The 56590-nt window shown below is 72.2% G+C and carries 51 protein-coding genes (1 of these 51 cut by a window edge); 25 read left to right on the top strand and 26 right to left on the bottom strand.

Going from position 1 to position 56590, the window contains the following annotated elements:
- Window positions 1-314 carry the 5' end (the start) of an RNA-guided endonuclease TnpB family protein gene (locus OOK31_RS34125; protein ID WP_267091285.1) on the bottom strand. The gene continues 889 nt to the left of window position 1, outside the view, so the window shows 314 of its 1203 coding nt (coding positions 1-314); the start codon lies at window positions 312-314; its stop codon lies off the left edge, out of view.
- A 161-nt stretch (window positions 315-475) separates the two neighbouring features.
- On the opposite strand from OOK31_RS34125, the gene purE reads away from it, so the two are divergent.
- The 3 genes from purE to OOK31_RS34110 all read left to right on the top strand — a co-directional run bounded on the left by purE (window position 476) and on the right by OOK31_RS34110 (window position 3887).
- Window positions 476-1012 (top strand): 5-(carboxyamino)imidazole ribonucleotide mutase, encoded by a 537-nt coding sequence (purE, locus tag OOK31_RS34120; RefSeq protein WP_267091284.1) that lies wholly within the window; start codon window positions 476-478, stop codon window positions 1010-1012.
- Complete coding sequence (locus OOK31_RS34115; RefSeq protein ID WP_267091283.1) at window positions 1009-2187, top strand: dipeptidase; 1179 nt, start codon at window positions 1009-1011, stop codon at window positions 2185-2187. The genes purE and OOK31_RS34115 overlap by 4 nt, the downstream gene beginning before the upstream one ends.
- A 584-nt stretch (window positions 2188-2771) precedes the next feature.
- Window positions 2772-3887 (top strand): membrane dipeptidase, encoded by a 1116-nt coding sequence (locus tag OOK31_RS34110; RefSeq protein WP_267091282.1) that lies wholly within the window; start codon window positions 2772-2774, stop codon window positions 3885-3887.
- Here OOK31_RS34110 and OOK31_RS34105 read toward each other — a convergent pair.
- Together OOK31_RS34105 and OOK31_RS34100 are read right to left on the bottom strand one after the other, a co-directional pair.
- Window positions 3884-5080 carry a glycosyltransferase family 87 protein gene (locus OOK31_RS34105; protein WP_267091281.1) on the bottom strand — a complete coding sequence of 399 codons (1197 nt, stop codon included), beginning with the start codon at window positions 5078-5080 and terminating at the stop codon, window positions 3884-3886. The genes OOK31_RS34110 and OOK31_RS34105 overlap by 4 nt on opposite strands.
- A 414-nt stretch (window positions 5081-5494) precedes the next feature.
- Window positions 5495-6838, bottom strand: coding sequence for a UDP-glucose/GDP-mannose dehydrogenase family protein (locus OOK31_RS34100; protein WP_267091280.1), 1344 nt, complete (start codon window positions 6836-6838; stop codon window positions 5495-5497).
- A gap of 185 nt (window positions 6839-7023) precedes the next feature.
- On the opposite strand from OOK31_RS34100, the gene OOK31_RS34095 reads away from it, so the two are divergent.
- Window positions 7024-8196, top strand: a complete 1173-nt coding sequence (locus OOK31_RS34095) for an acyl-CoA dehydrogenase family protein (protein WP_189971097.1) — start codon at window positions 7024-7026, stop codon at window positions 8194-8196.
- A 176-nt stretch (window positions 8197-8372) separates the two neighbouring features.
- Window positions 8373-9020, top strand: coding sequence for a hypothetical protein (locus OOK31_RS34090; protein WP_267091279.1), 648 nt, complete (start codon window positions 8373-8375; stop codon window positions 9018-9020).
- A 12-nt stretch (window positions 9021-9032) separates the two neighbouring features.
- On the opposite strand, the gene OOK31_RS34085 is transcribed toward OOK31_RS34090, so the two are convergent.
- The 9 genes from OOK31_RS34085 to OOK31_RS34045 form a co-directional block, all read right to left on the bottom strand.
- Window positions 9033-9515, bottom strand: a complete 483-nt coding sequence (locus OOK31_RS34085) for a hypothetical protein (RefSeq protein WP_267091278.1) — start codon at window positions 9513-9515, stop codon at window positions 9033-9035.
- Between the two features lie 80 nt (window positions 9516-9595).
- The gene (locus tag OOK31_RS34080) at window positions 9596-9820 is read right to left on the bottom strand and encodes a DUF397 domain-containing protein (protein ID WP_267091277.1); all 225 of its coding nucleotides are present in this window, start codon (window positions 9818-9820) and stop codon (window positions 9596-9598) included.
- Window positions 9821-9876: 56 nt separating this feature from the next.
- Window positions 9877-10101 carry a hypothetical protein gene (locus OOK31_RS34075; RefSeq protein ID WP_267091276.1) on the bottom strand — a complete coding sequence of 75 codons (225 nt, stop codon included), beginning with the start codon at window positions 10099-10101 and terminating at the stop codon, window positions 9877-9879.
- Entirely contained in the window at window positions 10101-10304 is a 204-nt protein-coding gene (locus OOK31_RS34070; RefSeq protein ID WP_267091275.1) for a hypothetical protein, read from the bottom strand. The genes OOK31_RS34075 and OOK31_RS34070 overlap by 1 nt, the downstream gene beginning before the upstream one ends.
- Window positions 10305-10397: 93 nt before the next feature.
- A complete protein-coding gene (locus tag OOK31_RS34065; RefSeq protein ID WP_267091274.1) occupies window positions 10398-11246 on the bottom strand; it encodes a helix-turn-helix transcriptional regulator in 849 nt (282 codons plus the stop codon).
- 26 nt (window positions 11247-11272) lie between these two features.
- On the bottom strand, window positions 11273-11803 hold the full coding sequence (locus OOK31_RS34060) for a DUF6879 family protein (protein WP_267091273.1): 531 nt from the start codon (window positions 11801-11803) through the stop codon (window positions 11273-11275).
- The gene (locus tag OOK31_RS34055; protein ID WP_267091272.1) at window positions 11778-12035 is read right to left on the bottom strand and encodes a hypothetical protein; all 258 of its coding nucleotides are present in this window, start codon (window positions 12033-12035) and stop codon (window positions 11778-11780) included. Before OOK31_RS34055 ends, OOK31_RS34060 begins: the two co-directional genes overlap by 26 nt.
- A 92-nt stretch (window positions 12036-12127) precedes the next feature.
- Window positions 12128-12319 (bottom strand): hypothetical protein, encoded by a 192-nt coding sequence (locus OOK31_RS34050; RefSeq protein WP_267091271.1) that lies wholly within the window; start codon window positions 12317-12319, stop codon window positions 12128-12130.
- A gap of 9 nt (window positions 12320-12328) precedes the next feature.
- Window positions 12329-13180: a helix-turn-helix transcriptional regulator gene (locus OOK31_RS34045; protein WP_267091270.1), complete on the bottom strand. Its 852-nt coding sequence runs from the start codon at window positions 13178-13180 to the stop codon at window positions 12329-12331.
- Window positions 13181-13379: 199 nt separating this feature from the next.
- On the opposite strand from OOK31_RS34045, the gene OOK31_RS34040 reads away from it, so the two are divergent.
- The 3 genes from OOK31_RS34040 to OOK31_RS34030 all read left to right on the top strand — a co-directional run bounded on the left by OOK31_RS34040 (window position 13380) and on the right by OOK31_RS34030 (window position 16161).
- A complete protein-coding gene (locus tag OOK31_RS34040) occupies window positions 13380-13856 on the top strand; it encodes an ATP-binding protein (protein WP_267091269.1) in 477 nt (158 codons plus the stop codon).
- A gap of 392 nt (window positions 13857-14248) precedes the next feature.
- Window positions 14249-15331, top strand: a complete 1083-nt coding sequence (locus OOK31_RS34035) for an NDP-sugar synthase (protein ID WP_267091268.1) — start codon at window positions 14249-14251, stop codon at window positions 15329-15331.
- A 113-nt stretch (window positions 15332-15444) separates the two neighbouring features.
- Window positions 15445-16161 (top strand): polyprenol monophosphomannose synthase, encoded by a 717-nt coding sequence (locus OOK31_RS34030; RefSeq protein WP_267091545.1) that lies wholly within the window; start codon window positions 15445-15447, stop codon window positions 16159-16161.
- A gap of 79 nt (window positions 16162-16240) precedes the next feature.
- Here OOK31_RS34030 and OOK31_RS34025 read toward each other — a convergent pair whose 3' ends face one another.
- Together OOK31_RS34025 and OOK31_RS34020 are read right to left on the bottom strand one after the other, a co-directional pair.
- Window positions 16241-17383 carry an acyltransferase gene (locus OOK31_RS34025; protein WP_267091267.1) on the bottom strand — a complete coding sequence of 381 codons (1143 nt, stop codon included), beginning with the start codon at window positions 17381-17383 and terminating at the stop codon, window positions 16241-16243.
- 178 nt (window positions 17384-17561) lie between these two features.
- Window positions 17562-18944, bottom strand: coding sequence for an LCP family protein (locus OOK31_RS34020; RefSeq protein WP_267091266.1), 1383 nt, complete (start codon window positions 18942-18944; stop codon window positions 17562-17564).
- A gap of 106 nt (window positions 18945-19050) precedes the next feature.
- On the opposite strand from OOK31_RS34020, the gene OOK31_RS34015 reads away from it, so the two are divergent.
- A complete protein-coding gene (locus OOK31_RS34015; protein WP_267091265.1) occupies window positions 19051-19587 on the top strand; it encodes an acyl-CoA thioesterase in 537 nt (178 codons plus the stop codon).
- 168 nt (window positions 19588-19755) lie between these two features.
- Window positions 19756-21246: a glycosyltransferase family 39 protein gene (locus OOK31_RS34010; protein WP_267091264.1), complete on the top strand. Its 1491-nt coding sequence runs from the start codon at window positions 19756-19758 to the stop codon at window positions 21244-21246.
- A 3-nt stretch (window positions 21247-21249) separates the two neighbouring features.
- Here OOK31_RS34010 and OOK31_RS34005 read toward each other — a convergent pair whose 3' ends face one another.
- Entirely contained in the window at window positions 21250-22614 is a 1365-nt protein-coding gene (locus OOK31_RS34005) for an LCP family protein (protein ID WP_323188293.1), read from the bottom strand.
- A 324-nt stretch (window positions 22615-22938) separates the two neighbouring features.
- Here OOK31_RS34005 and OOK31_RS34000 point away from each other — a divergent pair, with 324 nt between their 5' ends.
- Window positions 22939-23964 carry a glycosyltransferase family 2 protein gene (locus OOK31_RS34000; protein ID WP_267091262.1) on the top strand — a complete coding sequence of 342 codons (1026 nt, stop codon included), beginning with the start codon at window positions 22939-22941 and terminating at the stop codon, window positions 23962-23964.
- A 72-nt stretch (window positions 23965-24036) separates the two neighbouring features.
- Here the strand turns inward: OOK31_RS34000 and OOK31_RS33995 are convergent, their stop codons facing one another.
- The 4 genes from OOK31_RS33995 to OOK31_RS33980 all read right to left on the bottom strand — a co-directional run bounded on the left by OOK31_RS33995 (window position 24037) and on the right by OOK31_RS33980 (window position 29988).
- Complete coding sequence (locus OOK31_RS33995; RefSeq protein ID WP_267091544.1) at window positions 24037-25611, bottom strand: LCP family protein; 1575 nt, start codon at window positions 25609-25611, stop codon at window positions 24037-24039.
- 273 nt (window positions 25612-25884) lie between these two features.
- Window positions 25885-27636 carry an LCP family protein gene (locus OOK31_RS33990; protein WP_267091261.1) on the bottom strand — a complete coding sequence of 584 codons (1752 nt, stop codon included), beginning with the start codon at window positions 27634-27636 and terminating at the stop codon, window positions 25885-25887.
- Between the two features lie 222 nt (window positions 27637-27858).
- Window positions 27859-29097 carry an LCP family protein gene (locus OOK31_RS33985; protein ID WP_267091260.1) on the bottom strand — a complete coding sequence of 413 codons (1239 nt, stop codon included), beginning with the start codon at window positions 29095-29097 and terminating at the stop codon, window positions 27859-27861.
- Between the two features lie 144 nt (window positions 29098-29241).
- Window positions 29242-29988 (bottom strand): TIGR03089 family protein, encoded by a 747-nt coding sequence (locus OOK31_RS33980; protein WP_267091259.1) that lies wholly within the window; start codon window positions 29986-29988, stop codon window positions 29242-29244.
- A 140-nt stretch (window positions 29989-30128) separates the two neighbouring features.
- On the opposite strand from OOK31_RS33980, the gene OOK31_RS33975 reads away from it, so the two are divergent.
- The gene (locus OOK31_RS33975) at window positions 30129-31526 is read left to right on the top strand and encodes a peptidoglycan recognition protein (RefSeq protein WP_267091258.1); all 1398 of its coding nucleotides are present in this window, start codon (window positions 30129-30131) and stop codon (window positions 31524-31526) included.
- A 448-nt stretch (window positions 31527-31974) separates the two neighbouring features.
- Complete coding sequence (locus OOK31_RS33970; protein ID WP_267091257.1) at window positions 31975-32973, top strand: DNA-3-methyladenine glycosylase; 999 nt, start codon at window positions 31975-31977, stop codon at window positions 32971-32973.
- Between the two features lie 59 nt (window positions 32974-33032).
- Here the strand turns inward: OOK31_RS33970 and OOK31_RS33965 are convergent, their stop codons facing one another.
- From OOK31_RS33965 to OOK31_RS33955, 3 genes are read right to left on the bottom strand one after another with little or no spacing between them, the layout of a single operon-like run.
- Window positions 33033-34328 carry a coenzyme F420-0:L-glutamate ligase gene (locus OOK31_RS33965; RefSeq protein WP_267091256.1) on the bottom strand — a complete coding sequence of 432 codons (1296 nt, stop codon included), beginning with the start codon at window positions 34326-34328 and terminating at the stop codon, window positions 33033-33035.
- A complete protein-coding gene (gene cofD / locus OOK31_RS33960) occupies window positions 34325-35284 on the bottom strand; it encodes a 2-phospho-L-lactate transferase (RefSeq protein WP_267091255.1) in 960 nt (319 codons plus the stop codon). The genes OOK31_RS33965 and cofD overlap by 4 nt, the downstream gene beginning before the upstream one ends.
- 46 nt (window positions 35285-35330) lie before the next feature.
- Window positions 35331-35876 carry a cysteine dioxygenase family protein gene (locus OOK31_RS33955; protein WP_267091254.1) on the bottom strand — a complete coding sequence of 182 codons (546 nt, stop codon included), beginning with the start codon at window positions 35874-35876 and terminating at the stop codon, window positions 35331-35333.
- Between the two features lie 653 nt (window positions 35877-36529).
- Between OOK31_RS33955 and OOK31_RS33950 the strand changes: the two genes are divergently transcribed.
- From OOK31_RS33950 to OOK31_RS33940, 3 genes are all read left to right on the top strand, one after another.
- The gene (locus OOK31_RS33950) at window positions 36530-36793 is read left to right on the top strand and encodes a WhiB family transcriptional regulator (protein WP_003983763.1); all 264 of its coding nucleotides are present in this window, start codon (window positions 36530-36532) and stop codon (window positions 36791-36793) included.
- Window positions 36794-37136: 343 nt separating this feature from the next.
- Complete coding sequence (locus tag OOK31_RS33945; RefSeq protein ID WP_267091253.1) at window positions 37137-40748, top strand: glycosyltransferase family 2 protein; 3612 nt, start codon at window positions 37137-37139, stop codon at window positions 40746-40748.
- Window positions 40745-42241 (top strand): DUF5719 family protein, encoded by a 1497-nt coding sequence (locus tag OOK31_RS33940; protein WP_267091252.1) that lies wholly within the window; start codon window positions 40745-40747, stop codon window positions 42239-42241. Before OOK31_RS33945 ends, OOK31_RS33940 begins: the two co-directional genes overlap by 4 nt.
- 19 nt (window positions 42242-42260) lie before the next feature.
- Here OOK31_RS33940 and OOK31_RS33935 read toward each other — a convergent pair whose 3' ends face one another.
- Entirely contained in the window at window positions 42261-42644 is a 384-nt protein-coding gene (locus OOK31_RS33935) for a metallopeptidase family protein (RefSeq protein ID WP_267091543.1), read from the bottom strand.
- Window positions 42645-42910: 266 nt separating this feature from the next.
- On the opposite strand from OOK31_RS33935, the gene OOK31_RS33930 reads away from it, so the two are divergent.
- The 6 genes from OOK31_RS33930 to OOK31_RS33905 all read left to right on the top strand — a co-directional run bounded on the left by OOK31_RS33930 (window position 42911) and on the right by OOK31_RS33905 (window position 48594).
- The gene (locus OOK31_RS33930) at window positions 42911-43330 is read left to right on the top strand and encodes a DUF3499 domain-containing protein (RefSeq protein WP_267091542.1); all 420 of its coding nucleotides are present in this window, start codon (window positions 42911-42913) and stop codon (window positions 43328-43330) included.
- Window positions 43331-43408: 78 nt separating this feature from the next.
- Window positions 43409-44779, top strand: a complete 1371-nt coding sequence (locus OOK31_RS33925) for a phosphomannomutase/phosphoglucomutase (RefSeq protein ID WP_267091251.1) — start codon at window positions 43409-43411, stop codon at window positions 44777-44779.
- Window positions 44780-44995: 216 nt separating this feature from the next.
- Window positions 44996-45181 carry a Trm112 family protein gene (locus OOK31_RS33920; protein ID WP_267091250.1) on the top strand — a complete coding sequence of 62 codons (186 nt, stop codon included), beginning with the start codon at window positions 44996-44998 and terminating at the stop codon, window positions 45179-45181.
- Between the two features lie 59 nt (window positions 45182-45240).
- Window positions 45241-46374 (top strand): SIS domain-containing protein, encoded by a 1134-nt coding sequence (locus tag OOK31_RS33915; RefSeq protein ID WP_267091249.1) that lies wholly within the window; start codon window positions 45241-45243, stop codon window positions 46372-46374.
- Window positions 46375-46429: 55 nt separating this feature from the next.
- Window positions 46430-47587 carry a mannose-6-phosphate isomerase, class I gene (gene manA / locus OOK31_RS33910; protein ID WP_267091248.1) on the top strand — a complete coding sequence of 386 codons (1158 nt, stop codon included), beginning with the start codon at window positions 46430-46432 and terminating at the stop codon, window positions 47585-47587.
- Window positions 47588-47661: 74 nt separating this feature from the next.
- On the top strand, window positions 47662-48594 hold the full coding sequence (locus OOK31_RS33905) for a cation diffusion facilitator family transporter (protein WP_267091247.1): 933 nt from the start codon (window positions 47662-47664) through the stop codon (window positions 48592-48594).
- Window positions 48595-48667: 73 nt separating this feature from the next.
- On the opposite strand, the gene lepB is transcribed toward OOK31_RS33905, so the two are convergent.
- Window positions 48668-49486, bottom strand: a complete 819-nt coding sequence (gene lepB / locus OOK31_RS33900; protein ID WP_267091246.1) for a signal peptidase I — start codon at window positions 49484-49486, stop codon at window positions 48668-48670.
- Window positions 49487-49658: 172 nt separating this feature from the next.
- Window positions 49659-51725: a fructose-specific PTS transporter subunit EIIC gene (locus OOK31_RS33895; RefSeq protein ID WP_323188284.1), complete on the bottom strand. Its 2067-nt coding sequence runs from the start codon at window positions 51723-51725 to the stop codon at window positions 49659-49661.
- 355 nt (window positions 51726-52080) lie between these two features.
- On the opposite strand from OOK31_RS33895, the gene ahcY reads away from it, so the two are divergent.
- The gene (ahcY, locus tag OOK31_RS33890) at window positions 52081-53517 is read left to right on the top strand and encodes an adenosylhomocysteinase (RefSeq protein ID WP_267091245.1); all 1437 of its coding nucleotides are present in this window, start codon (window positions 52081-52083) and stop codon (window positions 53515-53517) included.
- Window positions 53518-53614: 97 nt separating this feature from the next.
- Complete coding sequence (locus OOK31_RS33885; protein ID WP_267091244.1) at window positions 53615-54247, top strand: hypothetical protein; 633 nt, start codon at window positions 53615-53617, stop codon at window positions 54245-54247.
- Here the strand turns inward: OOK31_RS33885 and OOK31_RS33880 are convergent.
- Entirely contained in the window at window positions 54244-55167 is a 924-nt protein-coding gene (locus OOK31_RS33880; protein WP_267091243.1) for an RDD family protein, read from the bottom strand. The two genes, OOK31_RS33885 and OOK31_RS33880, sit on opposite strands and share 4 nt — an antisense overlap.
- A 122-nt stretch (window positions 55168-55289) precedes the next feature.
- Between OOK31_RS33880 and OOK31_RS33875 the strand changes: the two genes are divergently transcribed.
- Entirely contained in the window at window positions 55290-56297 is a 1008-nt protein-coding gene (locus OOK31_RS33875; protein ID WP_267091242.1) for a stage II sporulation protein M, read from the top strand.
- Window positions 56298-56590 lie beyond the last annotated feature (293 nt).

The following is a 56590-nucleotide window of genomic DNA, read 5'->3' as shown; positions in this document are numbered from 1 at the left end:
CGTTTCGATTTGAAGCGCGGGTGTTTCGCCCGCTTCGCCCAGAACCCGACGAACGCCGCTTGCAGGTGCCTGAGCGTCTGCTGGAGCGGTACCGAGGACACCTCGGCCAGAAAGGCCAGCTCCTCGGTCTTCTTCCACGCCGTGAGCATCGCCGATGTCTGCCCGAAGCCCACATGCTCCTGGCCGGTCGCCCACGCCTCGGATCGGGCGGCGAGCGCCAGGTTGTAGACCTTCCGGACACAGCCGAACGTCCGCGACAGCTCCGCTGCCTGCGCGTCGTTCGGATAGAAGCGGTACTTGAAAGCCCGCTTCACGGAAGAAACCCCCACGCCCTGGACGCTAGGGGCGGCCACAGCCTGAACACAAGCTCGGGTCATAGCGTCACAGACCAGTACATTCCCGCAGTGCGGCTCCAGGCCGTGGCTGCGTTTCCTACCCCGGCCGAGGCCGGGGATTCCCACGCAAGGAGATCGGGATGAGCACGTCCCCCACAGGTCCCGTCATCGGCATCGTCATGGGCTCGGACTCCGACTGGTCCGTCATGGAGGCCGCCGCCCAGGCACTCGACGAGTTCGAGATCCCGTACGAGGTCGACGTCCTCTCCGCCCACCGGATGCCGCGCGAGATGGTCGCGTACGGGGAGCAGGCCGCCGAGCGCGGCCTGAAGGCGATCATCGCGGGCGCGGGCGGCGCCGCCCACCTGCCCGGCATGCTGGCCTCGGTCACCCCGCTCCCGGTCATCGGCGTCCCCGTCCCGCTGAAGTACCTCGACGGCATGGACTCCCTGCTGTCGATCGTGCAGATGCCCGCCGGGGTTCCCGTCGCCACCGTCTCCATCGCCGGGGCGCGCAACGCGGGCCTGCTGGCCGTACGGATGCTCGCCGCGCACGACACGGAGCTGCTGGCCCGCATGCGGGACTTCCAGCAGGAGCTCAACGACCAGGCCACCGAGAAGGGCAAGCGGCTGCGTACGAAGGTCGCGGGCGCGGAATCCTTCGGATTCGGCAAGTGAGCGCGGCGCAGCGCCTGGACGAGGCGCGTGACCTGCTGGCCGAACACCCCGTCGTCGACGGCCACAACGACCTCCCCTGGGCGCTGCGCGAGCAGGTCCGCTACGACCTCGACCAGCGGGACATCGCCGGCGACCAGAGCGGCCACCTGCACACCGACATCCCCCGGCTGCGCGCCGGCGGGGTCGGCGCCCAGTTCTGGTCCGTCTACGTACGGTCCGACTACGCCGGCGACGAGGCGGTCAGCGCCACCCTGGAGCAGATTGACGCGGTCGACCAGCTGATCGCCCGCTACCCCGGGGCACTGGTGCGGGCGCTGACGGCCGACGACATGGAGGCCGCCCGCGCCGAGGGCCGGATCGCCTCGCTGATGGGGGCCGAGGGCGGCCACTCCATCAACAACTCGCTGGCCACCCTGCGCGCCCTGCACCGGCTGGGCGTGCGGTACATGACGCTCACGCACAACGACACCATCGACTGGGCGGATTCGGCGACGGACGAGCCCCGGCACGGCGGCCTGAGCGACTTCGGCCGCGAGGTCGTCCGGGAGATGAACCGGATCGGCATGCTGGTGGACCTCTCGCACGTCGCCGCGACGACGATGCGCGACGCGCTCGCCGTCTCGGCGGCGCCGGTGGTCTTCTCGCACTCCTCGGCGCGGGCGGTCTGCGACCACCCGCGCAACATCCCGGACGACGTCCTGGAGCTGCTGCCCGCCAACGGCGGCGTCGCGATGGCCACCTTCGTACCGAAGTTCGTCCTCCCGGCGGCCGTCGCGTGGACGGCGGCGGCCGACGAGAACCTGCGCGCGCACGGCTTCCACCACCTCGACACCACCCCGGAGGCGATGGCCCTGCACCGGGCCTTCGAGGAGGCGAACCCGCGCCCGACGGCCACCGCCGCCACGGTCGCCGACCACCTGGACCACATGCGCGAGGTGGCGGGCGTCGACCACATCGGCATCGGCGGGGACTACGACGGCACGGCCTTCACCCCGTCCGGCCTGGACGACGTCGCGGGCTACCCGAACCTGATCGCGGAACTCCTCACCCGCGGCTGGTCCCGCCCGGACCTCGCGAAGCTCACCTGGTCCAACGCGGTCCGCGCCCTCCGCGACGCGGAATCCGTGTCCCGCGACCTCACGACGACCAGAGGCCCGTCGAACGCCCACCTGTAGGGCTGGGGGCGGGGTCGGGGACGGGGTGGGGTGCCGTCCGGGATAGGCATGATTTATGGCGCCCCTTCCGGAGTGGTTTTGCGGTTCGGCACCGCGCGCCAACAAATCACGTTTTACATCCCGGACGACACCCCACCCCGTCCCCGACCCCTCACGTCTCTGATCCGGTCCAGGTCCCTTGATCCCGCGTGGCCCCCTTTCCCGGCTACGCCGGCCAAATCCAGCCCCGCCGCCACATCCAGCCTCGCCGGCGTTTGAGGCGCGGGGTCTGGGGCGGAGCCCCAGGTCTGTGAGCCGCACCGGCCACCTTCAGCCTCGCCGGCGTTTGAGGCGTGGGGGTCTGGGGCGGAGCCCCAGGTCTTGGAGCCGCGCCGGCTCTGAGGCGGGAACGGTGGAAGGGCGGGTAGGGGACGGCTCCGGGCAGCGGGGCATCCGGTACCGCCCGGCCAGGGCAGGGGCAGCGGGACGGGTCCGGTACCGCCCGGGCGGGGGCGCAGGGCCCGCCCGGCGTGGCACGGGATACCGCCCGGCCAGGGCAAGGGCCACCCGAACGCCCCACCCGCCAGGCGCCCCACCCGCCCCGCATGTCACGGTGGCAGCAGATCTCCCTGCTGCCGCCGAGACGCGAGACCGGAGCGAACGCCATGGCCGACCTGCAGGATGACCCTCACTCCGCCGGCGTCGGAGCCGAGGATGTTCCCGCCCCCACGGCAGCCGCCGGGGCCCTGGAACGGGCCGCCGCACTGCTCGCCGTCCATCCCGTCGCGGATGGCTGCAACACCCTCGTCTGGACCCTGCGCCAGAGCCCGTACCACGACATCGACACCCCGGACAGCGGGGTGGACACCGACATCCCCCGGCTGCGTTCCGGCGGCGTCGGCGCCCAGTTCTGGACGCTCCTGACGCCCCGCGAGGCCGCCTCCTGCGACCAGGTGGTGTCGGACACCCTCGAACAGATCGACGTGGCGCTGGCCCTGATGCGCCGCTACCCCGACGGCCTGTGCCTCGCGCTGAGCGCCGACGACCTGGTCGACGCCCGCAACCGGGGCCGGATCGCCTCGTTCCTCGGCCCCGTTCCCGGCCGTACGCTGACCGACTCGCTGGGCGCGCTGCGCGCCTTCCACGCGCTGGGCGTACGCCTCCTCGCGCCCGCGGGCGCGTCCTGGGCGGAGGAGGGGCTGACGGCCTTCGGCCACGAGGTGGTCCGGGAGGCGAACCGGCTGGCGATGCTGCTGGACCTGACCGGCTGCCCGCCGGTGGCCGCCTGCCAGCTGGCGGGGGCCTCGAAGGCGCCGGTGATCGTCTCGAACACGGGGGCCGCGGCGCTCAACCCGCATCCGGGGAACGTCGCCGACGAGGTGCTGCTCGCGCTGCGCGCGGCGAACGGGCTGGCGATGGTCACCTTCGACACCGAGCGTACGGGGGACTCCCTGCACGCGGTCGCGGACCACGTGGAACACGTACGGGCCCTCGCGGGCCCGGAAGGTGTCGGCCTGGGCGCCGGCTTCGGCGCCGAGCAGGGAAGTCCCCGCCCGACCGGTCTGACCGATCCCTCGGGCTACCCGAGGCTGATCGCGGAACTGCTGGAGCGGGGCTGGTCGGAGACCGACCTGACCCTGCTGACCTGGGGCAATGCCCAGCGGGTGCTGCGCGACGCGGAGTTCACGGCCCGCGCCGCACAGCACCGCAAGACCTCTTAGGCGAGGGCGCCCTTCGGCAGGACGGTGGCCTTCCACAGGCGCAGTCCGGACCACACCGTGGCGTAGAGCAGGATGCCGTTGCGCGCGCACAGCAGGATGGTGCCGAGCGTGGTGTTGGTGAGGATGTCCGAGCCGTACCAGACCGGGAAGATCAGCGTGGTGAGCGCGGTGGCGACGACCAGCAGCCAGGCGATCGGGCGCTGGGTGGTGTGCCGGGAGGTCAGGCAGACGGCGGCGAGGCCGAGCAGCCAGATCATGTACTGCGGGCTGATGACGCGGCTGGTCACCGTGAAGACCATGATGGCGCAGAGCGCGGCGTCGAACGGCGTCGCGGTGGACCAGCGGTTGGCCTTGACGCGCCACAGCAGGAGCAGCAGGAAGCCGATCACGGTCAGGCCGAGGGAGGCCCGGGCGATGCTCGACACGTACGGGCCGACGTACTCGAAGGCGCCGTACTGGAAGTTGATCTTGCCGGGCCAGAGGTCGACGAGCTTGGCCGCCATCAGCGCGCTGCCGCCGAGGGACTCGACCTGCACGCCGCGGTCGCCCTGGTTGCCCAGGAAGCCGAGGGTGTCGCGGAACAGCGCGGCGAAGACGGCGAGCAGCGCGACGCAGGACAGCGCGGCCGCGATGACGGCGTCCCGCGTGGACTTGCCGCGCGGGGTGCCGAGGAGGGCGAGCAGCGGCCACACCTTGACCATGGCGCCGATGCCGGCGATGACGCCGCCGAGGCGGGGGCGGTAGCGCAGGCACAGCAGCGAGGCGACGGCGAGCAGGGTGACCTGGACGTCGTAGCGGGCGAACGGGGTCGCCATCAGCATCGGCAGCGTGACGAGCCACAGCGCGGCGCCGGCCATGCTGCCGTCGTTGCGGCGGGCGGCCCGCATGAGGCCGACCAGGATCACCGCGTCGCAGAGCACCGTCAGGGCGACGAAGGCCTGGAAGTAGGTGAGGAAGGGGAGCAGGTCGGGCGAGAGGAAGATCGCCGCGGCCGCCGGGGGGTACTGCCACATGATGTCGTTCTGCGGCAGCGTCCACGTGACGAGGACGTTGTACCAGTTGTGGTAGGTCGCGGTGACCTCCACGCGGACGACGTTCGAGCTGAAGAAGTCGTTGACGAGCATCCAGAGCATCGCGGCACGGGACACCAGCCAGAAGCCCGCGATGCCCAGAAGGGCTCCGCGACCTCGCATGGCTGCTTCGAAGGATCCCCGCCGGTCACGCGTGGCGGGCGCCGCCGTCGCAGATGCGGTGGGGTTGGTCGGGGGGCTGCTGGTCGTGGTCATCGGCCCGAAGTCTACCTAGTCATTTATTCCACTTCCTTGACTGAGGCCGATCAAAAATGGGTATCGGTATACGCCCTGGTCAGCCGGGGCCACCCGATTTCCCCTTCCGCGTACGGCCACCCGAACCACCCCGACCGTTCAGGCGCGGGGTCGGCCCGGGGTCAGGCGCGGGGCCGGCCCATCGCGCGGTAGGTCCAGCCGGCGGCCCGCCACACGGCCGGGTCCCCTCCTTCACGCGGCCCTCGCACCGTTCGGCGCCGGGGCGCCTCACGGGCTTCGGGTCGCTGCGCCGGACTCCGTCCGTCGGAGTGCCGCCCGGGGTCAGGCGCGGGGTCGGCCCATCGCGCGGTAGGTCCAGCCGGCGGCCCGCCACACCGCGGGGTCGAGCGCGTTGCGGCCGTCCAGGATCAGGCGGTCGGTGACGGCCTCGCCGAGCACCGCCGGGTCGAGGTCGCGGAACTCGCGCCACTCGGTGAGGTGCAGGACGACCTCCGCCCCGCGGGCCGCCGCGAGCGCGGAGTCGGCGTAGCCGAGGGTGGGGAAGACGCGGCGGGCGTTGTCCATGCCCTTGGGGTCGTAGACCGTGACCTGGCCGCCCTGGAGGTGGATCTGCCCGGCGACGTTGAGCGCGGGGGAGTCGCGGACGTCGTCCGAGTCGGGCTTGAAGGTGGCGCCGAGGACGGCGACCCGCTTCCCCAGGAAGGATCCGCCGACCGCCTCGCGGGCGAGCTCCACCATGTGCCCGCGGCGGCGCATGTTGATGGAGTCGACCTCCCGCAGGAAGGTCAGGGCCTGGTCGGCGCCCAGCTCGCCGGCCCGGGCCATGAAGGCCCGGATGTCCTTCGGCAGGCAGCCGCCGCCGAAGCCGATCCCCGCACGCAGGAACTTCGCGCCGATCCGCTCGTCGTAGCCGATGGCCTCCGCCAGCTTGACCACGTCGCCGCCGGCGGCCTCACAGACCTCGGCCATCGCGTTGATGAAGGAGATCTTGGTGGCGAGGAAGGAGTTGGCGGCGGTCTTCACCAGCTCGGCGGTGGGGAAGTCGGTCACCACCAGCGGGGTGCCCTCCCCCATCGGGGTCTCGTAGACCTCTCGCAGCACCTTCTCGGCGCGCTCGCCCCGCACTCCGATGACGATCCGGTCCGGGTGGAGGGTGTCCTGGACGGCGAAGCCCTCGCGCAGGAACTCCGGGTTCCAGGCCAGCTCCACCTCCGCGCCCGCCGGGGCCAGCTCCACGAGCTTCGCCGCGAGGCGCTCCGCCGAGCCCACCGGCACGGTGGACTTGCCGACGACCAGCACGGGCCGGGTCAGGTGCGGGGCGAGGGACTCCATCGCCGCGTCCACGTAGCTCATGTCGCAGGCGTACTCGCCGTGCTTCTGCGGGGTGTTCACGCAGACGAAGTGGACGTCGCCGAACTCCCCGACCTCCTCCCAGGACGTGGTGAAGCGGAGCCGCCCGGTGGAGCCCGGCAGCCCGGCGACGTGCGCGGCGAGGAGCTCCTCCAGCCCGGGCTCGTACATCGGGACCCGGCCCCCGGCCAGCATCTCGATCTTCTCCGGGACCACGTCCAGCCCCAGCACCTCGAAACCGAGCTCGGCCATCGCGGCGGCGTGCGTCGCGCCGAGATATCCGGTGCCGATCACGGTGATCTTGAGGGGGGCCATGGGTGCTCCAGAGGTGCGGGGCCGTTTGCGGCCACCGAGCATAGTCGCGCCCGTGACCGGGCACGTCTCAGCTGTCGCACAGCTCACGTACGCCGTACATATCGCTGCCGGGACACCGGACACTAAGATTTCGGTTACTTAACGGTAGTTAGCATCACGCATCATCATCTGGGGAGTGAGAGATCTTGGCGGGTTCTGCCGACTTCGACCTGTACCGCCCGGCCGAGGAGCACGACATGCTCCGCGAGTCCGTCCGCTCGCTCGCCGAGGCGAAGATCCTCCCGTTCGCCGCCGCGGTCGACGAGGAATCCCGCTTCCCGCAGGAGGCCCTGGACGCCCTGGTCGCCAGCGACCTGCACGCCGTCCACGTGCCCGAGACCTACGGCGGCGCCGGCGCCGACGCCCTCGCCACCGTGATCGTGATCGAGGAGGTCGCCCGCGTGTGCGCGTCCTCCTCCCTCATCCCGGCCGTGAACAAGCTCGGCTCGCTCCCCGTGATCCTCTCCGGTTCCGAGGAGCTCAAGGCCAAGTACCTGGGCCCGCTGGCCAAGGGCGACGCGATGTTCTCGTACGCCCTCTCCGAGCCCGACGCGGGCTCGGACGCGGCGGGCATGAAGACCCGCGCGGTGCGCGACGGCGACTTCTGGGTGCTCAACGGCGTCAAGCGCTGGATCACCAACGCGGGCGTCTCCGAGTACTACACGGTCATGGCCGTCACCGACCCGGAGAAGCGCTCCAAGGGCATCTCGGCCTTCGTCGTCGAGAAGTCGGACGAGGGTGTCTCCTTCGGCGCCCCCGAGAAGAAGCTCGGCATCAAGGGCTCCCCGACGCGCGAGGTCTACCTCGACAACGTCCGCATCCCCGCCGACCGCATGATCGGCGCCGAGGGCACCGGATTCGCCACCGCGATGAAGACCCTCGACCACACCCGCATCACCATCGCCGCCCAGGCACTCGGCATCGCCCAGGGCGCCCTCGACTACGCCAAGGGCTACGTCCAGGAGCGCAAGCAGTTCGGCAAGCCGATCGGCGACTTCCAGGGCGTGCAGTTCATGCTCGCGGACATGGCCATGAAGATCGAGGCCGCCCGCCAGCTGACCTACGCGGCCGCCGCCAAGTCGGAGCGGGTGTCCGCCGGAGGTGAAAAGGAGGACCTCACCTTCTTCGGTGCCGCCGCCAAGTGCTTCGCCTCCGACGTGGCCATGGAGGTCACCACGGACGCCGTCCAGCTCCTCGGCGGCTACGGCTACACGCGCGACTACCCGGTCGAGCGCATGATGCGCGACGCGAAGATCACGCAGATCTACGAGGGCACGAACCAGGTCCAGCGCATCGTCATGGCGCGCAACCTGCCGTAACGGGGAAACCCTGACCTGCCGCAGACACGGACGACCCCCGGCGCGCCGCCGGGGGTCGTCCGTGTCTGCGGCAGTGCGCGACCCTCGGCCGCCCGACCCAAGCGGAATCCGTACTTCCTGATGCGGTTAGGCTGTGCGCCGGTCGGTCATCGGTGCATGGTTGGGGCGGAAACAAGATGCTTACAGAACGCCAGATATCGGGCATACTTCGGCAGATCGCAAGCCAGGACGTCATCGAAATCGGCCCCGAGATGTCCACGGGACGGCTGGCCGCCCTGGCCCACATGGTCGAGCAGTACGGCTTCGAGTACGGCGAATCGCGCCGGACGGGCGGCCAGAACAACTCGCTCGTCCTCGTCCGGATGTACCGGGACCCCCGCCCCGAGGCGCGTGCCCGCGAGGCGGCCACCATCGCCGCGTACCCGCAGGCGGGAAACGGCGGGGCGGTACCCGGGATGCGGCAGGGGTCGCTGAAGCCCCTCCCCGAAGCGCTTGAGGCCGTCGCCCGGATGAAGGACCGGATCGGGTTCGACGTCATGGCCAAGGCCGCGGACAAGCGCCAGAAGACGATCGCATGGGGATCGTGCGGTGTCCTGGCCCTGGTCCTGCTCATCGCCGGGATGCCGGTCGCCGCGCTGGCCGGCGGGGCCGCGCTCGCCGCGTTCCTGGCCGGCGCGTTCAAGCTGGGCGAGATCCGCCGACAGCGCATCGCGCAGCGTCTGACGGACGCCGGTTTCGTCCCCGTGCAGGACCAGTACGGCAGGCAGCGCTTCCTGCGCCCTGGCCAGCAACTGCCCGGCCACACCAATCCGTTCGCCTCCTGACAGCTCGTCCACTCAACGGTGCGGGCAGGACAGTTCGGGCCTGGACCGGTTCGGCGAGCAAGTCACCACGGCTACGGACCGGAACAGCGTTCCGTTCAGGTAGTGGCCCCATGACACGTCCCCGCCCCAGGTCAGCCGCTCCACCGCTGCTTCGACCAGGAGCGCCAGCCGGGTCGCTTCCCGGTCCGCTTGCGAGGCGAACCGGGGCGCAGCCTCCGCCAACTGGAGGCCGAGCCATTCCCCCGCCCCCTTCGGTTCCTCCCACGTGCCCTTGACCACCCCACGCGGTTTCATCAGCCAGTGGGCGGTCTGTATCGGCGGCAGGTCGGTCGCAGTGAACTCCGCGACCACCTCCCGATACCGCTCCACAAGCCGCTGCGAAGCCGCATCACCCGGCAGGGCGGGCGGGGGCGGGTCGGCATGCGGTGGCCGCCGCAGGGCTTCGTTGTCGAATGTCTTCTTCTCTCCGACCCATGCGTAACCGTGGTGGTGCACTGCCGCTCCGTCTCAAGGAAGGGCGACGGCCCTACCCGTTGGCGTGTGGGCGGGGCCGTCGGTCAGATGGTGCTCAGGGGTCAGGCGGAGAGGTCGAACCGTGCGGGGTCGATGCCCGCCGCGTCCAGCTCCGCCGTGGTGAACCGCAGCGGCTCGGCGTTCGGCCGCTTGCTGTCACCCATGGCCCACGCGTCCGGGCCGATCCTGGCGAGCGTCACGCACGCCTCGCCGTCCGGGTGCGTGTTGCCGCCGCATGCCTTCGAGAACTCGACTCCCTCGATGGGGAGCCCGTACAGGTCGGTCATCGTCGTGCCCTTCCTGATCTGCTGACGGCCGCCGAAGAGCCGGCCGCCCCCCCGCCCTAGCGGACGGAAGCCTTCGAGACCCTCATGGCTTCGGCCATCTGCTCCACCACGTCGGCCGGGAGCATCCCCAGGTGCACGTAGGCGTGGCCGTTGTGGGTGACGGTGGGCCGAATGCCGGTCCATGCGCCCTCGGGAACACCCAGGACGGCCAGAGCCGCCCGTATCGCCTCGGCGGCGTCAGCGGCTCGGGTCCGGCGGTCGCGCCACGTCTGCATGTCCATCAGTGGCCGGTCCTGTGCATCCGGAGCAGGACGTTGCAGTCGACGATCGTGCTGTTGTCCCGCTCCATCGCAGCGGCCTTCCGGAGCTTCGCCAGCCGCGCGCACTCGGGGCAGCCGGCCACGGGCCGGGGCGCCGGGCGCTCCGTCCGCAGGGGCAGCACCACTGGTGCTTCCTGCCACCGCGTGGGTTCAGTCGTGGTCACGCCGCGCCCTCCCGATCGCTTCGAGGTCGATGGGACGACCCTAGAAACCGGGGTATCCAGGCAGCCACGTTCTTGCAGGACCTTGCACGCGAACTACCCGAGAGAGGTAATCGCCTCCGAGATCAAAGCCCGGGCGGGAGCGCCGTGTACGGCGATCTTGGACAGCTCGGAGAAGGCTTTCGAGTATGTGGCGACCTCGCTCGGGGCCGAGGCGTTCACGGCGGCCGTCAGTAGCTCGACGCTCGCCTGCCGGTTGTCGAACAGGTAGAAGGCTTCCAACGGCCAGACGCGCCGCTGAGCCGTGAAGGGGATCACCCCCAGGCTCACGTTCGGCAAGGCCATGACCGCCAGCAGGTAGCCCAGCTGTCCGGCCATGGTCGCCTCATCGCCGATGCGGTAGCGGAGCACCGTTTCTTCCAGCAGCAGCGCGAAGCGATGGTCGCCCTCGTGGAGGACCCGCGAGCGCTCGATGCGGGAGGCCGCCGCCGTCTCCGAGTCGTCCGGCGTGCCTTGAAAGGCGGCGATGGTCGACAGCAGGGCCGTCGCGTACGCCTTGGTCTGGAGCATTCCCGGCACCACGTTCGAGCAGTACACGCGGAAGTGGCGGGTCTGCTGGTACAGGGGAACGACTTCTTCCTGGGCCCGCCGCATGCCGTGCCGGTGGAGCTTCTGCCAGTGGACGAACATCTGATCGGCTTGCTGATTCGCCGCGATCAGGTCGTCTGTCTGGTCCTCTGCTCCGCATGCCTTGCACCAGGCGCGGATGTCGGCGGCCGACGCGGGGGTCTTGGCCCGCTCGATGCGGGACGACTTCGCGGGGCTCCAGCCGCAGCGAAGAGCCAACTCGTGCCCGGTCAGCTCCGCGTCTTTGCGCAGGCCCCCGAGACGGGTGGCGATGGCCTCACGGGCGGCCTGGGCGCTGGACGAGGGGGACGCAGACATGAGTGGGCTCTTCGTGTTCCGTCAGGTCAGACCGTGTACTTCTCGTGCGGGACGCCGCGCTCCCAGACTGCCTCGAACGCCGCTGCGGCCAGTCGTGCCACGGCCGTTTCGGAGCGAACCTCCCAGCTCGACGCGGACCAGTTTCCGTCACCGGAGAAGTGGTTGAAGAGCACGATTTCTCCGTCGAACACCCAGCAGTCGTTCCCGGGAAGCGCGATGTCCGAAGCCTGGCGCCTGGGCAGCCAGCGGACCTGCTCGCCGGCGTGAAGGTTGACCACGGTGCCGGCGTGCTCGTACCGGATGTAGTCGGTCACCGGTTCCGACACGACGCGAGCGCGGCGAACGGTCACGCCTCGGGCGACCGTGCCACGCATCAGATCGACCCACGGCGTCCAGTAGGCAGACGTCGGGTCGACGTCGCGCCTGCCTGTGCGCTTCCAGGTCTCGAAGTCCTCGGCCTCGTCGCCGAGACCGTACGAGTCACGCAGTTCCAGGTGTACAGCCGAGTGCTTGGCTGCCGCCAGCAGCTCGTCAAAGCCCGGTTCGCTCTGCGACATCGCAGGCCTTCCTGAGCATCGGCACCATGCTGGCCGGAATCCGAACCACGGCTTCGTGCGGCGGGATACCTGGAGCGTGCCCCGGGGCTTCGAAGGCCGCGCACTCCGCCTCCAGCCGCTCGTCCGGCTTCCAGCCCTGAAGCACCAGCTCCCCGTTCTCCTCGTCCACCCACACGGTGGGGGAACCCTGCTGCCCGCTGTCCGGATCGATCCCGATGAACCGTAGTGCCATGGCTGCCTCCGGTGTCGAGTGGCTTGCGCCGACTTGCACGAGCTTGGTCGTGGTGGCGCACCAGCGTCAAGAGGGCCTCCGAGCCGCCGTGCTCAGAGCAGGTGGTCGGCCTTGCCGGCCTTGATGTCCAGGATCAGCTGACGGAGGGCGTCGCCGGTGTCGGTGAGGTACGCGTCCTCCTGGCCGGCGACGGCGATGTAGCTGTTTCCGTCCGCGTCCGTGCCGAGGCGGTAGCAGTTGTTGCCCTCTCCGCAGAAGGCGTCTTCCCAGGAAATGTCACGCATGGCGTTCCTTCAGAGGTTGGCGGCGATCGTGTGGATGAACTCGCGAGAGGCCTCGGGTGACAGAGCCGACTTGGCCATCCACTCCAAGTGGCTCCAGTACTTGGCCAGCTGGGCCGGGTCGTGCATGAAGGCCGGGCCGTGCGCGGTGTCGACCTGAGCCGTGTCGAGGCTCCGGACCGGCCCCTCCGCGTACAGGAGGGCGTGTCCGGCACCGGGGAAGATGCCGAGTTCGACAGGGAGCACGCGGAGCGTGATGTGCTCCCGCTCGCCCTGCTCGTTCAGGTGGACGAGCTGTCGGCGGGCCGCGTCACGTCCGCCGAACTGCATGCGCAGCGCGGCCTCGTGTACGTAGCCGACGTACGTGGTCGGCCGGTCACCCCGAAGCACCTGCTGTCGGGCGTGGCGATGGGATACGCGCGTTTCCACTTCGAGCCGTGGCAGCTCCGGCAGTACGGCGCCGAACACGGCCCGCGCGTAGTCCTCGGTCTGGAGCAGTCCGGGGATGTGCACGGTCTGGGCCGTGTACAGGCGGGTCGCGTGCCACTCCAGTTCAGCGATGTCGAGGAGACCGGCCGGGAGTTTGCCGCGGTACTCGTGCCACCACCCGCGCGCCCGGGGCTGGGCCATCTCGGCGAGGGCGTCCAGGTATGCCTCATCGGTGCAGGAGCAGCCGTCGGCCAGAACGCGTAGCCGCTCGGTGCTGAGCGTGCGGACCCCCGACTCGATGTTCGAGATCTTCCCTCGGTCCAGGCCCAGCAGCCCCGCTGCCGTGTCGGCCGTCATGCCGGCTGCCGTGCGCATGCGCCGCAGTTCTGCGCCCAGCCTTGCCTGTCGGTACGTCGGTGTGGTCCTCGGTGGCATGACCGCAGTCTGCCGCCCGCCACCCCGAACATCCAAGGTGATGCAATTACCACTGACTAGGTGGCGCACTAATCACTACTTGCCCTACGTTCGGTAGCGCAACGCTCACGCAAGGGAGTCGAAGCGCACCGGTTCCCCCTGCCCACCCGCAGGGGCGACCCGGCAGGCCACGGCGCCCGCCCACCGCAAGGAGTCAGCGATGTACCGAACCGTCACCACCTGCCAGGCGGAGCCCGCCCCCACCCCGTACCCCGCGCCCTCCCCGTACGCGCTCAGCTACAGCGTCACCCTCCCCGGCGAGCCGTACAGCGCGGCCGTCGCGCGCAGGACCGTCGCCGAGGTGCTGCGGACGCACCGGCTCGACGGGCTGGTGCCGGCCTCCGTACAAGTCACCGGCGAGCTGATGGCCGCCGGCTGGCACAGCAGCCCGGGCGAGGACCTCTACCTCTCCGTCCGCTACCGGGACGACTCGCTGCGCCTGATCGTCTACGACGCCCACGGCCCCCACCCCCACCCCCGCCTCGCCGCGCTCTGCGAGGCCCGCCGCCGGGGGCACCTGCGGGTGCTCGCCGCCGTGGTCCGGGACGGTCACGGGGAGTGGGGCTTCGGTCCGGCCCGCGAGCCCGGCGGCGGGACACGGAGCTGGGCCGCGCTGCCGTACCGTCCGGCCGGGTAGAAGGGGCAAGGGTTCGTAACGGGTTGCCGACAGGTTCGCAGCGACCGGCCGTCAACCCGGCGGGGCGATGCAGCCTCCCGCGCCGGATCCGTGGGGGGAGACTTCGGGGGCGCCGCTGGGCCCCCGCGCCCGGGGCGAGCCGGGCGCAGGGCTCTGACCAGGGGCGATGGCCCGCACGGTGGGCCGTCGTGCGTGGCGGGCCCTCTGTATAGGGGACAGCCGTCCGCAACGGGGTCCGATGTGCCGCAATCCGCCCGTCTCCGCGAGGGCCCCCGCCCGTAACCGGAACGTGGCCGTCGGCGGCCCCGGCGGACCCTCGTCCGGGCTTTGCACCCCCCCGGATGGGCTAAATTTGAACCTTCGTACGCCCGAACCGGTTGGGGAGAAGACAAATGACGGAAGCGATCCTGCTGGTTGGCGGGCAGGGGACGCGACTGCGCCCCGTGACGGTCAACACCCCCAAGCCGATGGTTCCGGCAGCGGGTGTGCCCTTCCTCGCCCACCAGATAGCCAGGGCCGCCGCCGCCGGTGTCACGCACATCGTGATGGCCACCTGCTACCTCGCCGAGGTCTTCGAGCCCTACTTCGGCGACGGTTCCGACTTCGGCATCACCCTCGAGTACGTCGTCGAGGACGAGCCGCTCGGCACCGGCGGTGCCATCCGCAACGCCGCGCAGCGCCTGACCGGCGGCCCGGACTCCCCCGTCCTCGTCTTCAACGGCGACATCCTGACGGGCCTGGACATCGCCGGCCTGGTCGAGTCCCACCAGGCCGCCGACGCCGACGTCTCCCTGCACCTGGTGCGGGTCGAGGACCCGCGCGCCTTCGGCCTGGTCCCCACCGACTCCGAGGGGCGGGTGCTGGCCTTCACCGAGAAGCCGCAGACCCCCGAAGAGATCATCACCGACCAGATCAACGCCGGCTGCTACGTCTTCCGCCGCAGCGTCATCGACTCCATCCCGGCCGGCCGATCGGTATCCGTCGAGCGCGAGACCTTCCCCGGTCTGCTGGACTCCGGCGCCAAGCTGCACGGCGTCACCGAGGACACCTACTGGCTGGACCTCGGCAAGCCCGAGTCCTTCGTGCAGGCCTCGGCCGACCTCGTGCGCGGCATCGTGGCCTCCCCGGCCGTCCCCGGCCCGCGCGGTGAGGCCCTGGTGCTCCCGGGTGCCGTGGTGGCCGACGGGGCCAAGCTGTCGGGCGGTACCGTGGTGGGTGCCGGCGCCCGGATCGAATCGGGTGCGGTCGTCCAGGGCTCCATCGTCCTGGACGGTGCGACCCTCGGCCCGGACACGGTGGTGAGCGCGAGCCTCATCGGCGCCGGCGCCTCGGTGGGTTCGCGCACGGTGGTGAACGGCGCGGTCATCGGTGACGGTGCCGTCGTAGGGGCTGACAACGAACTTCGCGCAGGGGTGCGGGTGTGGTGCGAGGCTGAACTGCCCGACGCCGCCGTCCGCTTCTCCTCTGACCGGTGACCAACTTCAGTGAGGCACAACCTGTGATAGGCGAGCAGCAGAACCCCCGCACGACCGACGTCGCAACCACGAAGCTCCCCGACACCTGGGCGCTCACGCCGCTCACCGTGGTGATGCCCACGTACAACGAGGCGGGCAACCTGCCGGGCATGGTGGAGCTGCTGATGGGTCTCGACCAGCCGGGCCTGCGCCTGCTGATCGTCGACGACTCCTCGCCCGACGGCACCGGCAAGATCGCCGACGAGCTGGCCGAGGGCTTCCTCACCGAGGACGGCAAGCCCCGCATGTCGGTCCTGCACCGCACCGCGAAGGACGGCCTCGGCCGTGCCTACGCGGCCGGCATGGCCAAGGCCGTCGAGGACGGCGCCGAGTACGTGCTCCAGATGGACGCGGACGGCTCCCACCCGGCCGGCAAGATCGCCGAGATGCTGGGCGTCGCCCGTTCCACCGGCGCCGGTCTGGTCGTCGGCTCCCGCTACGTGCCGGGCGGCACCCTCTCCGACGCCTGGGGCGCGCACCGCAAGCTGCTCTCCCGCTGGGCGAACGCCTACGCGAGCACCATCCTGGGCACCCGCGTCCGTGACATCACGGGCGGCTTCAACCTGTGGAGCGCCGACGCGCTGAAGGCGATCGACCTCGCGTCGATCGGCAGCGCCGGCTACAGCTTCCAGGTGGAGATGAAGTTCAAGGCCCTGCGCCGCAACTTCCAGGTGATGGAGGTCCCGATCCACTTCGAGGACCGCACCGTCGGCGAGTCGAAGATGAACCTGGCCGTCCAGCTGGAGTCCATCGCGATGCCGTGGAAGCTCCGCGCCCGCGCCGGCAAGTAAGCAGTAAGCAGTAAGCAGTACGCACGACGACACGGAGAAGGGGCACCCCCGAGGGGGTGCCCCTTCTCCGTGTCCGCCGCTACGAGGCCTTCGGCCGGGTCTCCAGGAACCGCTTCAGCCGGCCCGCCACCGGCCGCTCCACGAACCGCTGGATCAGCCACGAGGCGAGCAGCATCACGGCCGTCGCCGACAGCAGCAGCGTCCACGGCTCCACGTCCCGCCGCCACTTCTCGAGCAGGGTCACGCCGATCTGCTGGTGCAGCAGGTAGAGCGGGTACGACATGGCGCCCGCGACCGACAGCCAGCGCCAGTCGATCCGGTCCAGCCAGCCCAGGGCCACGGCGGCCATGACCGCGTAGCAGACGGTCACGACGAACAGGCACATCTCCCAGGAGAGCCGGTCGCCCTTGACCGTGTTCCACTGCACGATGTCGTTCAGCCACCGCTGCATCAGCAGCCAGGAGAACGCGAGGAGCACCCAGGGCTCGCCGGCGCGCGGGCCCTCGCGGCGGATCAGGTAGAAGCAGATGCCGGAGATGAACAGCGGCGAGTAGACCGGATTCGCCAGCACGTTCAGGATCGGCAGCCCGGAGCTGGGGGCCAGCAGCGAGGCGACCGTCCAGATCCAGCAGAAGTTCAGGACCTTGCGGTACGTCAGACCGGTCCAGGCGACCACCGCGAAGATCAGGTAGAACCGCACCTCGGACCAGAGCGTCCAGTACGACAGGTCCAGCTCGGAGCTGCCCAGCGGGGTCTGGAACATCGTCAGGTTGGTGAGGATCTGGCTCAGCCCCGGCCCCGCGCCGCCGAACGGCTTCCCGACGGCCAGCAGCACCGCCATGGTGGCCAGTACGCAGAACCAGTACGCGGGCCCCAGGCGGATGACCCGGCTGCGCAGGTAGCTGCCCAGCGGCCGCCCCCACGCCGACATGCAGATGACGAACCCGCTGATCATGAAGAACAGCTCCACGCCCAGCCAGCTGTAGCGGCCCACCACGGTGAGCCACCCGAAGGTGTCCCCGCCCCAGACCGACGGACGCGTGTAGTGGTGCAGGAGCACCACGACCGCCGCCACGATCCGCAGCCCGTCGAGGATCCGCAGCCGCGGCCGCGCCGCGCCCGGTCCGGGCCGGGGCTGCCCCGGCAACGACGGGAGGGCGAGGGGACGTTCGCCGTTCTCCGGGCGGGCGCCGAGGAGGCGCGGGAACGGCTGAAGGGACATGGATGCTCCACGGGCAGGACGGACGCGTGCCCGAGTTCTTCTACGGCAGCGCCGGGACGGTACGCCCAGCCGGTCTATCCCCCCGGGGCGTGGGCCGCCTCAGTCTTACGAGAAAAGCACCGCACTGTCCACCACACGTGCGACATCCCACGCCACCCGCCGGTCCCGCACGGCCGGTTCACTGCCCCCGTACGGTGACCTTTTCGTCCTTCTGGATCTGCTTGACCAGCTCCTGGACCTTCGCCTTGTCCCAGACGAGGTTCCCGCCGCGCTGGCCGGAAATCGGCATGTTCATCGACACGCCGTCACCACTGTTCACGCCCTTCATCGCGAAGAACATCTGACCCATGTCCCACAGGCCCATGTCCTTGTCCACGATCAGGGTGTCCAGGCCCGCGCCCATCACCGGATAGAGGGAGAAGGGGTTCAGGACCGTGGCCGGGGTCGCCGCCTGGCTCGCCAGCGCGCCCAGGAACTTCTGCTGGTTCTTCGTCCGTTGCAGGTCCGACTCGGCGAAGGCATAACGGGTCCGGACGAAGGCCAGCGACTGCTCGCCGTTGAGGGTCTGACGGCCCGCCTTGAAGTCGGCGCCCGACTTCTCGTCCTTGAAGGCCTGTTCGATGTCCAGCTCGACGCCGCCCAGCGCGTCCACGATGTTCGCGAAGCCGGCGAAGCCGATCTCGGCGTAGTGGTCGATGCGCAGACCGGTGTTGAACTCCACCGTCCGCACCAGCAGCTCCGGACCGTCCTCCGCGTACGCCGCGTTGAGCTTGGTCCGCTTGCCGGTGCCCGCGAACTTCTTTCCCGACTGGGAGCCGACGAAGGACGGGATCTCCACGTCCGAGTCGCGCGGCAGGGAGATCATGGTGTTCCCGCTGGAGCACTTCGCGAGGATCATCATCGAGTCCGTGCGCTTGCCCTCGGCGGAGCCCGTGTGGAGCTTCTTCTTCTCCTCGTCGGACATGCCCTCACGGCTGTCGGAGCCGACGATCAGGTACGTCGTGCAGTCGCCCTCCTTCGGGCGCTCGATCACCTTGGACAGGTCCACCTCCCGGCGGACCTTGGCATCGGCCCAGAAGTAGGTGCCGACGGTGGTGACGAGGAGCACCGAGCCCAGCACGATCGAACCGATCTTGATCCGTCTGCGCCAGTCCGGGGCCGGGCCGGCGGGGCCGCCCGCTCCGCCCGGACCGCCGGGACCGCCGGTGCGGCTGGGCCGGCCGGGACCGCCGGGGCCCGCGGGCCGGCCGTAGACCTGCCCGGTGTTGTAACCGCTGTCGAAGGAGGCGTCCGGGCCCTGACCCTGCGGGGGCACCCCGTACCCGGGAGGGTTCCCCGGCGGCGGTGCCTGCGGCGGCACCGGCGGCCGGGCGGGCCGCTGCGGGGGCTGCGCCGGGCGCTGCGGCGGCTGGGGCTGGGACCGGGGAGGCTGGGGCTGCCGCTGGACGTGCCGCATCCGCTGCGGTCCCTCCGGCTGCGCCTGCCCGCTGCCGCGCCCGTACCCGTCATCGCGGCGGCCGCGCGCGTCGCGCTCGCCGCTCCACCCGTCCCAGTCACTCATGGGCACAAGGATGCCTGGCCCGGCGTGTCGCCCGACACCCCGGTACCGGGTTCGTACCGGTGCTGTTGCAGAGCTGATGCCTGCAGTACCCACTTATGGTGGCTGTATGACAGAGATACCGCCCGCGCCGCCCGGCAAGCCGATCTCGGCTTCCCGGACCACCCTCAGCCACATCATGACCGCCAACGACACCAACCTCCTCGGCACGGTGCACGGCGGTGTGATCATGAAGCTGGTGGACGACGCGGCCGGCGCCGTGGCCGGACGCCACTCGGGCGGGCCCGCCGTCACCGCCTCCATGGACGAGATGGCCTTCCTCGCCCCGGTCCGCGTCGGCGACCTGGTGCACGTCCGGGCGCAGTGCAACTGGACCGGCCGCTCCTCGATGGAGATCGGCGTACGGGTCCTCGCGGAGCGGTGGAACGAGTCCACCCCCGCCACCCAGGTCGGCAGCGCCTACCTCGTCTTCACGGCCGTCGACGCCGAGGGCAAGCCCCGCCAGGTCCCGCCCGTCGTCCCGGAGACCGAGCAGGACGAGCGCCGCTACCAGGAGGCGCAGATCCGCCGCACCCACCGGCTCGCCCGCCGCCAGGCCATCACCGAGCTCCGCGAGCGCCGCTCCGCCGAGGGCCTCGACGACTGACCGCCGGCGGCCCGGGCGCTCGGGCAGGCCCTGGGGCCCTGCCATATCCGGGCTTTACCGGGCCCCCGTAGACTGGTCAGTCGACGTCCGTCGGTGTCCGTCCGGCGGACGGCTCCGCCCGAGCGACGGCCTGCCCCACGAGACCGGCTCTGCCGCGGAGACCCCCTGATGCCCACTGCCACCCAGACCCCGTCCGCCGTCGCGCCCGCCCGCGCGGCCGGACGCCGGGTCCCCGGCCCCGACTGGCTGTGGGCGGCGCTGCTGACCCTCGCGGTCACCACCTTCCGCGCCGGCACCCCGCAGCTGTGGCGCGACGAGCTCGCCAGCTGGAACGCCGCCTCCCGCGGCACCGGCGACCTGATCGCGATGCTGGGGCACGTCGACGCCGTCTCCGGCCTCTACTACCTGCTGCTGCACGGCTGGGTCGCCGTCTTCGGGGACTCCGCCGCGATGCTCCGGCTGCCGTCGGCGCTCGCCATGGCCGGGACCGCCGCGCTCACCGTCGTGATCGCCCGCCGGCTCTTCGACCGCCGTACGGCCGTCTTCGCCGGGCTGCTGTTCGCGCTGCTGCCCGCCGTCACCCGGTACGGCACCGAAGCCCGCTCGTACGCCTTCGTGATGCTCGCGGTCACCGCCGCGACCTGGCTGCTGCTGCGGGCCCTGGACCGGCCGCGCCCGGCGCGCTGGGCCGCATACGCCCTGCTCGTCGCGGTCTCCGGGCTGCTGCACATGGTGGCCCTGCTGTTCCTGCTGCCGCACGCCCTGATCGCGGCGATGCGGTGGTGGCGGGACCGGCGCGGGCGCACCGCGGTCTCCTTCGCGGTGGCGGTGGCCGTCGGGCTGCTGCCGGTGGTGCCGCTGGTGCTGCTGGGGCGCAGCCAGGTCGGCCGGCAGATCTCCTGGATCCGGACCCCGCGGATGCGCGACATCGCCGGGCTCTGGGACAACCTCTTCGGCTCCCCGCTGGTCGCCCTCGGCATCGCCGCGCTGGCGCTGCTGCCGCTCGCCTGGAGCCGGGGCCGGCGGCCCGCCGTGGAACTGCTGCTGTGCGGTGCGGTCCCGATCGTTGCCGTGTACCTCGTCTCGCAGGGCAGCACCTCGTACTTCATCGACCGCTACGTGCTCTTCACCCTGCCCGCCTGGGCGGTGCTGGCCGCCGCCGGGGCCGCCGCGCTGAAGCCGCGCCCCGCCGGGGCGGCGGCGCTGGCCGCGCTGATCCTGCTCGGCCTCCCCGACCAGCGCCAGCTCCGTACCGAGCGGGCGAAGGAGACCGCGGACGGCCGGGCCGCCGCGAAGATCATCGCCGAGGGCTACCGGCCCGGGGACGGTTTCGTACCGCTGCGCGGCGGCGAGGAGCGGGTGTACATGACCGACTTCCAGGTCGAGTACTACCTGCCCGACCGGGTCCGGCCGCGCGACGTCTTCGCCGAGCGTTCGGCGGTCGCCAGCGACGACCTCTTCCCGGTGGAGTGCGCCCGGCCCGAGCAGTGCCTCGGCGACACCCGCCGGATCTGGCTCGTCACCCGCGACACCGCGAAGAAGGACCCGTACGGCAAGCTCCCGGCCGACCAGACCGCGGCGCTGAAGAGCCACTACAAGATCGCCGAGGCCCGGCACGTCCGCGGCCTGTACGTCACCCTGCTGGAGCGGACGTCCTAGGGCCTAGCTGCCGCCCCCGCACACCACCTGGTCGCCGGTGACCACGGTGGTCTCGCCCCCCTGGTACGGGTCCTCCGCCCGGACCGGGACGACCTTCTTGTAGTCCGCGCCCGCGATCACCAGCACCGTGCGGCCCTGCTTGGCGACCGCCCGCAGCTCGCTGCCGGGCAGCGCCGCCGACACCGTACGGGCCGAGCGGTCCCAGCGCGGGTCGTACGCGATCACCGTGCGCCGGACCTCGCGGCTGGCGCCGTTGCCGGGGGCCCGGGTGGTGTCGAAGCCGGTGGCGCGCAGGGCCTCGTCCACCCGGCCGCCGAGGCCGTCGATCCGGGTGCCGTTCTCCACCTGGACCCGGATCTGCTGCGGCGGCACGTCGACGGGGACGGCGGCGGGCCGGTTCGCGGGCCGGCCGGGCCGGACGGGGGCCAGCGGCCGGTCGTGGCGCAGGGACTCGAAGAGCTTGGCGGCCTTCGGCTCGTCCCACTTCACCGTCGAACCGATGCCCTTGACCGGGTACGAGGCGTCGCCGACCGGCACCGAGGCGAACTCGGACGAGGAGGGCGTGAAGTCCCGCATGGCCTGCCCCAGGGCGAGCATCTGCTCCGAGCCGAAGTCCTTGTCGGCCCGCACCGAGCCCAGCAGGGTCGAGCTGACCTCCTTGAACTTCACCGGGTTCAGCAGCACCCCGCCCCCGGTGGCCTGCTTGATCAGGGCGGCGATGAACCGCTGCTGGCGCTGCATCCGGCCCAGGTCGGAGGCCCCGTCCACGTGCCGGGAGCGGACGTACTGGAGGGCCTGGCCGCCGGTCAGCCGGTGGGTGCCGGGCAGCAGGTCGAGGCCGGTGTAGCTGTCGCGCATGGTCTTGGCGGTGCAGATCTCCACGCCGCCCATCGCGTCGACCGTCTTCATGAAGCTGGTGAAATCGACCTCCAGGTAGTGGTCGATCTTCACCCGCGTCATGTTCTCGACGGTGCGCACGGTCAGGTTCGGCCCGCCCTCGGCGTAGGCGGCGTTGAGTTTCACGGGGTGCGCCTTGTGGGCCTTGCCGGTCACCAGGTCCTGGTGGGCCGGGACCTCGGCGTAGCTGTCCCGGGGCAGGCTGACCACGCTCGCCCGCTCCTTGTCGGCGGACAGGTGCACCAGCATGATCGTGTCGGTGCAGCGGCAGGGGGCGCCGCCGAGCCGGTACTCGCGCTTCTCCTCCGGGGTGATCTTGTCCCGGCCGTCGGTGCCTACGAGGAGGAAGTTCACCCCGTGCCCGGCCTGCGGGCGGTTCTTCATGTCCTTGAACGGGTCCACCCGCTCGATCCCGGTGTCCAGTCCGGTCATCACGGCGTGGCCGACGGCGCCCGAGCCCAGCACCACCACCGACAGCCCGGTGGCGAGCCGGACCCCCCACCGGGGCCGCTCGCCCCGGCGCCGGGCCGGACTGCCGCCGGCGCGCGCACGCCGCGGCCGGGCCGGGCTGGCGGATCGGACGGGACGGTGCGGCTGGGGCACGGGTGACACCTCCGCAAGGGACGGCACGGGGTTCGGACGGCAAGCGGTTTCGGTGGATCTGCGGATTCTTCAGGACATTCGTCAGAACAGTAGGCCCATACGATCAGCGTCTGTCCGTACCGCTCGTCCGCCGCGCACCCGTTTCCCCCGTACGCGGTAACGTGACACCGATACCCGACCGTGAAGGACGACATGCCCGCCCAGCAGCCCGCAGTCTCGGTGATCATGCCGGTGCTCAACGAGGAGCGCCATCTGCGTGACTCCGTCCGGCACATCCTCGGACAGGAGTACGCAGGCGAGATGGAGGTGGTGATCGCACTCGGGCCGTCCACGGACCGCACCGACGAGATCGCCGCCGAACTCGTACGCGAAGACCCTCGGGTCCACACCGTCCCGAACCCCACCGGCCGTACCCCCGCCGCGCTCAACGCCGCGATCAAGGCCTCGCGCCACCCGATCGTCGTCCGCGTCGACGGCCACGGCATGCTCTCCCCGAACTACATCGCCACCGCCGTCCGCCTCCTGGAGGAGACCGGCGCGCAGAACGTCGGCGGCATCATGCACGCCGAGGGCGAGAACGCCTGGGAGGACGCCGTCGCCGCCGCGATGACCTCGAAGATCGGCGTCGGCAACGCGGCCTTCCACACCGGCGGCCAGGCCGGCCCCGCCGAGACCGTCTACCTCGGCGTCTTCCGCCGCGAGGCCCTGGAACAGCAGGGCGGCTACAACGAGGAGTTCATCCGCGCCCAGGACTGGGAGCTGAACTTCCGCATCCGTGAGGCCGGCGGGCTCATCTGGTTCTCGCCCGAGCTGAAGGTGCAGTACCGCCCGCGGCCCTCCGTACGGGCCCTGGCCAAGCAGTACAAGGACTACGGGCGCTGGCGGCACGTGGTGGCCCGCTACCACGCCGGCTCCATCAACCTGCGCTACCTGGCCCCGCCGACCGCCGTCTGCGCCATCGCGGCCGGACTGGTCGCGGGCGTGACCGTGACCCCCTGGGCCCTCGCCGTCCCGGCCGGCTACCTCGCGGCGATCACCGCCGGGTCCGTCCCGGCGGGCAAGGGGCTCTCGCTGAAGGCCCGCGCGCAGATCCCGGTGGCCCTCGCCACCATGCACATGTGCTGGGGCTTCGGCTTCCTCACCAGCCCGCGCGCCCTCGCCGCCAAGGTCATCGCCAGCCGCCGCCCGTCGGTGCGCCGGGACCCGTCGGAGGTCTGAGACAGCAGACGAGAAGGGGTGACCCGGTCCTTCCCGGACCGGGTCACCCCTTTCGTGTGCCGTGCGTACCCGTCACCAGCGGTACGGCTTGTAGACCTCCATGCACGCCCCGCTGTCCGAGCCGTTGATCGCGTCCGCCGTGTCCGGCACCGCCCCGGCCTGCGGCGGCGCCTGCTGCGGGTAGGCGGTCCCCTCGCGCCAGTCCGCGCCGATCACCAGGGTGACCTTGGAGATCCCGGCCGCCGGCACCACCGCGCTCGCCGGGATGCCCATCGCCGCCGCGACGCTCTGCGCCTCGTCGGCCAGGTCGGCGGTCGGGTAGCGCACCACGGTGGTCTTCTCCGGGGTCAGGGCGCTGTCTGCCCTGGCCGAGGTGAAGCCCTTGGCGACCAGCGCCTCGGCGATCGCGTTCGCGCGGCCGGGGGCCAGCGGCTGGCCCGCCGCGGTGCCGTTGACCACGTGCACCGCGACCTTGTCGGGAGCGGTGGGCGGCGTCTTCGACGGCTCCGGGGAGGGCGTCGCGGGCTGCTGGGAGCTGGCGCCCGGCTGCGGGGCGCTCGTACCCGGCTGCGGGCTGCCCGTGCCCGGGGTGGGCGTGGGCGTGGCCGCCGCGGGGCTCTCCGGGGTGGTCGGGGCGCCGTTCTTGTCGAAGGCCACGTCCTTGCGGACCATCGCCCACAGCTTGTCGGCGTCCGCCGTGTTGACGACGAGCCGGTCCTCGTCCCGCGGGTCCTGGAACGTCGGCATCGTCGTCATGGTGATGCGGTTCGTCGGGATGTCCTTGAGCTGCATCGCCAGGTTGAACAGCTTCTTGACCGACCCGATCTCCTCGGAGACCTCCAGCGCCTTGGTGCCCGCCTCGGCCAGCGCGGTGATCCGGCCGACGTCGGTGAAGGCGTTCTGGCCCTTGAGCTCGCGCATCATCGAGTTCATGTACATGTGCTGGGCCTGCGCCCGGCCCAGGTCACTGCTGAAGGCGTGCCGCGTACGCAGCCACTGGAGCGCCTGCTCGCCCTTGACCTTCGTGGTGCCGGCCGTGAGCTTGAGGCCCGAGCCGCCGCCGGAGGTCGCCAGCGGCCGGTCCCAGACGTTGTCCTTCACGCAGACGGGTACCCCGCCGATCGCGTCGGCCATCTGCACCACACCGGAGAAGTCGATCATCATCCAGTGGTCGATGTAGACGTTGGTCAGCTTCTCCCAGGTGGCCAGGGTGCAGCCGGGTCCCCCGCGCCCGAGGGACTCGTTGATCATCGCGTGGGTCTTCTTGTACTTCTTCCCGGTCTTCGGGTCCGTGCACTCGGGTATGTCCACCCGGGTGTCACGCGGGATGCTCACCACGGAGGCGTTCTCCCGGTCCGCCGAGACGTGCACCATCATCTGCACGTCCGCGAGCGGCGGAGCCCCGACACTGTCGTGGCTGCCGCCGAGCTCCAGGTTCTCCGGCTTGTTGCGGCTGTCGGAGCCGAGCAGCAGGATGTTCAGCGGGCGCTGGCCCTTGGCGTTGGCGTGGGTCTTCTCCACACCGCTGTCCCCGCTGAGGCGCTGGCCGCTGCGGATGTTCCCGTCGAGGTGCCGGTAGTAGAGGTACCCGGCCGCCGAGGTCCCCAGGATCAGGAACGCCAGCACCGACGACACCCAGAGCAGCACCCGCCGCCGGCGCCGCCGCACGGGTATCCCGCCGCCGCCGGCCGGGCGGGCGGAGCCCGAACCCGACCGGGGTGGGGGCACCACGCCGGAAGCGCCCTCGCCGCCGTCGGATATGCCGTCGGCGGCCTGGTCGGGCGCCCCCTCCCCCCGCACGCTGCTGTGCTTCACACGTACCCCCCTCAAGATCACTACTGGTCGGTATTGTGCCGGGCCCACCGGCTACCGCCCGTCATCGGCGGTCGGTCGGTGCGAGGCGCCGTAACCGTCGGCCGGTCACTTCGCGCAGACCGCCTTGTCGGCCTCGACCCGCTGGAGCCCGTCGGGCGCCTGCTGCGGGGCCTCCGGCGCGCCGAGCGGCGCTCCCGGCTCCTTGAAGTCGGAGCCCAGCGTCAGCTTCATCGGGGTCTTCGGCCCCGCGTCCACCGCGCCCATCTTCATGGCCGTCGCCGACAGCCCCATCATCTCCGCCAGCGCCCGGGCCTGGTCGGCCTGGTTGGGCGCGTATTCCAGCTGGGTGGCCGCCAGGCGCGTGGAGGCGTTGCCGTGGTTGCTCGCCTTGTAGACGCCCTTGCTGTTCTGCAGCCAGGTCAGGGTGGTGGACGCCGAACCGGGAGGACCGCCGCCGTTGTACACGTCCACCCGGACGTCACCGGCGGCCGAGCGGTTCCCCTGGAGCAGCGCGTCCTGCCGGCTCTTCGCGTCGGCCTCCGCCGCTTCCTTCGCGGCGTGCTCCTTCTTCTCGACCTCCGTCAGCGAGACGTCCCCGCGGATCATCCCCAGCAGCGGATCGGCCTGGGCGGAGTTGACGACCACGGTCGCCTTGCGGTTCGACGGCTCGTTCGGGTTGTCGAGCACGGGCAGCGTCGTGAAGGTGACGTTCTTGAGGTTCATGTCCTTCAGCTCACCGGCGAGATCGGTGAGTTTACCGATGGACCCCAGCCCCTGGTCCACGGTCAGCGACTTGGTGGCCGCCTCCGCCAGCGAGAAGAACTTCTTCGGACTGGTCAGCGTCTCCTTGGACTTCATCTCGCGCATCATCGAACTCAGGAACTGCTGCTGGGTCTTGATGCGGTCCAGGTCGCTCTCGTTGCCGAAGGCGTGCCGGGTCCGTACGAAGGCCAGTGCCTGCTCGCCCTGGAGGCGGTGCTCGCCGGCCTTCAGGTCCAGCTTGGAATCCCGGTCCTTGACGTCCTTCTCCACGCACACGGGCACCCCGCCGACCGCCGTGCTCAGGCTCTTCACCGCGTTGAAGTCGACCATCATGAAGTTGTCGACCTCGATGCCGGTCAGGGCCTTGACCGTACGCATCGTGCAGCCCGGGTCACGCCCCTCCTGGCCCAGGCTGTTGTTGAAGCGGGTCCCCTTCGTGCCGGGGATCTCCTTCACCGAACCGTTCGACTGCTTCGTGGGGCAGGCCGGGATGTCGGTGATCAGGTCGCGGGGGATGGACAGCGCGGTGGCGTTGCTGCGGTCCTTGGACACGTGGAAGAGGATCGTGGTGTCGGCGTGGCCGACGCTCTCGGCGTCCCCGTAGCCCTCGTTGCCCTTGCCGCTGCGCTTGTCGGTGCCGATCACCAGGATGTTGATCGGCTGGTCCTTCTTGAAGCTGCCCGAACCGGTGCCGGTGTCGATGACCTTCAGGTTGCCGTTCAGGTGCTCGTAGTACAGGTACGAGCCCAGCCCGCCGCCGACCAGCAGGAACGCCAGGGTGCCGCCCGTGGCGGCCAGGACCTTGCGGCGCCGGTCGGACCGGCCGCCACGGCTCTCGCCGGCCTTGCGGGAGCGGCCGCCGCGACGGCCGCCGGGCAGCCCGTCGCCCCGGCGGGGCTTCGGTACGGCGGGTGACGCCGGAGTGGGCGCCGGGGGAGCGGAGGGCCTTCTGCGGGCTCTGCGGGGGGCGGCGACGGAATGCTGCTGCGCAGCGGAATGGCCCAGTCGCAGTTCGTAGTTGCCGGTGCGGGGATTGAGGACCCACTGGTCTGCGGGGTCGATCTCGTCCGCCCGCCCACGGCTTTGCGCATCCACGGTTGCTCGAATCCTCCGTCGGTGCTTCGCGACGCGCCTCCCCCCAGGCACGCGGTCAACGATCCGGCTGCTGGTGCACGGCCTCTTCGCAGCCGGTGCACCGGATCGCTCACCTTATCCGGCCTGGTCAGCTGCAAACCATGCTGGTGACAAAATCCACTCCCCGTATAACGGGCCAAAGCGCCCAAGCGGAGCGGTTGCGTCACGGGCTTTTGGATTGCTTTACCGGCAATCGGCCGCGCCCGCCGTCGTCCCGGTGAACGTGGGGACGGGCGTCGGGGTGGCGGCCGTTCCGCTTTTCTCCCGCACAGGCCCCTCGGAGCCCGCCCCGGTGGCGCCGCCGGCCGCCCCGTCGCGGGCCGTGACCTGGGGATCCGGCTCGGGCTCCGGCTCCGGCGGGGTGATCGTCAACGGCCGGTCCATCCGCAGCTGCTGGAACAGCCGGGCCGCGTCCGGCTCCACCAGCTCGTCCCGGTTCGGGTCGGCGGCGTACGGGCGCCGGGGCACCGTCAGGAACTTGACCTGGTCGGTAGGTATGTCCCGGACGCCCCGTACGAGTTCGTAGAGGCCGCGCAGCGAGGCCAGCCCCGGGTCCGTGGTCACCGAGGAGGTCGCCGCGTCCAGCAGCGGGTACAGCCGCGCCGGGTTCAGCAGCACCCCGTTGCTCTGCACCTTCTTCACGAGGGAGCCGAGGAACTGCTGCTGGCGCTCCATGCGTTCGGTGTCACTGCCGTTGCCCAGGCTGTGCCGGGCCCGGACGAAGCCCAGCGCCTGCTCGCCCCGGAGCACCTGGCGGCCCGCCGGGAGCCTCAGGTGCGCCTCGGCGTCGTCCACCGGCCGCCGCAGGCACACCTCCACCCCGCCGACCGCGTCCACCATCTTCTTGAACCCCGCGAAGTCCACCACCATGTGGTGGTCGATTCGGACCCCGGTGAGGTGCTCGACCGTACGGATCGTGCAGGCGGCCCCGCCCCACTGGAAGGCCCAGTTGAACTGCGCGAAGCGCTCGCCCGTGCGGGAGCCGTCCGAGGTGAGGCAGCTCGGTACCGCCGTCATCAGGTCCCGGGGTATCGACACGGCCGTGGCGCTGCGGCGGTCCGCCGGCAGGTGCAGCAGGATCGTGGTGTCCGAGCGCTGGGTGCCGCCGTCCTGCCCGTAGCCGGAGTTCTCGGTGCCCGAGCGCGAGTCGGAGCCGATCAGCAGGATGTTCTGGGCGCCGGCGGCGAAGTTCGCCGGCCGTTCACGTTCGTAGTGGCGCAGCTCGGCCTCGGCGGAAGTGTCCGCGTGGATGTTCGCGTCGAGCTTCGCGTACAGCCACCAGCCGGCCGCCGCGCCCGCCAGGACCAGCAGGACGGCCCCGAGGCCGATCCAGCGCAGCAGCCGGCGCCTGCGGCCCCGCGGAGGCTTCCGATCGCCTCCGGCCGCTTCGGCACCGCCCGGTATGCCCGCGCTGTCCGTCACTCGCGTTCCGTCCCCTCACCGAACCGGAAACCGGCCGTACGGGTGAGTGCGGCCAGGACCGATCCTGCCCCCGGGTGACACCGGCGGCCCGGGGGCAGGGCCCTGTACAGGGCCATGCGGGTGACAAATCGCCCGGTGTCGCCGTTAGACGGTGTGGGTGACGCGCTCGCTCTCCACCCGCTGGGCCAGCGCCTCGGCGGACAGCCGGTCCAGGTTCCGGCACAGCACCACGGAACCGCCGCCGGCCAGCGCGGCGAACAGCCCGGCCGACAGCCCCTCCCAGGTGTCGTAGCCCAGCCCCGACAGCACCCGGGCACCCGCGCCGCCGTACTTCGCGGCGTCCTCGCCCGCCCGCCGCACGAGGGCCGCGTACGAGAGCTCCTCGCCGCCGACCACCAGGCCCGGGCCGTCCGCGTCGACCGGGGCGAAGGGGGCGAACCGGTCGCCCTGCCCCGGCACCTCCACGGCGTAGTCCGCGAAACCGGCGGGCGGCTGCGGGAAGCGCCCGCCCAGCGGGCGCAGCGCCAGCGCGACCCGCTCACCGGAGCAGGCACGGGCCTCCTCCAGGGTGTCCGGCCCGCTCACCACCAGGTCCGCCCCGGCCGGATCCCCGCCGACCTCGGCGACCACCCCGACGGAGGCGCAGGCGAGCAGCCACACGGCGCTCTGCCAGTGCGCGGGCAGCAGCAGAGCGAGCCGGTCGCCCGGCTCGGCGCCCAGGTCGCCCTGGAGCAGATTGGCGGTCTTGGCCACCCAATTGGCGAAGGTGGCGACGGACAATTCGACGCGCTCGCCCGTGGCGTCGTCGTAGAAGGTGACGAGGGGGCGGCCCGGATCGGCGGCGAGCGCGGATCGCAGCAGGTCGGCAGGGGTGCGGTCAGTGGCGTTCACCCGGCCCAGCGTACGCGGGCCCGTCCCCCGTACGGGCGGTACGGGCTCGCCCGTGCGGCGGAAGGGGTACGCGTGCATTGTCGGACGGATCGTCAGTTCTCCGATGGCGGTTCGTGGTGGCTGTGTTCAGCATCGCTTCCATGCGTGGATTCCTTGCTTCCTCGATCGGCGTCGCGACGGCAGCCGCACTGGCCCTGCCGCTCGCGCTCCCCACCCCTGCCCTGGCCGAGGCCGCCCCTGTGACCCCCGCCGGCACCACCCAGTCCCTGCCGCTGGGACCCCTCGGGCCGTCGGCCGGCCGGATCCCCGGAGTCCCCGGCATGAGCGCCTCGCCGGGCCTGCCCGAGACGCGGGGCCTGGCCGCGCGGGACGTCCAGACGTTCTCGCTGGTCGGCGTCGTCTGGGACGACGCGAGCACCCCGCTGCTCGGCCACGTCCAGGTCCGCACCCGCCACGCGGGCACCGAGAACTGGTCCGACTGGCAGGACGTCGAGACCCACAACAGCGAACACGCCGCCGACCCCGACGCGGCGGAACGCGGCTCGGGGCGGGTGCGCGGCGCGACCGCCCCGCTGTGGGTGGGCGCGTCCGACGGCGTCGAGGTACGGGTCCAGGCCGAGACCGGCGGCGGTACGAACACGCGGGCCGCGTCACGGCTTCCGTCGGGGATGCGGATCGAGCTCGTCGACCCGGGGGCGGCGGCGCCGGTGGCGGTGCTCGACGGCAAGAACGCCGGGCCGGGCGGGGACGACAAGGGTGACGCGGCCGTCGGTCTGCCCGCGATGACCATGGAGGCGGCGGAATCCTCCGCGGCCAACGTGCCGCACGCCTCGCTGGGGGCGGTGGAGATCACCGCCCTGAACAAGGAGGACTCCACCGCCGACGCGGTCCTCGCCGCCGACGGCGAACTCGAAGCGGCCGCCCGCCCCTACATCGGGCCGCGCCCGCGGATCATCACCCGACGGGGGTGGGGCGCGGACGAGTCCCTGCGCGAGTCGGGCTTCGTCTACACGAACACCGTCAAGGCGGCGTTCGTCCACCACACGGCCTCCGGCAACAACTACGCCTGCAAGGACGCCCCGGCGGTGCTGCGCAGCCTGTACCGCTACCACGTGGTCAGCGAGGGCTGGCGGGACATCGGCTACAACTTCGCCGTCGACCGCTGCGGGACGGTGTACGAGGGGCGCGCGGGCGGAGTCGCCAAGCCGGTGCTCGGCGCGCACACCATGGGCTTCAACACCGACAGCATGGGCGTGGCGGTGATCGGCTCGTTCGCGTCGACCGCCCCGCCGAAGGAGGCGGTCGACGCGGTGGCCCGCCTCACGGCGTGGAAGCTCGGCCTCTTCGGGATGGACCCGCGGGCGAAGACCACCCTGAAGTCGGGCGGCGGCAACCTGTACGCCAAGGGCCGCAACATCAAGATGAACGTCATCTCGGGCCACCGCGACGGCTTCGCCACGGAATGCCCGGGCCGCCTCCTCTACAACCAACTCCCCCCGACCCGCACGACCTCAGCAAAACTCCAGGGCCGCCCGTAGCCCTGGCCGGGCGGGGGTCGGGTGGGGGCGGGGTCGGGGACGGGGTGGGGTGCCGTCCGGGATAGGCATGATTTATGGCGCCCCTTCCGGAGCTGCCGTTGGTGACGGGGTACCGCGCGCCAACAAATCACGTTTTACATCCCGGACGACACCCCACCCCGTCCCCGACCCCTCGGGTCGAATTCAGCCTCGCCGGCGTTTGAGGCGCGGGGTCTGGGGCGGAGCCCCAGGTCTGTGAGCCGCACCGGCCACCTTCAGCCTCGCCGGCGTTTGAGGCGTGGGGGTCTGGGGCGGAGCCCCAGGTCTTGGAGCCGCGCCGGCTCTGAGGCGGGAACGGTGGAAGGGTGGGTAGGGGACGGCTCCGCGCAGCGGGGCATCCGGTACCGCCCGGCCAGGGCAGGGGCAGCGGGACGGGCCGGTGCCGCCCCGGCGGGGATAGGCTCGGGGGATGGGAGCCCGGCGGTTCGACCCGCTCAGCCGTACCGCCACCCGCGGCGGCCGGGTCGACGTACCCGACCCCCGCCCGGCCAGGGCAGCGGCGGGGGCGAAGGAGCGCCGCTGGCCGGCGCCCGGCCCGCTGGACCTCGGCCTCACCCTCGGCCCCCTCAGGCGCGGCCCCGCCGACCCCACGTTCCGAGTCACCCCCGACGGGTCGGTATGGCGTGCGACCCGCACCCCGGCCGGCCCCGCCACCCTCCGGGTCCGGGCCGCCTCCGACGGCACGGTGCACGCCGAGGCCTGGGGCGAGGGCGCCGACTGGGTCCTCGACGGGCTCCCCGAGCTGCTCGGCGCGGCCGACGACCCCGCCGCGTTCGTCCCCCGGCACCGGCTGGTGCACGCGAGCCACCGCCTCCGCCCGGGTCTGCGTCTGACCCGTACGGGGCTGGTGCTGGAGTCGCTGGTGCCGACGGTGCTGGAGCAGAAGGTCACCTCCGACGAGGCGTACCGCTCGTGGCGCCGTCTGGTGCGCCAGTACGGGGAGCCCGCGCCCGGTCCGCAGGACCTGTACGTCATGCCGACCGCCCGGGCCTGGGCGATGGTCCCGTCCTGGGACTGGCACCGGGCCGGGGTGGACGCGAAGCGGTCCGCGACGATCGTGCGGGCCGCGCGGGTGGCGGACCGGCTGGAGGAGGCGGCGGGGATGGAGCTGACGCTGGCCGCCGCCCGGCTGGAGGCCGTCCCGGGCATCGGTCCGTGGACCTCCGCGGAGACCCTCCAGCGCAGCAACGGCGCGGCCGACGCCGTCACCACCGGCGATCTGCACCTGCCGGGCATCGTCGGCTGGGCCCTCACCGGCAACCGGGACGCGGACGACGCCGAGATGCTGGAGCTGCTGGCCCCGTACGAGGGCCAGCGGCACCGCGCGGCCCGTCTGATCCTCCTCGCGGGCCGCACCCCGCCGCGCCGTGCGCCCCGTATGCCGCGCGGGGACATCGGCCGTCTCTAGGGCCTGTCGTCAAACTCCCGTCTGCCCTCCGGGCGACGACGGGAGTTTGACGACAGGCCCTAACGCACCTCGACGAACGCGTCGGCGGTGCGCTCCGGCCGCTCCGCCGGGGCCGCGGCGGCGTGGCCGACGGCGACCGCGCCCATCGGGTCCCAGTGCTCCGGCAGCCCCAGCACCTTGCGCACGACGTCGCGGCAGAACATGGTCGAGGACACCCACGCGGAGCCGAGCCGTTCCCCGGCCAGGGCGACCAGGAAGTTCTGCACGCCCGCGCCCATGGCGACGACGAACATCTCCCGTTCGGCCGCGTCCCGCCGGGCGTGCCCGTAGTCGTGGGCGCCGTCGGTCACCATGCAGGGCACGACCAGGTACGGGGCGCCCCGCAGGACGTCACCGCGCCGGACCCGCTTGGCGATGGACTCCTCGGACTTGCCGTCGCGGCGCAGGTCGGCGATCCACGCGTCCCGCATCGCGTCGAGCAGCTCCAGGCGGGCGCCCGCCGACTCCAGCAGGACGAACCGCCACGGCGTCGTGTGGTGCGGGGCGGGGGCGGTCACGGCGGCGGCCACGGCGCGGCGTACGGCGCCGGGGTCGACGGGCTCGTCGGTGAAGGCGCGGACGGTGCGGCGCCCGGTCACGGCTTCCCGTACGGCTTCGGAGGTGCCGAGGCGGAACATGTCGTCGGCGGGGCTGCGTACCAGGTCGCGGGCGGTGGAGCCCTCGCCCCGCAGGTGCCCCAGTCCGCGGACGAGCGCGACGGGCAGCCCGGAGGCCTTGCCCTTGACGAGGTCCCCGGCGGCGGCGAGTTCGTCGGCGGTGGCGACTATGGTCGCGCTGAGCGGGTTGCCGTGGGCGTCGGTGGCGCCGCGCAGGTCGTCCAGGACCCGTACGCCGGCCGCGCCGATGGCCACGTCGGTCAGCCCGGCCCGCCAGGGCCGCCCGAAGGTGTCGGTGACGATCACGCCGACGTCCACGGACAGCCGCTCCCGCAGCCCCGTACGGATCGCGGCGGCGGAGGCGTCGGGGTCCTCGGGCAGCAGCAGGACGGTGCCGGGCTCGGTGTTCGAGGCGTCGACCCCGGCGGCCGCCATGACCAGTCCCTGGCGGTTCTCGACGATGCGCAGCGGGCCGCGGCGGGCGACGACCCGTACGGTCTCGGCGTCTATGGCCTCCTCGCGGGACTCGGCCCGGACGATGCGCCCCTCGGCCTTGGAGACGATCTTCGAGGTGACCAGCAGGACGTCCCCGTCGCGCAGGTCGGGCACGGCGGCGGCGATCAGCTCCGCCAGGTCGTCACCCGGCCGGACCTCGGGGATGCCGGGGACGGCCCGTACCTCGTACGAGGGAGCGCTCACCGGGAGGACTCCGCCAGGTCCAGCGCGGCCCGCGCCATCTCGGCGGTGGCCGCGAGGTCGGTCATCATCAGCGGTACCGCGCGGCAGGTGATGCCGGCGGCCTCCACCTCGGCGACGGCGTCCGCGTCGGCGGTGTCGACGAGCCAGCCGTCGAGCAGTCCGGTGCCGTAGTGCAGGGCGACGGCGGCGGCGGTGGCTTCCACGCCGACGGCGGCCAGCACCTTGTCGGCCATGCCGCGGACGGGGGCGCCCCCGACGATGGGGGAGAGGCCGACGACGGGGGCGTCGGCGGCGGCCACGGCGTCGCGGATGCCGGGCACGGACAGGATGGTGCCGACCGAGACGACGGGGTTGGACGGCGGGAAGATGATGACGTCGGCGGCTGCGATGGCCTCCAGCACGCCGGGGGCGGGCTTGGCCTGCTCGGCGCCGACGGGCACGACGGCCTCGGCGTCGAGCGCGGCGCGCATCCGCACCCAGTACTCCTGGAAGTGGATGACGCGCCGTTCGCCGGTTTCGGGGTCGGTGACGGCCACATGGGTCTCGACGCGGTCGTCGGACATGGGGAGCAGCCGGACGCCGGGCTGCCAGCGGTCGCAGAGGGCTTCGGTGACGGCGCTGAGCGGGTAGCCCGCGCCGATCATCTGGGTGCGGACGATGTGGGTGGCGAAGTCGCGGTCGCCGAGGCCGAACCAGGCGGGTCCGACCCCGTAGGCGGCGAGTTCCTCCTTGACGGTGAAGGACTCGTCGGTGCGGCCCCAGCCCTGGTCCTCGTTGATGCCACCGCCGAGGGTGTACATCACGGTGTCCAGATCGGGGCAGACCTTCAGCCCGAACAGGTGAATGTCGTCGCCGGTGTTGCCGATGACGGTGATGTCCGCGTCGGGGACGGTGACCTTCAGTCCGCGGAGGAAGCGGGCGCCGCCGATGCCGCCGGCCAGAACAACAATGCGCATGCGGACAGTTTGTCAGCCGGGGGCTGTCCGTCGAGGGGCGGGACCGTCAGACCGCTGCGTGGGCCTCGCGGGCCGGGGAGCAGCTGTGCATGGGCATCTCGGTGAGGCCGGGGAAGTACACGTGCAGGCTGACGGCTCCGTCGAGGGTGTCGTTGACGACCTCGTGGGCGTAGCCGGGGGCGAAGACGCGCTGGGAGCCGGGGCCGAGGGTGAGGGGGCCGCGCGTGCTGTGCTCGGTGAGCTCGCCGTCCAGGACGGTCAGGACGCCGGAGGAGGCGCCGTGGTCGTGGCGGCCGCTGCCCTGGCCGGGGACCCAGCTGAGCAGCCAGACCTCGTAGCCGGGGCCGGTGCGCAGGCGGTGGTACCAGCGGGTGGTGGCGTCGTAGCGGACGAGGTGTTCCCAGCTCGCGCGGTCCTCGGCGATGGAGCGGGCGAGGCCGACGAACTCGGCGACGGTGGCCGGGTGCTCGCGGGCGGGCTGGAGGAGGTGCTGGACGGAGAGGATGTCGCCGGCGATCTGGAGGTCGCTCTCGACCGTGGCGGGGGCGGCGGCGGGGGCGGCGGCGGTGGTGGCTGCGGAGGCGCTGTTCATCGTGGGGGTGTCCTCGACGGATGTCAGTCGTGCGGGGCGGTTGCTGTGGGGGAGTAGCCGGTGCTCGGACGGAGCCGGGGCTCCGGAGGCATCAACAGCTGCAACAGCAACAGCGAACCTGGGCAGCGCGCAGGAACCCACGAATGGGGGTCCAGGTGGCGGCTGCGGGCGCTGACATGAGGACAAGGAGACCGGGGAAAGGGGCGGACTGTCAACCCAATGTCCGGTTTGAGGTAAAAGTTTCACCTCATCCGGTTACTGTGCGCGGAGAAAGGTTTGTGCAGTCCGCACCGGGGGATGTGCCGCTTCACGTCACGCGGGAACCAATCTCAAACCCGTTGGCGTCACTCGTGATCGGAACGTGATCCGCGCCGCATCTTCGGCCGGATCGCAACCCCCCTCCGGAGTGACGCGTCGGCTTCGGGGGAGGGCGCCACCGTGCGACGCGTGTGGCTTGTGTGGCTTGTGTCACGATTTTTGGCGATATGAACACTTTCTGCATAGGCTTGGTTCCGCAGAGTGAATAAGGCGCCCAATAGCAGATCTCGGCTTGACTGCACAGGAGCCACACACTTGTAATTTCACTCGTGTCGTTACCTGGCGATCAGTAACGGCAACACCACGGGGACGCACAGACAGAGCGAGGGGCGCACATGACCGAGCTGTTTCAGGAACTGCTGGTCGAGGAAGCGGACGAAGAGCTCGGATGGCAGGAGCGCGCTCTCTGCGCCCAGACCGACCCCGAGTCCTTCTTTCCCGAGAAGGGCGGCTCCACCCGGGAAGCCAAGAAGGTCTGCCTGGCCTGCGAGGTCCGCTCCGAATGCCTTGAGTACGCCCTCGCCAATGACGAGCGATTCGGCATCTGGGGCGGTCTGTCCGAGCGCGAGCGCCGCCGTCTGAAAAAGGCAGCGGTCTGAAACGGCCGCGGCGCTCCGCCCGAGGCACCTACGCCACCGCCCACCACATACCGAAGCGCACGGCCCGCACCACCGGCAGCACCCGTAGAGCCCGCAGCACCAGCAGAGCAAACGGTCCGCCTCCCGCACCTTCCCCGCAGGAGGCGGACCGTCGCGTTCCGGCCCCTGTCGCGCGTTTCCCGCACCTTCCCCCGTACGTTCCCCGCCGCCGCCCCCGCACCTTCTCCGTGCCTTCACCACGGGAGGCGGACCAGGGTCTTCGCAGCCGTTAGTGTGGGGCGCTGTCCAGCAGCCTCCGAGGGCACACCACCCCCGGATCCCCGGCCGGAGGGCCCGTACCGCGATGTCCCTGCACAGCAACTCGACGGCCTCCCACCAGGCGGCCGCCACCCCCGAGTTCCCCCGGCACGTCGTCACCGCGGTCCTCGTCGCCCACGACGGAGCCCGCTGGCTGCCCCAGACCCTCGCCGGACTCCTCGCCCAGGAGCGCCCCGCGCAGAACCACGTCGCCGCCGACACCGGCAGCGCCGACGACTCCGCGCGCCTCCTCGACGAAGCCTTCGGCGACGGCCGCGTCCTCCACCTCGCCCGCCGCACCGGCTTCGGCGCCGCCGTCGACGAGGCCGCCCGCAGCGCCGGCGTCCTCACCCCCGAGGACCTCCCCTACCTCAAGCGCCCCAGCGGCTGGGACCCCGTCAGCCGCACCTGGCGCGACGACGCCTACGACCTCCCCGAACTCCCGCACGGCGAACCCGTCCAATGGCTCTGGCTGCTCCACGACGACAGCGCCCCCGAACCCGACGCCCTCACCGAACTCCTGCGCGTCGCCGACGAGAACCCCGACGCCGCCGTCGTCGGCCCCAAGCTGCGCGGCTGGTACGACCGCAAGCAGCTCCTCGAAGCCGGCGTCACCATCGCCCGCTCCGGCCGCCGCTGGACCGGCCTCGACCGCCGCGAACAGGACCAGGGCCAGCACGACCAGGTCCGCCGCGTCCTGTCCGTCTCCACCGCCGGCATGCTCGTACGCCGCGACGTCTACGACGCCCTCGGCGGCTTCGACCGCCGCCTGCCCCTCATGCGCGACGACGTCGACCTCTGCTGGCGCGCCCAGTCCGCCGGCTACGAGGTCCTCGTCGCCCCCGACGCCGTCCTGCGCCACGCCGAGGCAGCCGCCCGCGAACGCCGCACCGTCGACTGCGCCGGCCGCTCCGCCGTCAGCCCCCACCGCGTCGACAAGGCCGGCGCCGTCCACACCGTGCTGGCCAACTCCACCGGCCGCGCCCTGCCCTACGTCCTGCTGCGGCTGCTCGTCGGCACCGTCCTGCGCACCCTCGGCTACCTCGTCGGCAAGGCCCCCGGACAGGCCGTCGACGAAGTCACCGGCCTCCTCTCCACCCTGCTGCGCCCCGGCCGGCTCCTCGCCGCCCGCAAGCGGCGCCGCCGCCCCGCCGTCCCCAACACCGAACTGCGCGCCCTCTTCCCCCCGCCCGGCGCCACCCTGCGCGCCAACGCCGAACAGCTCGCCGGGTACTTCGGCTCCGACCGCGACACCGACACCGCCCCCGCAGGCCGGCACGGCGGCTCCGTCCTGTCCGCCCCCGGCGGCGAGGACGGCGACTACCTCCAGCCCGAACGGTCCGGCCGCCTCCAGCGGATCGCCCGCCGGCCCTCCCCCGTCGTCTTCGCCGGACTGCTCCTCGTCTCCCTCGCCGCCTGCCGCGGCCTCCTCGCCGGCGGCACCCTGATGGGCGGCGCCCTGCTGCCCGCCCCCGGCAGCGGCCTCGAACTGTGGCGCGCCTACACCGGCGACTGGCAGCCCGCCGGGATCGGCACCACCGCCGGCGCACCCCCCTACCTCGCGGTCCTCGGCGCCCTCGCCGTCCTGCTGCTCGGCTCCACCCAGGCCGCCCTGACCCTGCTGCTCGTCTGCTCGGTCCCGCTCGCCGGACTCACCGCCTACGCCGCCTCCCGCCCGCTCGTCACCTCCCGGCTGCTGCGCGCCTGGGCCGCCGTCGCCTACGCCTTCCTCCCCGCCGTCACCGGAGCGCTCGCCGGAGGCCGCATCGGCACCGCCGTCCTCGCCGTGCTCCTGCCGCTCCTCGCCCGCTCCGCCGTCTCCGCCTTCGGCCCCGCCGACCGGGACACCGGCACCACCGGCGGCTGGCGCCCGGTGTGGACGTACACCCTGCTGCTGACCCTGGCCACCGCCTTCACCCCCGTCGTGTGGCCGCTCGCCGCCGTCCTGGGCACCGCCGCGCTCCTCGCGCGGCGCGCGCACCTGAAGACGTACGCCCCCAGGCTGCTCGCCACCCTCGCCGTACCGCTCCTCGTCCTCGGACCCTGGTCGCTCGGCCTGCTCACGCACCCCTCCCGCTTCCTGCGCGAAGCCGGACTGCCCTACGGCGCCGGCTCCGCCACCCCCCTCGACCTGCTCGGCACCAGCCCCGGCGGCCCCGGCACCAGCGGCGGACTCCTCCTCACCGGAACCGTCCTCGCCGCCCTGGCCGCGCTGCTCCGCGCCGACCGCCGCCCCGCCGTCCTCACCGCCTGGACCGCCGCCCTGGCCGGACTGTTCCTCGCCGTCCTGCTCAACCGCGACGGCTGGGCCGGCCCCGCCACCCTCGTGTACGGGCTCGCCCTGATCGCGGCCGCCGTTCTCGGCGCGGACGGCGCCAAGGAACGCGTCGCCGCCCGCAGCTTCGGCTGGCGCCAGCCGCTCGCCGCCCTCGTCGCCCTCGCCGCCGCCGCGGGCCCGCTCCTCGCGGCCGCCGCCTGGGCCGCCGCCGGAGCCGACGGCCCGCTGAGCCGCCGCGACCCCGTCCAGGTTCCCGCCTTCGTCGCCGCCCAGTCCGAGGACAGCAACCGCACCCGGACCCTGGTCCTCGGAGGCGCCTCGCCCGACACCGTCTCCTACACCCTCGTCCGCGGCCCCGGCGTACGCATCGGCGACGCCGAGCTCCTCGCCGACGCCGGAGCCGAACCCCGCCTCGCCAAGGCCGTCTCCAGCCTGGTCTCCGGCTCCGGAGCCAACCAGTCCGAGCAGCTCGGCGCCTTCGCCGTCCGCTACGTGATGATCCCGCCCGGCGGCTCGCCCCAGATGCGCCGGACCCTCGACGGCACCCCCGGCCTCAAGCAGCGCCACCAGGACGACGGCACCGCCGTCTGGGAGGTCCAGCGGCTGCCCGCCCGCGTCGCGATCGTCCCCGCCAAGGCCGACCAGGCCCCGATCGCCGTCGACGCCGGGCCCGTCCGGGCCCAGGCCAAGATCCCGGCCGGCGAGGAAGGCCGTACGCTGCGCGTCGCCGACCGGGCCGACCCGGGCTGGCGGGCCACCCTCGACGGCAAGCCGCTCAAGCCCAAGACCGTGGACGGCTGGGCCCAGGGCTTCGAACTGCCCGCCACGGGCGGCCGCCTCGTCCTCGGCCACGAGGACTCCCTCACCCGCGACGCCTGGCACTGGGCGCAGGGCCTGCTCGCCCTCCTGCTGCTGGTCCTGGCCCTGCCCGGCCGCCGCGCACGGCTCGACGACGACCTCCCGGAGGAGGACACCGCCGCCGCCCCGCCCGCCGAGGGCGCCGAGCCCGGGCAGGGCCGCCGCGCCCGCCGCCTGCGCGCCCCCGCCGCCGCCGAACCCGAGCCGGCCGCCGCCGAGTCGGTGGTCGACCCGTACGCGCAGATCCCCGCGCAGCAGGTGTACGGGGAGGAGACGTACGCGTACCGGACGCCCGACCCGTACGAGCAGCAGCAGCCGCAGCAACAGCCGCAGCCCTACCAGGAGTACGGGGAGCAGCAGTACGCGCAGCCGTACGCGGAGCCGCAGCCGCCCTACGACCCCCAGCAGCAGTTCCCGTTCCCGCAGCAACAGCAGCAGCCGCCGTACCCGTACGCCTACGAGCAGCAGTACGACACCTACGGACAGCACGACCCGCGTCCGGACGGGAGCACCCAGCAGTGAAGCAGCGCGCACCCCTGACGGTGGCGGCCGCGACGGCGGCCCTCGCCGCCGCCTGCGGCCTGGCCTTCCTCACCGCCCCCGCCGCCGCCCCGGCCGCCGGCTCCGCGAAGGGCGCCGCCGCCCGGATGCCGGTGGAGCGGTCCGTGCTGGTGTGCCCCTCGCCCAGCACCTCGGACATCGCCGAGACCACGTACACCTCCCTCGCCCCCGCCCCGGCGGGCGGCGCGAAGGGCGGCGGCAAGGGCGCGGCCCGGCTGGCGACCAAGGAGGGCAAGACGGTCCTGGAGCCGAAGGAACCGGGCAGACCGGTCGGCGCCACCGCCTCCGGCGCCGAGGCACCCGCGCTGACGGGCGCAGCCGACGGGGTCCTGGCCCCCGGCTGGACCGCCCAGCAGACCACGAAGGTCCCGGTCGGCCAGGCGCGCGGCCTGCTCGGCGTCGCCTGCACCGTGCCCGGCACCGACTTCTGGTTCCCGGGCGTCAGCACCGCCAAGGGCCGCCAGGACTACGTCCACCTCACCAACCCGGACGACACCGTCGCCGAGGTCGACATCAAGCTCTACGGACCGGACGGCCTGCTGAAGGGCAAGCCGGGGACCGCCGACTCCGTCATCGCGGTCGAACCCCGCTCCACCACCAAGGTGCTGCTCTCCTCCCTGGTCCCCGAGGCCCAGCTCGCCGAGGTCACCGCGCACGTGACGACCGGTTCGGGCCGGGTCGGCGCCTCCGCGCAGATCGCCGAGGACGGGGTCGGCGCCGACTGGCTGCCGGCCTCCGCCGGACCGGCGGGATCCCTGGTCCTGCCCGGGATCCCGGCGGACGCCACCGCCGTACGGCTGGTCGCCTTCGCCCCCGGCGAGGACGACGCCGACCTGCGGCTGAAGCTGTCCGGGCCGGGCGGCGCCATCAGCCCCGCCGGCAACGAACAGCTGCACGTCAAGGCCGGGATGACGGCGAGCGTCGACCTCAAGGACCTGACCCGGGGCGAGGCGGGCACCCTCCTGCTGGCCCCGGCCGACCCGAAGAAGGCCACGCCGGTGGTCGCCGCCCTGCACGTGGTCCGCGGTACGGGGGCCAAGCAGGAGCTGGGCTTCGTCGCGGCGAGCGCCCCCGTGGGCGCGCGGGCCACCGTCGCCGACAACCGCGCCGACGACAAGGCCACCGTCCTCACCCTCACCGTCGCGGACGGCTCCGACGCCAAGGTCCGCGTCACCGCCTCCCCGGGCACCGAGGGCGGCGAGCCGGCCGTCAAGGAACTCACCGTCAAGGCGGGCACCACCCTCGCGGTGTCCCCGCCCCCGGCCCCCGCCGGCGCCAAGGGCGCCTACGCGCTGACCCTGGAGACCCTCTCCGGCGGCCCCGTCCACGCGGCCCGCACCCTGACGCTCCCGCACGACGGGACCCCGATGTTCACGGTCCAGGCCTTCGCCGACGACCGCTCCACCGTCTCGGTCCCCAAGGCCGTCGAGGACCCCTCGATCCTGGTCCGCTGAACCACGCCCCCGGTACGGGTCAGTCCGACCCGTACCGGGGGTCGACCGTCTCCGGGGAGAGCCCGAGCATCTCCGCGACCTGCTCCACCACGATCTCGTGCACCAGCAGGGCCCGCTCGTCCCGGGACTTCGCCCGGATCTCCACCGGCCGCCGGAACACCACGATCCGGGCCGGCCGCCCGTCACGGGCCTCCACCAGCCCGCCCAGCGGCACCGCCTCGTCGTTCCAGCCGCCGTCCGGACCGCCCGGCGGACCGGGCACGTCCGCCACCACGAACTCCACCTCGGCCAGCTGCGGCCAGCGCCGCTCCAGCCGCTCCACGGAATCCCGTACGAGGTCGCCGAACAACTCCGCCCGGCTCGCCGACAGCGGCACCTGAGGGGGCGCCACCGGCCCGCGCATCCCCCGGCCGTGCCGGTCGCGCCGCCGCGGCCTGGGCTCGTACGGGCTGTCGCCGACGGGTGCGGGGCGGGGAGGAAGCTGGCTGTCCGTCACCCCCGCAGCGTAGCCCCAGCCGGTGCCCCCGCCGCAGGGCCTCGATCCGGTCACGACCTGATGTCGTGGCGGTGTCACCCCAGCGGCGATCCGGCCAAGATCGGGCGGCATTCCGGACTCGACGCCCCCTTTCGTCACGGCCGGTGAGCACGACACGGGGGAGTGACCAGCGGCTGAGTCGTCGCGGCCCGGTCAAGAGTGCGGTACCGTCCAACGTCGTGAGCCTTGTACGTCGCTGTTCGCGCACTGCGTGCGGCCGCCCTGCCGTCGCCACACTGACGTACGTCTACGCCGACTCGACCGCAGTTCTCGGCCCGCTCGCCACCTACGCCGAACCCCACTGCTACGACCTGTGCGCCGAGCACTCGGAGCGCCTGACCGCACCGCGCGGCTGGGACGTCGTACGCCTGTCGGACGGTTCCGGCCCGTCACGCCCCAGCGGCGATGACCTCGAAGCCTTGGCCAACGCCGTCCGTGAGGCGGCCCGTCCGCCCGAGCGCGCGGCCGAGGCCGGAGGCTCCGCGAGCGGGGCCCCGGTGACCGGCGAGACCCGTCGCGGACACCTGCGCGTCCTGCGTTCGCCCGACTCCTGACACTCGGATCGTCTGAAAAGCCGCTCTGCGTACAGGGTAGGTTTGCTCCACCGCACAGAACCTTCAGGAGGGCAGGCAGTGGCCGCAGATCTTTCGAACATCGTCAAGGCTTACGACGTACGTGGCGTCGTACCGGACGAGTGGGACGAGCCCCTGGCCGAACTGTTCGGTGCTGCCTTCGTCGAGGTCACCGAGGCGACGGCCATCGTCATCGGACACGACATGCGCCCCTCCTCGCCCGGCCTGTCGGCCGCCTTCGCCCGTGGCGCGGCCGCCCGCGGCGTGGACGTCACCCTCATCGGGCTGTGCTCCACCGACCAGCTGTACTACGCCTCCGGCAAGCTGGACCTGCCCGGCGCGATGTTCACCGCCTCGCACAACCCGGCCCAGTACAACGGCATCAAGCTGTGCCGCGCCGGCGCCGCCCCGGTCGGCCAGGACACCGGCCTCGCCACCATCCGCGAGCTCGCCGAGAAGTGGACCGACGAGGGCGCCCCCGCGATCCCCGCCGGCACCGTCCCGGGCACCGTCACCGAGCTGGACAGCCTCCCCGGCTACGCCGAGCACCTCAAGGGCCTGGTCGACCTCACCGCGATCCGCCCGCTCAAGGTCGTCGTCGACGCGGGCAACGGCATGGGCGGCCACACCGTCCCCACCGTCTTCGAGGGCCTCCCGCTGGACCTCGTCCCCATGTACTTCGAGCTGGACGGGACCTTCCCGAACCACGAGGCCAACCCCCTCGACCCGAAGAACATCGTCGACCTCCAGGCCCGCGTGATCGCCGAGGGCGCCGACCTCGGCCTCGCCTTCGACGGCGACGCCGACCGCTGCTTCGTCGTCGACGAGCGCGGCGAGGGCGTCTCCCCGTCCGCCATCACCGCCCTGGTCGCGGCCCGCGAGCTGGCCCGCAACGGCGGCACCGGCACGATCATCCACAACCTGATCACCTCGTGGTCCGTGCCCGAGGTCGTCCGCGAGAACGGCGGCACCCCCGTCCGCACCCGCGTCGGCCACTCCTTCATCAAGGCGGAGATGGCCACCTCCGGCGCCATCTTCGGCGGCGAGCACTCGGCGCACTACTACTTCAAGGACTTCTGGAACGCGGACACCGGCATGCTCGCCGCGCTCCACGTCCTCGCGGCCCTCGGCGGCCAGGAGGGCACCCTGTCCGACCTGGTCTCCTCCTACGACCGCTACGTCGGCTCCGGCGAGATCAACTCCACCGTCGCCGACCAGGCCGCCCGCACGGCCGAGGTCAAGGCCGTCTACGCCGCCCAGGAGGGCGTGAGCGTCGACGAGCTCGACGGCCTCACCATCGCCACCGCCGACTGGTGGTTCAACCTCCGCCCCTCGAACACCGAGCCGCTCCTGCGCCTCAACGTCGAGGCCCGCGACGAGACCACCCTCACCAAGATCCGCGACGAGGTCCTGGCACTCGTTCGCGCCTGATCGTCAGGCGATCCAGCCTCGCCGGCGTTTGAGGCGCGGGGGTCCGGGGGCAGAGCCCCCGGCAACGGACCCGCACCCGCCGACCCCGGCCCCCGCCGCCTCCCCACCGAGGCCGCGGGGGCCGCGCGGCCGCCACCCCACCCTTCAAGCCGCACCGCAGGTGACTCGGCGGTACGCTGACCACGCCCAACCCACATCCCCGAAGGGAACCGCCCCATGCCGCTCGAAGCCGGCCTGCTGGAGATCCTCGCCTGCCCCGCCTGCCACGCCCCCCTCCAGGACAAGTCGGCGGACGAGACCGCGCCCGAGCTGCTCTGCACCGGCAAGGACTGCGGTTTCGCGTACCCGGTGCGCGACGGCATCCCGGTCCTCCTCGTGGACGAGGCCCGCCGCCCCGCCTGAACCACCCCCCCACCCCGCGCAGACCGCAGACGCCGTCGTCAACACCGCCGGAGGCCGCCATGCTCGACGAGTCACTCCTCGACGCACCTGACGATCTCGCCCGGGCAGACCGCCGCGGTCTGCTCCGCGGCGCCGCCGAGGCCGGGGCCAGGGTCCGCACCGCCGCCCGGCACGCCGCCGAGGCGGGCCTCGCCGACCTGCGCCCCGACGGCCGCCCCCGCGCGGTCCTCATCGCGGGCCCCGGCACCGCCGCCACCGGCGTCGCCGACCTGCTCGGCGCCCTCGCCGGAGCCTCCGCCCCCGTGACCCGGCTGCACCCCACCGGCGTCGCGCACGCCGCCGGGGCCCTGCGCTGGACCCTGCCCGGCTGGGCGGGCCCCGTGGACCTGCTGCTCATCGCCACCACCGACGGCACCGAGCCCGGCCTCGCGGTCCTCGCCGAGCAGGCCTACCGGCGCGGCTGCGCCGTCGTCGCCGTCGCCCCCGAGCGGTCCCCGCTGAGCGAGGCCGTGGACGGCGCGCACGGGGTCCTCGTACCGATGGCCAAGGCCCCGTACCAGGAGTACGACGAGTCCGCCGCGGCCGGCCCCGGCGCCCTCTGGGCCCTGCTGACCCCCCTGCTCGTCCTGCTGGACAAGGTCGGGCTGGTCGCCGCCTCCCCCGAGACCCTCCAGCTCGTCGCCGACCGCCTCGACCGCACCGCCGAACGCTGCGGACCGGCCATCGCGACGTACTCCAACCCCGCCAAGACCCTCGCGTCCGAGCTCGCCGACTCCCTGCCGCTGATCTGGAGCGAGGGCGCCGGAGCCGGCCCCGCCGGCCGCCGCTTCGCCGCGACCCTCGCCGAGCTCGCCGGGCGCCCCGCGCTCGCCGCCACCCTCCCCGAGGCGCTGCCCGCCCACGGGGTGCTGCTCGCCGGATCCTTCGCGGCCGGAGCGGACCCCGAGGACTTCTTCCGCGACCGCGTCGACGAGCCCCAGCCGCTGCACGCGCGCGTCGTCCTGCTGCGCGACCGGCCCACCGGCGGCCTCACCGCCGCCCCCGCGGCCCGCGAGCTGGCCCTCAGCCACGACACCGCCATCAGCGAGCTCGAACCGGAGGAGGGCGGCGAACTGGAACAGCTCGCCGAGCTCCTCGCCGTCACGGACTTCGCCACCGCCTACCTGGCGCTGGCCTCCAGGGGACACAGCTGAGGCACGCACCCGTGCCCGCCCTGCCCGCCCTACCTCCATATCCAGGAAGACGACGATGGACCGCCTGACGAACACGATCCGCCCCTACGCGTGGGGTTCCACCACCGCGATCCCCACCCTCCTCGGGGTGGAGCCCACCGGTGAACCCCAGGCCGAGATGTGGATGGGCGCCCACCCCGGCGCCCCCTCCCGCCTCGAACGCGGTGCGGGCGCCACCACCCTGGCCGCCGTCATCGCCGCCGACGCCGAGGGCGAGCTCGGCGCCGCCACCGTCGCCAAGTTCGGCCCCCGCCTGCCCTTCCTGCTCAAGCTCCTCGCCGCGGGCGCCCCGCTCTCCCTCCAGGTCCACCCCGACCTCGCCCAGGCCAAGGCCGGCTTCGAGGACGAGGAGCGGCGCGGCGTCCCGATCGACGCGGGCCACCGCAACTACAAGGACGCCAACCACAAGCCCGAACTGATCTGCGCCCTCACCCCCTTCGACGGCCTGTGCGGCTTCCGCCCGCCGCTGGAGGCCGCCGAACTCCTCGAAGGCCTCGGCGTCGACTCCCTCAAGCCGTACGCCGACCTGCTGCGCGCCCACCCCGAGGAGGCGGCCCTGCGCGAGGTCCTCACCGCCGTCCTCACCGCGGACCGCGCCGAGATGGCCCGTACGGTGACCGAGGCCGCGGCCGCCGCCGAGCGGCTCGGGGGCCCGTACAAGGCGTACGCGGGCCTCGTCCACGACTACCCGGGCGACCCGGGCGTGATCGCGGCGATGCTGCTCAACCACGTCCAACTCCAGCCCGGCGAAGCCATGTTCCTCGGCGCCGGCATCCCGCACGCCTACCTCGACGGCCTCGGCGTCGAGCTCATGGCCAACTCCGACAACGTGCTGCGCTGCGGGCTCACCCCCAAGCACGTGGACGTCCCGGAGCTGCTGAAGGTCGTCATCTTCGAGCCGAGCGCCCCGGGCGTCCTGCGCCCCGAGGGCGACGGCGAGGAGGTCTACGAGACCCCCATCGACGAGTTCCGGCTCTCCCGTTTCACCCTGGCCCCCGGTGGCGCCCCCCGCGCCCTCCCGGACACCACCCCGCAGATCCTGCTCTGCACCGCCGGCGCCCCCAGGGCGGGCGAACTGACCCTCGCCCCCGGCGAGTCGGTCTTCGTCCCCGCAGGCGAAATGGTCGAACTGTCCGGTACCGGTACCGTCTTCCGCGCCACCGTGGTCGTCTGACGTAGCGTCGGCCGCGCAGGCAGCTGCAACAATGTGCGGCCGTAGTCAGTGGCTAGGAAGGGATGTCGGCACCCATGAGCGCGTCGGGCGGTACCAAGGCGATCGTGGCGGCACTCGCCGCCAACCTCGCCATCGCTGTAGCCAAATTCGTGGCGTTCCTCTTCAGCGGATCCTCCTCGATGCTCGCGGAAAGCGTCCACTCGGTCGCCGACTCCGGCAACCAGGGCCTGCTGCTCCTCGGAGGAAAGAAGGCACAGCGCGAGGCGACCCCCCAACACCCCTTCGGGTACGGGCGGGAACGCTACATCTACGCCTTCCTCGTCTCCATCGTCCTCTTCACCGTCGGCGGCATGTTCGCCATCTACGAGGGCTACGAGAAGATCCACGACCCGCACGAGATCAAGGCCTGGTACTGGCCCGTCGGCGTGCTCGTCTTCGCGATCGTCGCGGAGGGCTTCTCCTTCCGCACCGCGATCAAGGAGTCGAACGAGACCCGCGGCGCCCTGAGCTGGAGCCAGTTCATCAAGCGCGCCAAGGCGCCCGAGCTGCCCGTGGTCCTGCTGGAAGACCTCGGCGCGCTCGTCGGCCTGGTCCTCGCCCTCGGCGGCGTCGGCCTGGCCCTGCTCACCGGCAACGGCGTCTGGGACGGCATCGGCACCCTGTGCATCGGCGTCCTGCTGATCGTCATCGCCGTCGTCCTGGCCCTGGAGACCAAGTCCCTGCTCCTGGGCGAGGCCGCCGGCACCGAAGAGGTCGAGAAGATCAAGGCCGCCGTGGTCGACGGCGACACCGTCACCCGCGTGATCCACATGCGGACCCTGCACCTCGGCCCCGAGGAGCTGCTCGTCGCCGCCAAGATCGCCGTCCAGGGCGACGACACCGCGACCGAGGTGGCCAACGCCATCAACGCCGCCGAGGCCCGGATCCGCGAGGCCGTCCCGATCGCCCGCGTGATCTACCTGGAGCCTGATATCTACCGGCACGACGCCGCCAAGGCCGAGGGCTGACCCGGGCGCAGCACACGAAGAAGGGCCCCGCAGCCGACCGGCCGCGGGGCCCTTCCCGTACGTCCGGACCCTCCTACGACTGCACGTCCGCGCGCTCGCCCGACGCGGCCGGGGCCTCCGCAGCCCCGCCCTGAGCGCCCTGAGGGGCCTGAGAGCCCTGCGCGGCCTCCTGGGCCTCCGCGGACTCCACCGCCCCGGCGGCGGCCGGAGCCACCGGCGCCGAGGGGGCCTGCGCAGCCACGGCGGCCGGCTGCGGAGCCCGCCTGCGCGCCCGCCGCGCCACGGCCAGCAGCACGCCGCCGCCGAGGATCAGCAGCGCACCCGCCAGCTGCCCCCACACGGCCATCTTCGCCATCGGGTACGCCACGACCTTGGAGACGATCTTGTCGGCCCGCACCGGACCGTTGTTCGCGTACTGCGAGCCGTCCGAGTTCAGCCGGTTGTCCGCCATCAGGAAGACGTGCCCCTTGGGCACCCGCACGTCGAAGGCCACCGTCGACGGGTACTTCCACTGCTCCAGGTACGGCTCGTCCAGCGGCGTGCCGTTCAGCACGAGGCGGTACTGGCCGGCCACCTTGCTGCTCGGCTTGTACTGGATGCGGTCCCCGCCGACCGCGACGACACGGTTCATCTGGGTCTTCTGCAGGGACCACGGCACGGAAGCGAGCACGACGTCACCGCGCCGCAGCTTGCCCTTGGCGACCGGTTCCAGGTAGATGCTCTCCCCGTTGGTGTAGGTCGGCGTCATGGTCCAGCCGACCTGCTTGCCCTCCGTGTACCGCGCGGGCGGGTTCACGGCCTTCGCCACCGTCACCCCCCCGAGGATGACCGCTCCGAGCACCAGCAGGACGATCGCCGCGATCCCGCGTCCGCGTCCTGGCCTGTGTTCCATTTCGTCCCTTCCGATGTACCTGCCTTGCATCGTAGGTCGACTGGGGCCCCGCCGATGCCGCCGGGGCCCCGCTCCGCCATGTCCGTACATACCGATTCGGACACTGCGGCACACGGCGTCGGGCCCCGTACCGGAGGTACGGGGCCCGACGGACCGCGGGTGCGGGGCGCGGCTAGCGGATCTCGCGCAGCACGTCGAGGACGGCCCGCTCGTCCGGCGCGGACTGCAGCCGCGCCCGGAAGCCGGAGTCCATCAGCTTGCGCGACAGCAGGGCGAGGATGCGCAGGTGCTCGTCACCGGCGGCGGCCTCCGGCACCGAGATCATGAACACCAGCCGGGCCTTCGTCCCGTCCAGCGCACCCCACTCGATGCCCTCGGCGGAGCGGGCGAAGCCGACCGTGGGGCGCGTCACCGCGTCCGTCTTGGCGTGCGGGATCGCGATGGACTCGCCGAGCCCCGTCGTCCCCTGCGCCTCCCGGGCCAGGGCGACCCGGACGAGCTCGTCGACGTCCCGGACGTTGCCGGTGGTGGCGAGCATCTCGGCCATTTCCCGGATGGCCGCCTTCTTGGAGTCCGAGGCCAGCTCCGTCTTGACGGTCCGCCCCGTCAGGTACCCGGACAGCACCTCCGGCTCCGCGTCCGCCGCCACGGGCGCGGCGGACGGTACGACGGGCGCGGCCCGCACGGCCGTACCTGCGGCCCCGGCGGCACCCGCCCCGACCCCGGCACCGACCAGCACCGGCACCGGCTCCGGCGACGGCGCGGCGACGACGGTGGCCGCTGCCCCGCCCCGGCCGCGCCGCTCCTTGAGCTCGATGAGCGCGTTGGTGGTCAGCGCGGTGACGACCGTGCCCGCCACGATCGCGACGAGGAACCAGCCCACCCCGCTGATCGCGCCGAGCGCCGCCACGATCGGCCCGCCGTGGGGCACGTGGTCGCCCACGCCCGCCACACCGGCGATGGCACCGGCCACCGCACCGCCCAGCATGTTCGCCGGGATGACGACCGCCGGCCGGGCCGCCGCGAAGGGGATGGCGCCCTCGGAGATGCCGAACACGCCCATGAACAGGGCCGCCATGCCGGTGTCCCGTTCCTGCTCGGAGTACAGCTTGCGGCGCAGCAGCGTCGCCAGGCCCTGGCCGAGCGGCATGACCGGGATGGCCGCCGCGCACATGCCCATCACCGCGTAGTTGCCGGAGGCGATGAGACCCGTACCGAAGAGGAAGGCCGTCTTGTTGACCGGGCCGCCCATGTCGAAGGCGATCATCAGGCCGAGCAGGGCGCCCAGCAGGATGGCGCTGGTGCCGGTCATCCCCGACAGCCAGCTCGTCAGCGATTCGAACACCCACGAGATGGGCTTGCCGATGACGTAGATGAAGAACAGGCCGAGCACGGTCGTCGCCACGATCGGGATCACGATGATCGGCATGATCGGCTGGACGACCTTGGGGACCTTGACCTTCTTGATCCACAGGACCAGGTAGCCGGCGAGGAAACCGGTCACGATCGCGCCGATGAAGCCCGCCCCCGACTTGGAGTCGTAGAGGGCGCCGGTGTTCGCGATGAAGCCGCCGATCATGCCGGGCACCAGCGCCGGCCGGTCGCCGATGGCGTACGCGATGTAGCCCGACAGGATCGGGATCATCAGCGTGAAGCCGAGGACGCCGATCTGGAAGATGTGGTCCCAGAAGGTGTCCGGGGTGGTCGCGTACCCCTCGGCCGTGGCGTGACCGCCCAGCGCCAGCGCGATGGCGATCAGCAGACCGCCGACCACCACGAACGGGATCATGTACGAGACGCCGTTCATCAGCGCCTTGTAGGCGAGGCTGCGCTCCTTGCCGCCCCCGCCCGCACCCGGGGGAGCCGCGGCGGTGCCGGTCTGCACGGGTGCGCTCGCCACCCGCTCGATCAGCTCCTTCGGCTTGTGGATGCCGTCCGCGACCCCGGTCGACAGGACCCGCTTGCCGACGAAGCGCTCCCGGTCGACCTCCTTGTCGGCGGCGATGATGATCCCGTCCGCCTCTCTGACATCGTTGTCAGAGAGTACGTTCTCGGCCCCGATCGAGCCCTGGGTCTCCACCTTCATGTCGACACCGAGCTCGGCGGCGGCCTGCTGGAGCTTCTCCGCCGCCATGTACGTGTGGGCGATCCCCGTGGGGCACGCCGTGACGGCGAGCAGCTTCAGGCGCTTGCGCCCGCTTGCGCCCCCGCCACCGGGAGGGCCGGCCGGACTGGTCACTGGAATCTCCTTCACGCCATGGGTCCTCGGGAACCGCGCGTACGACCCGCGTACGACCCGATCCACCGGCATCCTGCAACACATAAGGGGTGGATCAAAAGTCCGAAAGGCCCCGAACCCGCCCGCCGGAGGGCCCGAAAACCATGGCGACTTGTCGCCCGGCGGACTGGGGCCCGCTGGGCCGGTCGGTGTAGATTCGTCATCAGTGTCAGGCGTCGCTGCTGATGGCGGTCGGGCGGTCCTCGTGGCCGGCCGAGGGGAGAGAGGGCCTCCGACGGACTGTGCTCGGCGTACCGTCCCCGACGGCACGCGGCTCAGCCGTACCCACCCTCTCGAACCATGAGGAGCAGCACCCATGGACTTCAAGGTCGCAGACCTTTCCCTTGCCGTGTTCGGCCGCAAGGAGATCACCCTGGCCGAGCACGAGATGCCCGGCCTGATGTCGATCCGCCGCGAGTACGCCGAGACGCAGCCGCTCGCCGGCGCCCGCATCACCGGCTCCCTGCACATGACCGTGCAGACGGCCGTGCTCATCGAGACCCTCGTCGCCCTCGGCGCCGACGTCCGCTGGGCCTCCTGCAACATCTTCTCCACCCAGGACCACGCGGCCGCCGCCATCGCCGTCGGCCCGAACGGCACCCCGGAGAACCCGCAGGGCGTCCCCGTCTTCGCCTGGAAGGGCGAGACGCTGGAGGAGTACTGGTGGTGCACGGAGCAGGCGCTGACCTGGCCGAACACCCCCACCGGCGGCCCGAACATGATCCTCGACGACGGTGGTGACGCCACCCTCCTCGTCCACAAGGGCGTCGAGTTCGAGAAGGCCGGCGCCGCTCCGGACCCGTCGACGGCGGACTCCGAGGAGTACGCCCACATCCTCACCCTCCTCAACCGCACCCTCGGCGAGGCCCCGCAGAAGTGGACGCAGCTCGCGTCCGAGATCCGCGGCGTGACGGAGGAGACCACCACCGGTGTCCACCGCCTCTACGAGATGATGGCCGAGGGCACCCTGCTCTTCCCGGCGATCAACGTGAACGACGCCGTCACCAAGTCGAAGTTCGACAACAAGTACGGCTGCCGCCACTCCCTCATCGACGGCATCAACCGCGCCACCGACGTCCTCATCGGCGGCAAGGTCGCCGTCGTCTGCGGCTACGGCGACGTCGGCAAGGGCTGCGCCGAGTCCCTGCGCGGCCAGGGCGCCCGCGTCATCGTCACCGAGATCGACCCGATCTGCGCCCTCCAGGCCGCCATGGACGGCTACCAGGTCGCCACCCTGGACGACGTCGTCGAGATCGCCGACATCTTCATCACGACCACGGGCAACAAGGACATCATCATGGCCGCCGACATGGCCAAGATGAAGCACCAGGCCATCGTCGGCAACATCGGCCACTTCGACAACGAGATCGACATGGCCGGCCTGGCCAAGATCGACGGCATCGTCAAGGACGAGGTCAAGCCCCAGGTCCACACCTGGAAGTTCCCCGACGGCAAGGTCCTCATCGTCCTCTCCGAGGGCCGCCTGCTGAACCTGGGCAACGCGACCGGCCACCCGTCGTTCGTCATGTCGAACTCCTTCGCGGACCAGACCCTGGCCCAGATCGAGCTCTTCACGAAGCCGTCCGAGTACCCGACCGACGTCTACGTGCTCCCCAAGCACCTCGACGAGAAGGTCGCCCGCCTGCACCTCGACGCCCTGGGCGTCCGCCTCACCACGCTGCGCCCCGAGCAGGCCGCCTACATCGGCGTCCAGGTCGAGGGCCCGTACAAGCCGGACCACTACCGCTACTGATCCCCAGGGATCACCGAGCGGACCCACCGCACCGAGCCAGGCCCCCGGCACTCCGCCGGGGGCCTGCCCCGTACCCGACCCGAGGACTCCGGACCCCATGCCCCGCGGCCGTTACTCGCTCCACGACCCGCACGACCACACCCCCCTCGGCGAGGAGCACTTCCACTGCGCCCCCGGCCCGAGCGGCTGGCGCTACGTCTCCCAGCTGACCGCCCCGAACGGCGACCACCGCGGCTCGGTCGACCTGGCCATCGACGAACTGGGCCGCCCCATCCGGCTCGAACTCAACGCGTCGAGCTGGCAGGTCCGCGGCGCCGCCATCGACGGAGTGACGTGGGTCCGCACCGACCCCACCGGCACCGAGGCCACCGAAGGCAACGTCAAGGCCCCCGGCTTCACCGGCACCTCCCCGGCGTTCCTCGTCGCCACGGCCCGCCTGCTGCGCCTGACCCCCGGCGCCCCCGCCACCCGCGTCCGGCTCCTCGCCCTCACCGACCCGGTCCTCGCGGCCCGTACGGTCGACCAGGCCTGGGCCCTGCTGTCGCGCGCACAGCACCCCACGGACAGCGGCCCCCTGCTGGTGGACGAGTACCAGGTCACCGCCCTCGACACCGGCGAGGTCCACACCGTCCACCTCGCGGGCGACGTGGTCCTCTCGGCCCCCGGCATCGAACTCGAACACCTGGAGACCCCGCCGTCGACCTTCGACGACGCCCCGGCCCCCGCCTAGGAAGGCGGCGCGAACCCGGTCCCGCGCACGGGCGGCTCCACCGGCACCGGGGCCGCCACGGGCACCGGGGCCGCCACGGGCACCGGGGCCGCCACGGGCACGTGCACCGGCTCATGCACGGGCACAGGCGCAGCCATCGGCACCGGCATCTGCATCCGCACCGGTAGCGGCCCCTGCGCGAAGGCCCGGGCCGCGTCCCGCGACTGCCGCTCGTGCACCACCGCCATCAGGAACGCGGCGGCCGGCACCCCGGCCGGCGGCGGCGTCCCCGTCCGGGCCACGACATCGTCCGCCAGCCGCGCCGCCATCACGGCGCCCGTGTGCGGGTCGAGCTGGTCCATCCGCGTCAGGTACTGCCGGATCGCCAGCCACAGCCCGTCCGGCACCCCCGACAGGTCCAGCCCGGCGAACCGCCCCGCGAGCCACGGCGGCGGCGGGGGCACCGGCATCACCCGCGCCCCCGGCACCCGGACCCGGATGACCAGCGTCCCCGCGAACACGTCCCCGACCCGCCGCCCCCGCTCCGACACCAGCGAGGCGATGCACGCCACGGCCCCGAAGGTCAGCAGCAGCTCCACGACCCCCATGGCCCCGCGCACCAGCGCGTGCCGGAACCGGATCGGCCCGCCGTCCTCCCGCACCACCCGCAGCCCGCACGCCAGCTTCCCCAGGGAGCGCCCGTGCGTCAGCGTCTCCACGGCGATCGGCACACCGACCAGCACCAGCAGGAAGGACGCCACCGACACGGCGGCCTGCGCGGCGTCGTCCAGCGAGGCCGTCGCGATCACCAGCCCGATCGACACCAGCAGGAACCCGACGCCGTACACGAGCAGGTCGAGCAGGATCGCCAGCGCCCGGCTCGGCAGCCTCGCCGGCCGCAGACCCAGGACGACCGCGTCCCCCGTCACCAGATCGCTCACCGCGCGCACCTTTCACCGACCTGACCCGCCCCTGTGCGATCCAGTCTGCCAAGCTGACCACAGGAGAAGTAAGCCGAATCGGGCGGCCTCCGGCCGGCCAGGGGCAGGGGAGCGGTAGCCGGATGGATCTCGACGTCTTCGTGGCGGCCCACCAGGCGGAATGGGCACGCCTGGAGCAGCTCCTCGGCCGCGGCCGGAAGCTGACCGGAGCGGAGGCCGACGAGCTCATCGCGCTCTACCAGCGGACCTCCACCCACCTCTCCCTGATCCAGTCGAGCACCCCCGACCCGATGCTGACGGGCACGCTCACCCAGCTCGTGGCCCGCGCCCGCGCCACCGTCACCGGCACCCGCCGGGCGAGCTGGCGCGACGCGGCCCGCTTCTTCACCGCCGGTTTCCCGGCCGCCGTCTACCGCAGCCGCCGCTGGTGGATACCCACCGCCCTGATCTCGACGGCCGTCGGCGTGCTCATCGGCTGGTGGATAGCCACCCACCCGGAGGTCCAGGGCGCCATCGCCGCCCCCGACCACCTGAAGGAGCTCACGAAGCCGGGGGGCCAGTACGAGACGTACTACTCCAGCCACCCCGCGGCCTCCTTCGCCGCCCAGGTCTGGACGAACAACGCCCAGGCCGCCGCCGTCTGCCTGGTCCTCGGCGCCTTCCTGGGCCTGCCGGTGCTGTGGATCCTCTTCCTGAACATGGCGAACCTCGGCGTCGGCATCGGCCTGATGGCCTCCGCCGGCCGCCTCGACGTCTTCCTCGGCCTGATCCTCCCGCACGGCCTGCTCGAACTGACGGCCGTCTTCGTCGCCGCCGGTACGGGCCTGCGCCTGGGCTGGACCGTCATCGACCCGGGCCCCCGCACCCGCCGCACGGCCCTCGCGGAACAGGGACGCGCCGCGCTCGGCATGGCCATCGGCCTGGCCGTGGTCCTGTTCGTCTCCGGCCTGATCGAAGGCTTCGTCACCCCCTCCGGCCTCCCCACCTGGGCGCGCATCACCATCGGCGTCGCAGCCGAGGCCGTCTTCCTCGTCTACGTCTACGTCCTGGGCGGCCGTGCCTCCCGCGCGGGCGAGGTCGGCGACGTGGAGGCAGCCGACCGGACGGCCACGCAGCCCGTCGCGGCGTGATGTGCGTACGAGCCCGCTGAGCTGCTAGTCTCCTCGTCGTCCCGCAAACACTGTTGACACGGTCGCTGCGGGGAGGTAGATTCGAACGGTTGCCTCGAACTGGACAAGTTCGGCAGTGATGGTTTAAAGTCTCATCTCGCCCCCAGGAATTGAATTCCAAGCGGGCACACTCGACTCCTCATTCAGGAATCCGAAGCCGGGAAATCCGGTGGAAAACTTCTGATAGAGTCGGAACCGCCGGAAAGGGAAAGCGCGAAAGCGCAGAACCTCGAAAGCACCGAGGGAAATCGGAC

Origin of the sequence: Streptomyces sp. NBC_00249 (assembly GCF_026342355.1) — a bacterium.
GTDB lineage: Bacteria > Actinomycetota > Actinomycetes > Streptomycetales > Streptomycetaceae > Streptomyces.
The sequence above is the reverse complement of the archived record's forward strand: the minus strand, read 5'-3'. Positions and strand labels throughout refer to the sequence as shown.

What these genes read in the sequence shown, in the direction of transcription:
- OOK31_RS34015 (WP_267091265.1), top strand. Translation starts at nt 19,051, where the DNA reads ATGACAGAGATACCGCCCGCGCCGCCCGGCAAGCCGATCTCGGCTTCC.
- OOK31_RS34050 (WP_267091271.1), bottom strand. Translation starts at nt 12,319, where the DNA reads ATGCGTGACATTTCCTGGGAAGACGCCTTCTGCGGAGAGGGCAACAAC.
- lepB (WP_267091246.1), bottom strand. Translation starts at nt 49,486, where the DNA reads ATGGAACACAGGCCAGGACGCGGACGCGGGATCGCGGCGATCGTCCTG.
- OOK31_RS34025 (WP_267091267.1), bottom strand. Translation starts at nt 17,383, where the DNA reads ATGTCCCTTCAGCCGTTCCCGCGCCTCCTCGGCGCCCGCCCGGAGAAC.
- OOK31_RS34055 (WP_267091272.1), bottom strand. Translation starts at nt 12,035, where the DNA reads ATGGCACTACGGTTCATCGGGATCGATCCGGACAGCGGGCAGCAGGGT.
- OOK31_RS34010 (WP_267091264.1), top strand. Translation starts at nt 19,756, where the DNA reads ATGCCCACTGCCACCCAGACCCCGTCCGCCGTCGCGCCCGCCCGCGCG.
- OOK31_RS33945 (WP_267091253.1), top strand. Translation starts at nt 37,137, where the DNA reads ATGTCCCTGCACAGCAACTCGACGGCCTCCCACCAGGCGGCCGCCACC.
- OOK31_RS34100 (WP_267091280.1), bottom strand. Translation starts at nt 6,838, where the DNA reads ATGGCCCCCCTCAAGATCACCGTGATCGGCACCGGATATCTCGGCGCG.
- OOK31_RS34045 (WP_267091270.1), bottom strand. Translation starts at nt 13,180, where the DNA reads ATGCCACCGAGGACCACACCGACGTACCGACAGGCAAGGCTGGGCGCA.
- OOK31_RS34080 (WP_267091277.1), bottom strand. Translation starts at nt 9,820, where the DNA reads ATGACCGACCTGTACGGGCTCCCCATCGAGGGAGTCGAGTTCTCGAAG.
- cofD (WP_267091255.1), bottom strand. Translation starts at nt 35,284, where the DNA reads ATGCGCATTGTTGTTCTGGCCGGCGGCATCGGCGGCGCCCGCTTCCTC.
- OOK31_RS34090 (WP_267091279.1), top strand. Translation starts at nt 8,373, where the DNA reads ATGCTTACAGAACGCCAGATATCGGGCATACTTCGGCAGATCGCAAGC.
- manA (WP_267091248.1), top strand. Translation starts at nt 46,430, where the DNA reads ATGGACCGCCTGACGAACACGATCCGCCCCTACGCGTGGGGTTCCACC.
- OOK31_RS33970 (WP_267091257.1), top strand. Translation starts at nt 31,975, where the DNA reads ATGGGAGCCCGGCGGTTCGACCCGCTCAGCCGTACCGCCACCCGCGGC.
- OOK31_RS34060 (WP_267091273.1), bottom strand. Translation starts at nt 11,803, where the DNA reads ATGTCGCAGAGCGAACCGGGCTTTGACGAGCTGCTGGCGGCAGCCAAG.
- OOK31_RS34000 (WP_267091262.1), top strand. Translation starts at nt 22,939, where the DNA reads ATGCCCGCCCAGCAGCCCGCAGTCTCGGTGATCATGCCGGTGCTCAAC.
- OOK31_RS33975 (WP_267091258.1), top strand. Translation starts at nt 30,129, where the DNA reads ATGCGTGGATTCCTTGCTTCCTCGATCGGCGTCGCGACGGCAGCCGCA.
- OOK31_RS33955 (WP_267091254.1), bottom strand. Translation starts at nt 35,876, where the DNA reads ATGAACAGCGCCTCCGCAGCCACCACCGCCGCCGCCCCCGCCGCCGCC.
- OOK31_RS33935 (WP_267091543.1), bottom strand. Translation starts at nt 42,644, where the DNA reads ATGCGCGGGCCGGTGGCGCCCCCTCAGGTGCCGCTGTCGGCGAGCCGG.
- OOK31_RS34035 (WP_267091268.1), top strand. Translation starts at nt 14,249, where the DNA reads ATGACGGAAGCGATCCTGCTGGTTGGCGGGCAGGGGACGCGACTGCGC.
- OOK31_RS34020 (WP_267091266.1), bottom strand. Translation starts at nt 18,944, where the DNA reads ATGAGTGACTGGGACGGGTGGAGCGGCGAGCGCGACGCGCGCGGCCGC.
- OOK31_RS33875 (WP_267091242.1), top strand. Translation starts at nt 55,290, where the DNA reads ATGGATCTCGACGTCTTCGTGGCGGCCCACCAGGCGGAATGGGCACGC.
- OOK31_RS33950 (WP_003983763.1), top strand. Translation starts at nt 36,530, where the DNA reads ATGACCGAGCTGTTTCAGGAACTGCTGGTCGAGGAAGCGGACGAAGAG.
- purE (WP_267091284.1), top strand. Translation starts at nt 476, where the DNA reads ATGAGCACGTCCCCCACAGGTCCCGTCATCGGCATCGTCATGGGCTCG.
- OOK31_RS34105 (WP_267091281.1), bottom strand. Translation starts at nt 5,080, where the DNA reads ATGCGAGGTCGCGGAGCCCTTCTGGGCATCGCGGGCTTCTGGCTGGTG.
- ahcY (WP_267091245.1), top strand. Translation starts at nt 52,081, where the DNA reads ATGGACTTCAAGGTCGCAGACCTTTCCCTTGCCGTGTTCGGCCGCAAG.
- OOK31_RS33915 (WP_267091249.1), top strand. Translation starts at nt 45,241, where the DNA reads ATGCTCGACGAGTCACTCCTCGACGCACCTGACGATCTCGCCCGGGCA.
- OOK31_RS34110 (WP_267091282.1), top strand. Translation starts at nt 2,772, where the DNA reads ATGTCACGGTGGCAGCAGATCTCCCTGCTGCCGCCGAGACGCGAGACC.
- OOK31_RS33905 (WP_267091247.1), top strand. Translation starts at nt 47,662, where the DNA reads ATGAGCGCGTCGGGCGGTACCAAGGCGATCGTGGCGGCACTCGCCGCC.
- OOK31_RS33885 (WP_267091244.1), top strand. Translation starts at nt 53,615, where the DNA reads ATGCCCCGCGGCCGTTACTCGCTCCACGACCCGCACGACCACACCCCC.
- OOK31_RS34065 (WP_267091274.1), bottom strand. Translation starts at nt 11,246, where the DNA reads ATGTCTGCGTCCCCCTCGTCCAGCGCCCAGGCCGCCCGTGAGGCCATC.
- OOK31_RS33920 (WP_267091250.1), top strand. Translation starts at nt 44,996, where the DNA reads ATGCCGCTCGAAGCCGGCCTGCTGGAGATCCTCGCCTGCCCCGCCTGC.
- OOK31_RS34040 (WP_267091269.1), top strand. Translation starts at nt 13,380, where the DNA reads ATGTACCGAACCGTCACCACCTGCCAGGCGGAGCCCGCCCCCACCCCG.
- OOK31_RS34075 (WP_267091276.1), bottom strand. Translation starts at nt 10,101, where the DNA reads ATGGACATGCAGACGTGGCGCGACCGCCGGACCCGAGCCGCTGACGCC.
- OOK31_RS34030 (WP_267091545.1), top strand. Translation starts at nt 15,445, where the DNA reads ATGCCCACGTACAACGAGGCGGGCAACCTGCCGGGCATGGTGGAGCTG.